Genomic DNA, 56,494 nt, shown 5'->3' with positions numbered 1-56,494 from the left:
CATGGCCGGGCAGATCTCCTGGCTGCTGCCCGCCGCCGCGCTCCTCGCCGTCGCCGGACTCGCCGTCGTGGGCCGCGCCCCGCGCCCCGACCCGGCGCGCGCCCTCCTCGCCCTCTGGACGGGCTGGCTGCTGCTGCACCACGCGGTGTTCAGCTTCGCCGAAGGCACCTTCCACCCCTACTACACGACCGCGATGGCCCCCGCCGTCGCCGCCCTCGTCGGCGCCGGCGCCGCCCTGCTCTGGCGTGCCCGGGGCCCGCTGGCTCTGGTGCTTCCGCTGACGGCCGCCGTCACCGGCGCCTGGGCCTTCACCGTCCTCCGCCGCACCCCCGACTGGCACCCCTGGATCGCCTGGACGACCGCCGCCCTCACCGCCGCCGCCGTCCTCCTGCTTCTGTCCCGCGCCCTGAGACCCGCAGCCCACACCCTCACCGCGCTCGCCCTCACCGCCCTCCTGGCCTGCGGCCTCACCGGCCCCGCCGCCTACGCCCTCGCCGCCGCGAGCACCCCCGTCAACGGCACCAACCCCACCGCAGGCCCGTCCACCGGCCCCTCCGGCAGACCCAATGCCGCCGGATTCCCCGGCGCCCCGCCCCAGAACGACGGCACCGCACCGACCGCCCCCGACCAGCGCGACTCGAACACACCCGGCGGCTCGGATGCGCCCGGCGGTTCCAGTGCTCCGAGCGGCTCCGACGCGCCCGGCGGCCCGAGCACTTCCGGTGGTTCGGACATGCCCGGCGGTTCTGGCGCGCCGGGCGGTTCGAACGCCTCCGGTGGTTCGGCCGCGCCCGGTGGTTCGGGGCCCGGTGGCTTTGGTGGGCGGGGTGGGCCTGGGGGGAGGAGCGGGCTGGACGAGGAGACCGTGGCGTTCCTTGTGGCGAACCAGGGGAGTGCGTTGTGGCTCGTCGCCGTGTCGGACGCGCAGAGCGCGGCGTCGCTGATTCTGAAGACGGGGGAGCCGGTCATCTCGATGGGCGGGTTCACCGGGTCCGACGAGGCGATGAGCGTCGCGCGGCTCAAGGAGCTCGTCGCGTCCGGGAGGTTGAAGTACCTCGTTGTAGGCGGGCGCGGATTCGGCGGGCCCGGCGGCGGCGTAGGCGGCACCGACGAGGTGACGGCGTGGGTCCGGGAACACGGGACCGTGGTTGAGGGAGTGGGCGACGGATCGCTCTACGCCCTCACCACGGAAGCGACAGTCTCGTGAAATATCGGAAAACGTACACCATGCGGTGGCGAGGTGCGGATGACCATGCGAATCTCTGATATATGAGCATCATCCGGAGCATCGTGTTCGGTGACCCCGAGCAACCCCGGTGGGCGCGTCCGGTCCTGTGGGCGCTGCTCGCGCTCACCGTCCCGCTGTACGGGTGGGGCCTGTGGGCCGAGCCCGGCAGGCTGCCCGGCGCGGCGTTCGGCGTCGCCACGGTGGCCGTGCTCTACGGCGCGGTCCGTACGGCGTTCGGGTACGGCGCCGCGACCCTCGCCGCGCTCGTCCTGGCGCTGAGCCCCGTCGCGGCGGACGCGAGCCGCACCGACACCACGGGCGCGCTCGCCGTCCTGCTGTTCGTCGGCGGCGCCTGGGCCGTCACCCGCGCGCTGCCCGGCACCGCGCCGCTGGCGCCCCGCCTGGCCGGGCCGTTCCTCGTCGGCGCGGGCGTCGCCGTCCTGACGACCGGCGGCACGCCCTCGTCCGACGGCGCGCGCGGCCTCGGCTGGACCGTCGACGACGGCCTGGGCGGACAGCTCGCCTGGCTGCTCCCGTTCGCCGTGGTCTCCCTCGCCGTCGGCCTGTACATCGTGCGCGGCGACCGCGCGCGCACGGGCGCGCTCCTGCTGTGGGGCGGCTGGACGGTCGGGCTCTTCATCACGCTCAGCCTCGGCCTGGACGCCCTCCCCTACGCGCTGCTCGCCCCCGCCGTCGCCGCGCTCGCCGGAATAGGCGCCGCGCTCATGGGCCGCACCGGACGGCCCTGGCCCGCCGTGCTCGCGGTGTGCGTCGCGGGCACCGCCGTCCTCGCGTTCGTGCTGCTCGCCCGCACCCCCGACTTCCACCCGTGGCTGCGCTTCGCGCTGCTCGCCCTCGCCGCGGCCTCCGCCGCCCTGATGGCCCGCAAGCGCCTCGCCTGCGGCATGGCCACCCTCACCGGCCTCACCGCCGCCCTCGCCGGACCCGCCCTGTTCACCCTCGCCGTCGCGGGCATCATCACCCCCGCCTGAGCCCGCGCGCGGGGCGACGGCGCGCCCGGACCCGCGATACGGGACGCGGAGGGCCGCGCCGCTCTACGCTGGTGCCTCCCATTTCTCCCGGAGAGCCCGTGCCCACGCTTCACAAGTTCGCCGTGCTCGTGCTCGGCGCCGCGCTCCTGTTCGGCCTGCTGCTCGCACCGCAGCAGGAGAAGCCCGCCGACGTGGTGGCCAGGCCGTCCGGCGGCGCCGCGGCCGAGCCCGCCGCGCAGACCGCGACGCCCACCGCCAAGCCGACGCCCACCAAGACGCCACCGCCTCCGCCGCAGCCGGCCTCGGCCGAGGCGGTCGCCGCCAAGGCCAACGAGCTCGGCCAGGTCCCGGTGATCATGTACCACCGGATCATCGCCAAGCCGTTCTCCTCGATCGACCGGACGCCCGCCGAGCTGCGCGCCGAGCTGGAGTCCCTCGCGAAGGCGAACTACGTGCCGGTCACCGCCGCCGACTTCGTGCGCGGCACCATCGACATCCCGGCCGGGACGCACCCGGTCGTCCTCACCTTCGACGACGGCAACCCGACCCAGTTCGCGCTGGACGCGTCGGGCAACCCCGTCCCGGACACCGCCGTAGGGGTCCTGTTCGAGGTCGCCTCGCGGTATCCGTCGTTCCGGCCCGTCGCGACGTTCTACGTCAACAAGGACCCGTTCCAGCTCGGCGAGCAGGCCAATCCGGGCGTGGCGTGGCTGGTGCAGCACGGGTTCGAGATCGGCAACCACACGCAGACCCACCCGAACCTGGCGGGGATGGCCCGTAAGGGTGTGGAGAAGGAGATCGCGGACAACGAGGCAGTGGTGGAGAAGATCTCCGGCGCCCGTTCGGTCACCTTCGCGTATCCGTTCGGCAATCCGCCGCGCAGCAAGGCCAAGGACAACGCGTTCGTGGCCAAAGGCCCGTCCTGGGAGTTCAAGGGGATCTTCCTCGCGGGCTGGAACCCGTCGGTCTCGGTCTACTCGAAGGAGTTCGACCCCACCCGTATCTCCCGTATCCGGTCGAAGGATAAGGTAAAGGAAGACGGGTGCGATAAATTCTGCTCCACGGCCTGGCTCGAGTGGCTGGAGAAGAATCCCGACCAGAGATTCACCTCTGACGGGGACAAGAACACCGTGACCGCGCCTTCGTCCAGGATCGGGGATCTGAACCCCGACTGGGCGGCCCAGGGGCGCGTGTACTGAGCGGTGCGGAAGGCCGTCGAGGCGGCCGGTAGATCTTCGCCGGGGCCCCGCGATTGACCGGGGCCCCTGCCATCTCATATGCTGATCGCTGCGCTGTGGGCCTGCGGCGCTTCGGACGGAGCAGGCGCACGCTCGATCTGGTCGACATCGGTCCGCTCGGGGGGCTCGGCCCCTCACACTCCGGTCTTGGCAGGGACGAAGGGCCCTCGCGCAAGGAAAACCGACTCATGTCCGTATCCGGAGCCAGTCCATACAATGACGAGCAGCACCGAAGCCACCTCGACCACCCCGCAGGTAGCGGTCAACGACATCGGTTCGGCCGAGGACTTCCTCGCCGCTATCGATCAGACCATCAAGTACTTCAATGACGGCGACATCGTCGAAGGCACCGTCGTCAAGGTCGATCGAGACGAGGTCTTGCTCGACATCGGTTACAAGACCGAGGGCGTCATCCCTTCCCGGGAACTCTCGATCAAGCACGACGTGGACCCCAACGAGGTCGTCTCCGTCGGTGACGAGGTCGAAGCCCTGGTCCTCCAGAAGGAGGACAAGGAAGGCCGCCTGATCCTGTCGAAGAAGCGCGCCCAGTACGAGCGCGCCTGGGGCACGATCGAGAAGATCAAGGACGAGGACGGCATCGTCACCGGTACGGTCATCGAGGTCGTCAAGGGTGGTCTCATCCTCGACATCGGCCTGCGCGGCTTCCTCCCGGCGTCCCTGGTCGAGATGCGGCGCGTCCGCGACCTGCAGCCGTATGTCGGCAAGGAGCTCGAAGCCAAGATCATCGAGCTGGACAAGAACCGCAACAACGTGGTCCTGTCCCGCCGTGCCTGGCTGGAGCAGACCCAGTCCGAGGTCCGCCAGACCTTCCTCAACACCCTTCAGAAGGGCCAGGTCCGCAAGGGCGTCGTGTCCTCGATCGTCAACTTCGGTGCGTTCGTGGACCTCGGCGGCGTGGACGGCCTGGTGCACGTGTCCGAGCTGTCCTGGAAGCACATCGACCACCCGTCTGAGGTCGTCGAGGTGGGCCAGGAGGTCACGGTCGAGGTCCTGGACGTCGACATGGAGCGCGAGCGCGTCTCCCTGTCGCTGAAGGCGACCCAGGAAGACCCGTGGCAGCAGTTCGCCCGCACCCACCAGATCGGCCAGGTCGTGCCGGGCCGCGTCACCAAGCTGGTGCCGTTCGGCGCGTTCGTCCGGGTCGAGGAGGGCATCGAGGGCCTGGTCCACATCTCCGAGCTGGCCGAGCGCCACGTGGAGATCCCGGAGCAGGTCGTCCAGGTCGGCGACGAGATCTTCGTCAAGATCATCGACATCGACCTCGACCGCCGTCGCATCAGCCTCTCGCTGAAGCAGGCGAACGAGAGCGCCGTCGAGGTCACCGAAGAGGACTTCGACCCGACCCTGTACGGCATGCCCGCCGAGTACGACGCCGAGGGCAACTACAAGTACCCCGAGGGCTTCGACGCCGAGACCGGCGAGTGGCTCGAGGGCTACGACTCCCAGCGTGAGACCTGGGAGCGGCAGTACGCCGAGGCCAGGACGCGCTTCGAGGCGCACCGCAAGCAGATCGACGAGGCCCGCAAGGCCGACGCCGAGGCTGCCGGCGGCGAGGGTGGCCAGACCACCTACAGCTCGGCCGAGGAGACCTCCGGCGGCGCCCTGGCGACCGACGAGGCGCTCGCCGCGCTGCGCGAGAAGCTCTCCGGCAACCAGTAGCACCCCGACGCGCGCCGCGTGACCCCAGGGTCGCGACAGCGGCACGCAGGACGTTCGACAGCCCGGCCCCGGACCCAGTGTCCGGGGCCGGGCTGTTTTCCGGGGCCCCGGGCCGTTGTCGCGGCGCGCCCGGTTGGCGTGACCGGCGGTCCCCGGCGACCTGGATGCGACTACTATCGTCGCGTGGTCACGACTGACAAAGGCACCCAAACGGGGGGCCCTGCCGGAGCTGCGGCGGGGCCCTCGATCATTCCCCGTGGTGTCGCCCGGCTGACGCTGATCGCCGTCACGGTCGCGGTGTTCGCCGAGACGCTCCGCTACGGCCTTCCCGCGTTCTCCCGCACGTCCGTCGGCGCCGCCGCCGGGCTCGCCGCGCTGGCCGTCGCGGCGGCGTTCCTGGCGCCCGTGGTGCGGGCGCTGCGGGGCCCGCGCTGGCTCGTGGTCCTCGGGGTGGGCGGCCTGCTCGTCACCCGGGTCGTGGCGCAGGGGATGGGCCCGGTGCTGGACCTCGCCGTCATCGGGACGGCTTTTGGGCTGCTGGCGCTGCCCGCCCTGTACGAGAGCGCGCGCGGCCTGTCAGGCGTCGGGTTCGCTATCGCGGCCACCGCGGGGCTCGCCTATGACACCGGTATCCGGATGCTGTTCTCGACCTGGGATCCGGTGTGGCGGAGCGGGATCGGCTCCTGGGCGGTCTGCCTTGTCGTCGTCGGTCTCGGCCTGGCCGCGCTGGCCCGGGAGATGTCGTCCCCGGCGGTGCCGTTCCCCGGCATCAGCTGGCGGGACGCCCTGGGCGCCGCCGCTCTCGGCCCCTTCCTCGCGTTGCAGGTGCTCGTCCTTTCGAGCCCCGCGTTCGTCGCGTCCTCGGGCTGGCTCTCGTTGACGTCCGCCTACCTTGTCGTGCTCGCAGGGCAGGCGCTCGCCCTGGCGTTCCTGGCCTCGGGCCTCGCCGTGCGGGCCGTGCCGGGCGGGGTCGGGGTGCTCGGCGGCACCCTGCTGGGTGTGTGCGCGGGCGCCGTCGCCGGGACGTACGCGCTGGACGGCAAGGTCGTGGTGGTCGCCGTCGTGCCCGCCCAGCTACTCGCCGCGTGGCTGCTCGCCGTCGCCTGCCGCGCCCCGCTGCGGCTGGCCGGGACGGGCGGCCCGATCTGGCGGGTGGACGTCGGCGCCGCGCTCGGCGGGGTCGCGCTGATGGCGATCCTCGTGCCTTACACGCTGAACCCGGTGCATCCGCTGCCGTTCCCCAACAACGCGCTGAGCGGCCTCGCGGGCATCCTGCTGGGCCTGCTCGCGGCGATCGCGGCGGCGCGCGGCGGCCCGCTGCCCGCGCGCGCCCCGCAGCGCGCCATGACGGCCCTCGGGGTGTGCCTGCTGCTGGTGGTGCCGGCCGCCGTCTTCGCGCTCACCTCCGAGCCGGTGCGGACCGTCGCGCCGCAGGAGATCCGCGTGGTGTCCCTGAACATCGGCCAGGCGACGCGCGACGGAAGGCTCGACCCGGAGGCCGTCGCCCGCAGGGTGGCCGAGCAGGACGCCGACGTGGTGGCGCTCCAGGACGTCGGCAGGGGCACCCCCGCGTCCGGCACCGCCGATCTCGGCGTGTGGCTGTCGCGCAGGCTCGGCATGACCCTGGTGTGGGGTCCGGCCGCCGACGCCCAGTACGGCAACGCGATCCTCACCCGGCTCAGGGTCGTCTCGTCCGGCACGTCCCGGGTGTTCAGCGGCGAGCAGGTCCGCGGCTACGTCTGGACCAGGCTGGAGACGGCCGAGGGCACCGTCGACGTGTGGACGACCCGGCTCGCGCCCGGCGACGGCGGCGCGGGCGACCGGGCGGCGGAGATGTCCGCGCTGGTCAAGGCGTGGAGCGGCGCGCCGCGCACGGTCGTCACCGGTGACCTGAGCGCGCCCGCCGACGCCGAGGAGATCGGCATCCTCACCGCGGCCGGGCTGCGCCGCGCGCCCGGCACGCTCGGCCAGGACCTCACCCAGAACGTGTTCGGCACCGACGACATGGTGTTCGCCGACGTCGTGGTGCGGCCGGGCGGGCTCGTCGCGGTCACCGCGAAGGTGGGCCGGTGATCAGCCGGGCGGAGCCCGACGACGCGGGCGAGATCATCACCTTGCAGCGCGCCGCTTACGTCACCGAGGCGCAGACGTACGGCGACCCGTTCCTCCCGCCGCTGGTGGAGCCGATCGAGCAGCTACGCAAGGTGCTGAAGGGTGACGCGATCGTCCTGAAGGCGGTCAAGGACGGCAGGATGGTCGGCGCGGTCCGGGCGACGTTCCACGAGGGCACGTGCCTGGTCGGCCGCCTCGTCGTGGCGCCGGACCGGCAGCGCGAGGGCGTCGGGACGGCGCTGCTGCGGGCCGTCGAGGAGGCGGCGCGCGGCCTCGCGACGTCGCTCGTGCTGTTCACCGGCCACCTGTCGGACGGCAACCTGCGGCTGTACCGGCGGATGGGCTACGCCGAGTTCCGCCGGGAGCGGGTGTCGGACCACCTGGTGCACGTCCACCTGCGCAAGCCGCTTCCGGAAGCCTGAGGAGAAGGAGAGACCATGCCGAAGGTGCGGATCGGCCTTACGGGGGGCATCGGGTCGGGCAAGAGCGAGGTGTCGCGGCGGCTCGTCGCGCACGGCGCGGTGCTCATCGACTCCGACGCGCTGGCCCGCGAGGTGGTCGAGCCGGGCACGCCGGGGCTCGCCGCGATCGTCGCGGAGTTCGGCGAGGGCGTGCTGCACGGGGACGGCACGCTGAACCGCGAGGCGCTCGGCGCGATCGTCTTCGCCGACAAGGAGAAGCTGGCCCGCCTCAACGCGATCACCCACCCGCTGATCGGGGTGCGCGGCCAGGAGTTGCTGTCGGCCGCGCCGGAGGACGCCGTCGTCGTCTATGACGTGCCGCTGCTCGCCGAGAACGGGCTGAAGCCGCTGTACGACCTGGTCGTCGTGGTGGACGCGCCGGTCGAGGTGCAGTTGGCGCGGCTCACCGGGCAGCGCGGCATGACCGAGGAGGCGGCGCGGGCGCGGATCGCGGCGCAGGCGACCCGGGAGCAGCGGCTGGCGATCGCCGACAGGGTGATCGACAACTCCGGCACGCTGGAGGCGCTGCAGAAGCAGGTGGACGAGCTGTGGGCGTCCCTCTGACGACGCCGTAAGCGGCCCGGTTCAGGAGTCGAGGGCGGCGCGCAGCACGTCGGGCCGGTCGGTGGTGATGCCGTCGACGCCGGAGGACGCCAGCCGCCGGAGCGACGCCGCGTCGTTGACGGTGTAGGCGTACACCCGGTACAGGGCGTTGTGCGCCTGCCGGACGTATCCGGCGCCCGCCGAGCCCTTCGGCACATGGATGACGTCGGCGTACAGCCGCGAGCGCAGCATCTCGGCGAAGGTCGGCGCGCCGAGCAGCCCCATCTCGATGGTGGACGGCAGCCGCTCGTTCATGTCCCGCACAGCCGACCACTGGAAGCTCTGCACGAGGGTGCGGCCCCGGACGTGCCAGTGCCGGTCGGCCTTGAGCAGCGCGGCGACCCGCTGGGTCAGGCCCGGGTACTTGTCGGGCTCCTTGAGCTCCAGCACCACACCGTCGCCGGTCGCCTTGACGGCCTTGAGCGCCTCGGCGAGGGTCGGCACCCGCTGGCCCCGGTACGCCTTGCCGAACCAGGCGCCCGCGTCGAGTGTCTTGATCTGTTTGAGGGTGAGGTCGCCGACCCGCCACGAGGTGCGCTTGGGGAACTTCTTGCGGGCGTCGGTGGTGCGGGTGAGCGTCGCGTCGTGGATGACGACGAGCTTGCCGTCCTTGGTCTGCCTGACGTCCAGCTCGATGAGGTCGGCCCCGCGCTTGCCCGCTTCACGGATGGCGGCGAGGGTGTTCTCCGGCGCGTAGGCGGACGCGCCCCGGTGCGCGATGACGACGACGGATCTGCCGGCCCGCGCGTTGGGCTGCATCGGGCTCGCGGCCCAGGCGGCCTGCGGCGGCTCGGCCCGGACGGGGGCGGCGGGCAGGACGAGCGGCAGCACCGCGGCCGCCGTGAGCACGGCGCCGAGCCGGGCCATGGGCGTACTCCTCCTCGCGCAGGGGCACCGGTGCGCGGGAGGGCACCCCGGTCGAACGACGACAACCGTAGGCCACCCGGGTCCCGCCCGCCACACGTTCACCGCGTTAGCGCGTCAGGCGGAAGATGTCTTCGTCGGGTCAGGGTGCCGTCCGGTCGGGTGCGGGCAGGGCGCGCCTGATGATGTCGGCGACGTCGCCGTCCCCGAACGCGGGGGGCAGCGCCATCCCGAGCGTCTGGAACAGCCGTCTGACCTCGGCGACCGTGGGCTCGTCCGACAGGGGCGCGGACCTGGCCTGCTCCATCGGCACCCGGCGCGCCTGGTCCAGGCTGTTGAGCAGCTCGGTCGAGCACCAGTCGTAGAAGAACTTGCCCTTGTCCACCTTGAGGGCGGGCGCCGCGGGGTCCTCCCGGGTGACGACCACGCAGGACGCCGACAGCTCCCACCGGACGGTCGTCATCGTCCGGGACAGGCCGATGTCGATGTCCAGCAGCCGGAACCGCTCGCGGTGCCAGCACGCCGCCAGGACCGTCGCGTACGCCTCCTTGCGGGTGCGCTCGGCCGTCCACGGCTCGGCGCCGTCCACGCTGTCGGCGCAGGCGCGGCGGAACCGGGTGTAGGTGTCGCAGGCGGCGCCGTCCGCCGGGTCGATGATCTCCAGCCGGACGAGCAGCGCCCTCCCGTCCCGCCGCGCGCCCGCGACCAGGCCGGGCAGGGTCACCGCGCGCAGGGACACGCCGGTGCCGCCCTTGAAGATCCACCTGTCGGTGCCCGTCCTGGCCGCCGCGAGCGCGGGGCCGACCTCGGCGCCGCCCAGCACCTGGACGGCAGCCGCCTCGTCCAAAGCGAGCCGGGAGCGCCGGACGAGCTGCTCGAACTCCTCGATGCGGTCCAGCCGCTCCGGCAGCACCGCCAGGGCCCGCAGGGACTCCCTGACCTCGTCCTCGACGGGGCCGCGCCGGCGCCTGTCGCGCAGGATCGCCACCGCCAGCAGGGCCAGCACCAGGAGCGTCGCGCCGAGCAGGACCCGAAAGCCGGGCCCGCCGACCAGCCCGGCGACCGCGGCGACGACCGCGACGACGAGCGCGATGCCGGCGTCCGCGTTCCTGACGATCCCTACGGCGAACCGAGCCAATGCCATCCCCGTACCTGTCGGCGGCCCGGTCATCGTAAACAAAAACCCCCGCCCGGCGACAGCCTTAAGGATTGCCCAACGAATGGGCAGGCGACGCTGCGTGTCCCTTCTGGGGGGAATGAAGCGATCCAGCGGTGTCAGGAGGACGACAAGCGGGGGAGCCACATGGCGAGCGACGAGCGGGACGGGAACGGCGGCGCCGCCGGACGCGACGAGCCGCGCCGCGGCGGCCCGCCGGAGGGGCGGGAGGAGCCCGGCGGCCACGGCGCGGGGGAGACCGGCCCGACCGACGAGCTCGGCATCGCCGAGACGGGGCCGCGGGCCAAGGACGCGCGCGAGTCGGGCGCCTTCGGCACGGAGCGGCGGCGTCCGGGCGAGCCGCCGGGCGCGGCGGTCGACTCCGGCGCCACCGGCACCGAGCGGGGCCGCAAGGACTTCAATCCCGCGTGGCTGCTCGTGCCCGCGGCGGGCCTCATGCTCGGCGGCCTCGGCGTCGCCAACCTGACCCGCGAGCCCGAGGTGCGGACCACCCCGACGGTCACCGTGACCGCCGCCGACCGGACCGTGACCGTCCCGGCCGCGCCCGCCGCCTCGCCGTCACCGGGCGCGTGCCGCCTGGTGTTCACCGACACGCGGTTCGAGCGGACCGTGGGCACGATCCGCGACTCGCGGACCGGGGCGTCGCTGAGCGCGCCGGACGGGCGGACGTTCGCGGTCGTCAACACGGCGGTCCGCAACGAGGGCGGCAGCCCGTGCTCGGCCACCGCGGGCTTCCAGCGCGGCTACACCGACTCCGCCACGTTCTTCCCCGGCAAGCGCAAGGTGGGGCAGCTGCTGGAGGGCGGCCGCGCCCTGGAAACCGCGATCGGGCCGGGGCAGGCGGTCCAGGGGACCTACGTCTTCCAGATCCCGTCCCGATCCACCCTCAGGGAGGTGCGTCTGCGCCAGAACGGCGGCAGCGAGTGGACGACGGTCAGGGCACGCTGACCGCCCGTCCTCCATCCAGCGATCTTCGGAGCGAGGACCATGAGCACACCGATGGACATCAAGAAACTGCTCGGCGCGCGGATGACCGGGCCGGGCGGGGAAGAGCTCGGCACCGTCGAACAGATCTTCTTCGACGACGTGACGGGCAATCAGGAGTGGGCGCGGCTGCGCATGGGCGGGATGCTCGGCGGCAAGGACCGCTTTGTGCCGCTGGCCGGAAGCTCGCTCGCCGGACGCGACCTCGTCGTCCCCTACGACAAGAACAAGATCAAGGACTCGCCCGAGCTGTCCGTGGACCGGCACATCACGCCGGAGCAGGAGGCGCGGCTGCGCGCCCACTACGGCCTCGGCACCACCACGACGACGCCCACGACGACGTCCGGCAAGGCCACCAGCGCGGCGGCGGCGGGCGCGGCCGGGGCGGCGGGCGCGGCGGGCCACACCGGGCGCGGGACGATGCCCGGCGGCAGGCCCGAGACGCCGTCGGGCCCGACGGGCATGCCGGGCGCGGCGGGCATCGCGGGCACCCGGCCGACGGGTCCGTCCGGGACGGGCACGCACCCGTCGGCGGGCGACCTGGGCCGTGAGGCGGCGGCGCGCGGCCGCGAGTTCGAGCAGCACCGGCCCGAGGACCTGTCCCTGACGCGCTGTGAGGAGCGCATCCACTTCCGCACCGAGCAGGTCGAGGTGGGCCGGGTCAGGCTGCACAAGTACGTGGACGTCGTGCCCGTGGAGGAGCGGGTCAGGCTCGTGCACGAGGAGTTCGAGCTGGAACGGGTGCCGGTGGCCGAGGGCCAGACGCCGGGCGCCGACCAGATCGGCGAGGACACCGTCGAGATCGTCCTGCGCGGGCAGCGCGCGTTCGCGGTGAAGGAGACCCATGCCGTCGAGCGGGTCAGGCTCACCGTCAAGCAGGTCCCCGAGGAGCGGATCATGCGGGACGAGATCCGGCGCGAGCGGATCGAGGTCGAGCGGTTCGAGGACGGGGTCGGCAAGCACGTCGGCTCCCGCGAGAACCTCGCCGAGTCGACCCGGCACGACCCGCCGCTCGACCCGGGCGGCCGACCCGACCGCCGCTGAACGACCGGACAACCGACCCAGGGCCGACCTACGCCAGCCACCGATTCTGTCGGTGGCTGGCCGTACGGTGGGAGGTGGACATCTGGGAGGGGTCATCATGACGGAGAGCGGCAGTGGCACGGCGGAGACCGGCACGGCCGGGGCGCGCACCGAGCTCCAGCAGCGGCTCGACGCGCAGCGCATCCGCAGGCCCTTCGAGGTCGTCACCGAGATGACGCCCTCGGGCGACCAGCCGGGCGCGATCAGGGCGCTGGCGGAGCGGATCGGGCGGGGCGAGAAGGACTCGGTGCTGCTGGGCGCCACCGGCACCGGCAAGACGGCGACGGTCGCCTGGCTGATCGAGCGGATCCAGCGGCCCACCCTGGTGATGCTGCCGAACAAGACCATCGCCGCGCAGTTCGCCAACGAGCTGCGCGAGATGCTGCCCAACAACGCGGTCGAGTACTTCGTCTCCTACTACGACTACTACCAGCCCGAGGCTTACGTCCCGCAGACGGACACCTACATCGAGAAGGACTCCTCGATCAACGAGGAGGTCGAGCGGCTCCGGCACTCGGCCACGTCCTCCCTGGTGACGCGGCGCGACGTGGTCGTGGTGGCGTCGGTGTCGTGCATCTACGGCCTGGGCGCGCCGGAGGAGTACGTCGACCAGATGGTGAAGCTGGCGGTCGGCCAGGAGATCGACAGGGACAGGCTGCTGCGCCGTCTTGTGGAGATCCAGTACGCCCGCAACGACCTCGCCTTCACCCGCGGCACGTTCCGGGTGCGCGGCGACACCATCGAGGTGATCCCGCAGTACCAGGAGCTCGCCGTGCGGATCGAGATGTTCGGCGACGAGATCGACAAGCTGTCCACGCTGCACCCGCTCACCGGCGAGGTGATCGAGGAGCACGAGGAGCTGCACATCCTGCCCGCCACGCACTACGGCGCGGGCGAGGCGCGGCTGGCCCGCGCGATCGAGGGCATCGAGGCGGAGCTGGAGGAGCGTCTGGCCGTCCTGGAGGGCCAGAACAAGCTGCTGGAGGCGCAGCGGCTGCGCATGCGCACCACCTACGACCTGGAGATGCTGCGCCAGATCGGTTCCTGCTCGGGCATCGAGAACTACTCGCGGCACGTCGACGGCCGGGAGGCGGGCTCCGCCCCGCACACCCTGCTGGACTTCTTCCCCGAGGACTTCCTGCTGGTGCTGGACGAGTCGCACCAGACGGTCCCGCAGATCGGCGCGATGTACGAGGGCGACGCCTCCCGCAAGCGCCAGTTGGTGGACCACGGGTTCCGGCTGCCGTCCGCGCTGGACAACCGGCCGCTCAGGTGGGAGGAGTTCCTGGAGCGGATCGGCCAGACGGTCTACCTGTCGGCCACCCCCGGCGCGTACGAGATGGGCCGGGTCAAGGGCGACGTGGTGGAGCAGGTGATCCGCCCGACCGGCCTGGTGGACCCGGAGATCGTCGTCAAGCCGACCCGGGGCCAGATCGACGACCTGGTGCACGAGATCCGGCTGCGGGCCGAGCGGGACGAGCGGGTCCTCGTCACCACGCTCACCAAGAAGATGGCGGAGGATCTCACCGACTACCTGCTGGAGCTGGGCATCCGGGTCCGGTACCTGCACAGCGAGGTGGACACCCTGCGCCGGATCGAGCTGCTGCGCGAGCTGCGCCAGGGCGAGTTCGACGTGCTCGTCGGCATCAACCTGCTCCGTGAGGGCCTCGACCTGCCCGAGGTGTCCCTGGTGGCCATCCTGGACGCCGACAAGGAGGGCTTCCTGCGCTCGGAGACGTCGCTGATCCAGACGATCGGCCGGGCCGCCCGCAACGTGTCCGGCGAGGTCCACATGTACGCCGACAAGATCACCCCGTCGATGGAACGGGCGATCGACGAGACCAACCGGCGCCGCGCCAAGCAGGAGGCGTACAACACCGAGCACGGGATCGAGCCGACGGCGCTGCGCAAGAAGATCGCCGACATCCTCGACTCGATCGCCCGGGAGGACGAGGACACCGCGCTGATGATGGGCGGTTCCGGCCGGGCCCAGTCGCGCGGCAAGGCGCCGGTGCCGGGCTTCGGCAGCCGCGCGGAGGTCGGCAGGCACACCGCCGACCTGGTGGGGGAGCGGCCGCGCGCGGAGCTGGAGGGCCTGGTCGCCTCGCTCACCGACCAGATGCACCAGGCCGCCAAGGACCTCCAGTTCGAGGTGGCGGCCCGGCTGCGCGACGAGATCAAGGAGTTGAAGCGGGAGCTGCGCGATCTCAGAGAGGCCGGCATCTCCTGAGCAGCGGCAGCACGAGGGCGTCGGCGAGGCGGGCGGCGGCGCCCGGGTCGCTCACCGGGTCCAGCAGCACGGTCCGGTAGGCGAGGTAGGCGGGCACCACCGAGAACACCAGGTCGGGGTCCACCTCGGGGTCGACCTCACCGCGCAGCACGGCGCGGCCGAGGATCCGGCGGCCGACCTCGTTGCGCGGCAGGATCACCTGCCGCCGGTAGGCGCGGTTCAGCTCGGGGTCGACCGGCAGCCGGGCGGCGAGCGCCTGCACGAGGTCGCGGTGCAGGATCTGCTCGCTGAGCAGCCGCGAGATGATGACGATGAGTTCCTCGCGGAGCCCGAGGTCGCCGGGGTCCGGCGGGGTGGGGAAGCAGCCCGCGACGAGCGCCTCCATGGCCAGGTCGGCCGCGGCGGGCCAGCGCAGCCGCAGCGCGGGCAGGGAGACCCCGGCGCGCTCGGCCACGGTCTCGTGGGTGACGTCCTGTGCCTCCCGGAACACGTCGATGACCGCCGCGTAGATCCGGCCGTCCACGGCGGGTTCGGCCGAGGTCTCGTCGTTCGTCAGGGTCACGCCCATGCCTTCGCTGTCCGTCTCGTCTCCGTCACTCAGAACGGTGGAAAGTGTGGCAATACGGCACCCCGGGTGTCAGGACTTCCCCCGAAAAAGTTCGGAGATTTGCTGCCGCGCGGAAGAATCCTTCTACGGTCGCGTCACCGCCAGCGGACGGCCCACGTGCGGCCCTGCCTGCCGCGCCGCCGTCGGGCCCGCACCAGCAGCCGCACCGCGACGGCCAGGAGCACGACGACGAGGATGACGCCGAGCAGCGGCGCGAGGATCGCCACGACGCTGAGGCCGAGCGAGAACACGTCCTCGGTGGTGCTGAGCACGGGCGCGGCGGTGCCCGCGGTGCCGAGGTTGGCGACGGGCCGCACCGCCGTCTTGGTGCCGTGCACGAGCAGCGCCGTGCCGATCCCCAGCAGCCAGCCGATCCAGGGCTGCTGGGCCAGCAGCGACGTGCTGGTGCCGATGGCCTGGTCGATCCGGTCGGCGGCGGTGCTGGCGGCCATCACCGCGCCCCCGGCGGCGGGCCGGATGAAGGTCTGGACGGCGTCGTTGACGCTGTCCACCAGCGGCACCTTGTCGAGGACGACTTCGGCGGCCAGCAGCAGGCCCAGGAGGGCGATCGCCCATCCGTTGCCCATCCAGGCGAACTCGGGCGGCAGCACCACGACCTCGCCGTACCGGGCGAGCAGCCCCACGACGAGGATCGGGATGTAGGCGTTGAGCCCCGCCGCCGAGGCGAGCCCGAGGCCGGTGAGAAAAGCGAGCATTCTTCCCCTCCCGCAGCGACGGTTCCCCCGGACGGCTCGGGCGGAACCCGCTTTCCGGTCATAGGACGCGCACGGCCCCGGCGCGGTGCCGGGGCCGTCACGGGAGAAACCGGGATCACCCCGGCGGGGGTCACTCCGCCTCGGTGAGCCTCGCCAGCCGGTCCACGCTGTCGGCGAACTCCTCGACCATGTCGTAGACGACCTGCTTGGCGGGCTTGACGGTGTTCATCAGCCCCACGCACTGCCCGACGAAGTAGTTGACGAGCTCGCGCGCCCCCTCGTTGCCGGTCTCGGCGTGCTTGACGAGGTGCCGCATCGCCCCTTCGGCGACGATCATCTGGAGCGGCATCGGCAGCGCCCCCGGCGAGTCCGGGCCCTCCCACTCGGCCGTCCACGCCGACTGGAGCTGCCGGGCGGGCTTGCCGGTGCGCGAGCGGGACCGGATCGTGTCGCGGGCCGTCGCCTGGAGCATCTTGGCCTTGACGGTCGGCGGGGTCTCGGCCTCCTCGGTGGTGAGCCACACCGAGCCGCACCACACGCCGGACGCGCCGAGCGCCACGGACGCGGCGATCTGCCGTCCCGTCGCGATGCCGCCCGCCGCCAGCACCGGGATCGGCGCGACCGCGTCGACGACCTCGGGCACCAGCACCATGGTGGAGATCTCGCCGGTGTGCCCGCCCGCCTCGCCGCCCTGCGCGACGATGAGGTCCACCCCGGCGGCGACCTGCCGCCGCGCGTGCTCGACGGTGCCGACGAGCGCCGCCACGGGCACCCCGGCCGCCTTGGCCTTCTCCACCATGATCGGCGGCGGGGTGCCCAACGCGCTGGCGATGAGCCGGATCGGGTGGTTCAGCGAGATGTCGATCAGCCGGGTCGCGCCGCCGCCGGTGACGCTGCGCGCGCCGCCCCTGGCCTGCCTGGCCATCTCCGGCGAGGTCAGGTCGGGCAGCGGCACGCCGTACTTCTCGAACAGGTTCGCCAGGAACGTCCACACCTCCGGCGGGATCGCGGCGAGCGGGTCGCCGCCGTCCTTGGCCGAAGGGTCGATCTTGGACGGCACGAGCACGTCCACGCCGTAGGGCCGCCCGCCCACCTCACGGTCGATCCAGGCGAGCTCCTCCTCCAGCCGCTCGGGGCTGTAGGCGACGGCGCCGAGCACGCCCAGGCCGCCCGCGTTCGTCACCGCCGCCACGACGTCGCGGCAGTGGCTGAAGGCGAAGATCGGGAACTCGATCCCGAACGTCGCGCACACATCGGTCTTCATCATCGGCTCCCGGATGCGTTGGGTGTGGACGGGTCAGGCGGGTACAGGCGGGTTCAGGCGGGGCGGAAGACGAGCACCGGCTCGCCCTCCTCGGGCCGGACGAACGCGGCCCTGAGCGGCAGGCCCTCGACGGGCGCGTCAACGCCGTCGAGCGCGGCGTGCAGCCACGGGCCCTCGGCCAGCTCGACGTAGGCGATGTGCTGGACCTCGCCCTCGCCGCGCGGATGCACCTTCGCCCACGTGATGAGCACGGCGTCGCCCGCGACGGGCGTCCAGGTGAGGGTCTCGCTGCCGCAGCGGTGGCAGCCGGTGGCCTCCGGCGCGTGCCAGTGCGCGCACTCCGCGCACCGCTTGACGGCCAGGTCGCCGCGTCGCGCGTGGTCGAAGAACGCGTCGGTGAATCCGTCCCTGCGGATCGTCGTCATCGGGTCACCGTCCGGTCGGGCTGAGGATGAGGGTGCTGTGGTGGTCGAGGATGCCGCCGTTGCCGCTGACGAGGATCACCTCGTTGCGCGCGGCCTGCCGCTCGCCCGCCTGCCCGCGCGCCTGGATGACGGCCTCCGACAGCGGCGTCATGCCCCACATGTAGTAGCCGGAGAGCTGGCCGCCGCCGGTGTTGGTGGGCAGCGCGCCGCCGGGCCCGAGCGCCCCGGACGCGGCGAAGGCGCCGCCCTCGCCCTTGGCGCAGAAGCCGTAGTCCTCCAGCGTCAGGAGTGTGGTGATCGTGTAGCAGTCGTAGATCTGGCACAGCTGGACGTCGGCGAGGGTGATCCCCGCCATCTTCAGCGCGGCGGGCCCGGAGAGCGTCGCGCCGGTCGTCAGGCCGAAGGCGCTGCCGCGCTCGCGGCGGTCGCCCGGGTGGCCCTGGCCCCAGCCGAGCACGTGGACGGGCGGCTGCGCGAGGTCGGCCGCCCGGTCGGCGCCGGTGACGATCACCGCGACCGCCCCGTTGGAGACGAGGCAGCAGTCCAGCAGGTGCAGCGGCTCGACGACCCAGCGGGACGCCTGGTGGTCGGCGAGCGTGATCGGGTCGCGGAGCTGCGCGAGCGGGTTCATGGTCGCCCACCGCCGGGTGGACACCGCGATGGCGCCCAGTTGCTCGCTGGTGGTGCCGTAGCGGGCCATGTGGCGCTGCGCGGCGAGCGCGTAGAGCGCGTTGACGGACCTGAACCCCTGCGCGGCCATCATGCCGCCGTAGCCGAGGTAGTCGCGTGACGAGCCGGTGTAGGCGGCGCCGGCGGAGACCTTGGGCCGTAGCGGCGCGTCGGCGAACACACAGGCGACGGCCGAGGCCCCGCCGCTCGCCACGGTCATCGCCGCGTGCGCGACCATCGCGCCCGCCGTCGCGCCGAACGCGTTCATCGCGGTGAGCAGGCGCAGGTCCCGCAGGCCCAGGGTGTCGGCGAGCTCGATGCCCGGCGAGCCCCCCATGCCGTGGCTGACGAGCAGCCCGTCGAGTTCGTCCAGGGCCAGCCCCGCGTCGGCGGCGGCGCGCCGTACCGCGTCGGCGGCCAGCCTGCGCGCGCTGCGCCCGTACACCTTGCCGAGTTCGGTCATGCCGAGCCCGGCGATGGCGACTCCCCCCATCAGGAAGCACCTCCTTACTTCTCCCGGGAAAGCCTACCGAATCCGATTCTGTTCGGGCGAGGGGAGATCTGGGGTACCGTGGGGGAGAATCTTGATCGGCACAAAGGCCACCGGGAGTCTCCGATGTGCTACCTTGTGCAGTGGTCGTAGCTGTACTTTCGCCTGATCGAGTGTTCGATGCCCGCGGAGTTCATCTTTCGCGGGTTTCTTCTTTTTTCGGGGGAACTTCGTGGCGACCACGGGCCCGCGCGGTGCGGGCCCGAGCGACAAACCAGGAGTGCAGTATGGCGCAGGGCACCGTCAAGTGGTTCAACGGCGAGAAGGGATACGGCTTCATCTCCCAGGATGAGGGCGGCCCCGATGTCTTCGTCCACTTCAGTGCCATCCAGGGCAGCGGTTACCGCAACCTGGAGGAGTCCCAGCGGGTGGAATTCGACATCACGCAGGGCCCCAAGGGTCCGCAGGCGGAGAACGTCCGCGGCCTCTGATCCCGAGCTGACACGGGCCCCACGCGGGTGAACCGCGCGGGACCCGTCTTCTTCACCGACCCGCCTCGGCGGGTCGCGGCGGCGCGTCCCCGAGGGGGCGCGCCGTTCGTCGTGTCCGGGCCCGCAATCCCCGGCCAAGTCCGCGCCAAACCTTCCCCAAGTGCCGTCCGCGACCGTTGGTGACATCGCGGGGCACCCCCGCGCCGGAGGGCCGCCCGGCCCCCGGAGCCGACGGAGAGGGAAGACATGACGACGGGGTACGAGGCACGGATCGCGGCGCTGCGGGGCGCGGTGCGCGGCCGGGTGCTGGGCCGGGACGACGCGGGGTTCGCGCGGGCGGCGCTCGGCTGGTCGGTGGGCGTGCCGCAGCGGCCCGTAGCGGTGGTCGAGGTCGCCGACGCGGCCGACGCCGCCGCGCTGGTCCGGCACGCGCGGACGGCGGGGCTCACCCTCGCCGCCCAGCCCAGCGGCCACGGCGCGACCACCGCGCTGGACGGCACGGTGATCGTCCGCACCGGACGCCTGCGCGCGATCACGGTGGACCCGGAGGCCGGAACGGCACGGGTCGGCGCCGGCGCGTCCTGCGCCGAACTGCTGGCGGTCGCGGGCGCGCACGGGCTGACGTTCCCGGCGGGCAGCTCGCCCGCGGTGAGCGTCGCCGGGTACACGCTCGGCGGCGGCATCGGCTGGTACGGGCGGAGCCGGGGGCCCGCGTCGGCGTCGGTGCGGGCGCTGGAGATCGTGGACGCCGAGGGCGCCGCCCGCACGGTCACCGCCGCCGCCGACCCCGAGCTGTTCTTCGCCCTGTGCGGCGGAGGCGGCGACCACGCCCTCGTGACGGCGCTGGAGGTCGCGCTGTTCCCCGCCCCCGCCCTGTACGGCGGCCGGATCGTGTGGCCCGCCGAGCGGACCGCCGACGTGCTCGACGCGTTCGCCAAGACCACGGCGACCGCGCCGGAGGAGCTCAGCCTGTGGCTGTCGCTCATGGTGGTGCCGCCGCTGCCCGACGTCCCGGAGTTCCTGCACGGCAAGTCGATCGTCGCCCTGGACTCCGCCTACCTGGGCGGGGCCGACGAGGCGGCGGAGCTGCTCGCCGCGTTCGCCGCGATCGACGGTGTGATCATGGACACCCGTGGCCCGCTGCCGCCCGCCGAGCTGGGCGCCATCTGCGCCGAGCCGACCGACCCGATGCCGAGCCTGCACCGGGGCGAGCTCGTCACCGACCCGGAGGCGGTGTTCGCGCTGCTGCGCGACCTCGCCGACTCCGGCGGCGTCCTCCCCCTGGCGTTCGTGCAGCTCCGCCACCTGGGCGGCGCCTACACCCGCGTCGACGCGGGCGCCTGCGGCCCGTTCGACGAGCCGTACCTCCTGTCCATGATGGGCGTCACGCCCGGCGAGGAGATCGCTGCCGCCGTCCGGGCCCGGATCGCCTCCCTCGTCGAGGCCGCCCGCCCGCACGTCAGCGGCCGCAAACCCTTCACCTTCCTCGCCGGAGGCGAGAGCACCTCCGCCGCCTTCACCCCCACCACCCTGGCCCGCCTACGCGCCGCCAAGCGCGCACACGACCCGAACTCCCTCTTCCGCAGCAACCACCCCGTCCTCAACTAACGCAAACCTCGGGCTGTGCGGGAGCGCCGCCCCCGGCCCGGTCCGCGCACAGCGGACCGGGCCGGAGCCCTGCGATGGCTCCGCACCCGGCGCAAGCCGGGCCGGAGCCTTGCGTGTGGCCCGCGTACGGGGCGGGCTGGGGTTTGGGGCGGGTCTGTACACGGTTCAGGCCCGCCGGGAGGGGGTGTCAGGTGCGGAAGGGGCCGGTGACGCAGTAGGTGATGCCGCCCGTGGAGGAGCCGGAGGTGCCCCGCTGGGAGGAGAAGTAGAGGCGGTTCCCGGCCGGGTTGAAGGCGGCGCCGCACAGCTCGGAGGAGGACTGGTTCTGGACGCGGAGGAACACCGAGATCTTGTCGTCCGGCGTGATCATGTTGATCTCCATGTTGCCGCCGTCCTCGCACACGTACAGGTCGCCGTAGGACGAGCCGGTGATGTTGTCCACCCCGGTGAGGGTCGGGGTGCCGGTGACGAGGTTGTCGTCGTAGGCGAGCTCGTAGGTGTTGTTCGACAGGTTGAGCTGCCACACCCGGTTGTCGCCCTTGGTGGTGAACCACACGGTGTCGCTCGCGTACCAGCAGCCCTCGCCGCCGTTGAAGGACTTCGAGCCCGACACCTGGTTCCTGGTCGCGGTGGGGGAGCCGTCGGGGTCGGGCACGGTCGCCCACGAGAACGACCCGGACGTCCCGGACCCGGCGACGAGCACCTGGAGCGTCCCGGCCGAGAGGTTCCCCCACGTGGTCGGGACGAACCGGTAGAACCGCCCGTTCGTCTCGTCCTCCGTCAGGTAGACCACCTGCCGGACGGGGTCGGCCGCCGCCGCCTCGTGCTTGAACCTGCCCATGGCCGGGCGCGCCTGGGCCGTCCCGCCGAACGGATAGGTCTCCCACACCCGGCCGAGGCTGATCTCCTCGCACGACAGCCACGTGTTCCACGGCGTCTTGCCGCCCGCGCAGTTGGTGCTGGTGCCCGACAGGATCCGCGACGCCGCCGTCACGTTCCCGGACGAGTTGAACCTGATCATCGAGGCGCCGCCGCCCGCCGCCGCCGACACCTCCGCGTTGGACGTGTAGATCCAGCCGGACCCGTCGGCGAAGCAGGCGCCGCCGTCCGGGGCGCTGTGCCACACGTAGGACGTGCCGGACACGACCTGCCCGGAGCGGGCCACGACCTGGCTGGTGAACCCGGCGGGCAGCCGGATGCCGTTGGCGTCGGGGGACTGGAGCGGGCCGTAGGGGGACGGGGCGTTCTGCGCGGGCGCGGCGAGCGCGCCGCGCATGAGCGAGCCGGAGACGGCGGCGGTGCCGGCGGCGAGCACGCTCGCGCGCATGAAGAGACGACGGTCCATGGGGGATCTCCTCCGCGAGGGATGGACGGTGCGACTCGGTTGTCTCCGAGCCGCGCGTCCGCGAAGGCGACGCCGGATGTCCGGATGATGTCGGTCTTGTGACCGCGCGCGGAAGGAACTTTTCGCGCTCAGCCGCTGCCGCGGAAGATGCTCACTTCTCGGCGAACGCGTCGGTGGCGGCGATGAGCCGGTCCAGGACGCCGGGCTCGTCGAACGCGTGGCCCGCGCCGTCGACGAGGTGGAAGTCGGCCTCCGGCCACGCCTTGTGCAGGTCCCACGCGGTCGCGACGGGCGTGCACACGTCGAACCTGCCCTGCACGATCACCGCCGGGATGTGCCGGATCGCGTCGATGTTGTCGAGGATCCAGTCGTCGGACTCGAAGAACCCGCCGTGTGTGAAGTAGTGGTTCTCGATCCTGGCGAACGCGACCGCGTAGTCGGGGTCGTCGAACTGGCTGAGGTGCCCGGCCGAGGGCAGCAGCGTGATCGTCGCGCCCTCCCACGTCGCCCAGGCCCGCGCGGCGGGGAGCCGCACGTCGGGGTCGGGGTGGTGCAGCCGCTCGGCGAACGCGGCGACGAGGTTCTCCCGCTCCTCCTCGGGGATCGGCGCGACGTACCGCTCCCACAGGTCGGGGTAGATGAGCGACGCCCCGTACTCGTAGAACCAGAACAGCTCGAACGGGCGCAGCAGGAAGATCCCGCGCAGCACCAGTTCGGACACCCGGTCCGGGTGGGTGATCGCGTACGCCAGCGAAAGGCAGCTCCCCCAGGAGCCGCCGAACACCATCCACCGGTCGATCCCGAGGTGCTCGCGCAGCCGTTCCATGTCGGCGATGAGGTTCCAGGTGGTGTTCCGTTCCAGCGTCACCGCCGGATCGGCGGCGTGCGGCCTGCTGCGGCCGCAGTTGCGCTGGTCGAACAGGACGATCCGGTACCGCTCGGGATCGAACTGGCGGCGGTGCGCGGGGGAGCACCCGCCGCCGGGCCCGCCGTGCACCATGACCACCGGCTTGCCCTGCGGGTTCCCGCACACCTCCCAGTGGATCTCCTCGCCGTCCGGGGTCGGGAGGAGCCCGGAGTCGTGCGGTTCGATCGGCGGATACAGGGTGCGCGGCTCCATGATCTGACATTCTGTCAGCACCGCCGGGTGCCCGTGACGGTGCCCGTATGGTGGGACGGGGGAGACAGACCCGCCACCCGGTCGTAGAGTCTTCCCGTAACGACGTCGTGATGATCCCCTGATGGAGTCTTTACCGTGAGTGACCTCAACGGAACAGGCGGCCAGCGCCCCGCAACGCCCGGCGGCCTGTCCTGGTCGCCTTCCCCCGCGCAGGCGCCCCGGGAGCTCCTGACCTCGCCCCCGTTGGCGGCCCCCACCGGGGTCGCCGCGGCCAAGGCGGCCGCCGTCGCCTCGGGCGACGCCACCCTCACCGCCGGGTGGGACCTCGTGGACAAGCTCAAGCAGATGGCCGAGCTGCTCGGCGAGGCCCTCTCCGCGGGTGAGCGCCGCATCATCGACGTGCAGAGCGAGGCCGCCGCGCAGCTCGCCAACGCGCAGAACGACCGCGAGAAGGCGCAGCGGGACGCCGCCACCGCCTGGACCGAGGTGCAGCGCAGCCGCACCCGCGCCGAGACGGCCGAGCGCCGCGTCACCGAGACCGAGACCGCGATGCGGCAGCTCGTCACCCAGCACGACAACATGCAGGCGGCCCGCGACGACGCGCTGCGCTCGGTCGAGGAGGCGTCCAACGCCCGCCGCGCGGCCGAGGAGCGGATCGGCGAGCTGTCCCGCGCGGTCGAGACGGTCCGCGCCGAGCTGGCCTCCGTGCGCGCCGCCCTCGCCGACGCCGAGAAGACCGCCCAGGCGCTCCAGGTGGCCGCCGGGAACGCCGCCCAGGAGGCCGAGGAGGCCCGCAGGCAGGCCGCCGACGTCACCCGCCAGGCCGCCGAGTCCGCGCGCCAGGCGGACGACGCCAGGCGCCGCGCGGACGCCGCCGAGGCCGAGCGCTCCAACGCGATGGAGACGGCGGCGCAGGCGCTGGAGCAGGCCAAGATCTCCGAGTCGGCGCGTGAGGCGGCCCAGCAGGACAAGGCGCGCGCCGAGTCCGAGGCGACCCTCGCGCTGTCCCGGGCCGAGCAGCTCACCCGCGAGCGGGACGGCGCGATGAGCGCGGTCCGCCAGATCGCCACCGAGCGGGACGAGGCGCTGGCCAAGATCAAGGAGCGGGACGCCTGGGTGGACCAGCTCGCCGAGGCCGTCACCGAGCAGCGCGCCCAGCTCGGCGCGCTGTCCCAGGAGCGCGACGCCGCCCGCAACGCCGCAGACCAGGCGCGCAGCCTGATCGACGAGCTCACCCGGCAGCTCCGGGTGATCATGCCGTCGTCGCCGCTGCACAACCACGCGGCGCTCAGCGAGGTCGGCGCGACCATGACCGACTCCAGCCGTAACGGCTTCCCCGGCTAGCGAACCCCCGGTCACGCGGCCGCGGCGATCACTGCGCGACGCCGCCGCGTCGCGCTGGTGTTATTCTGGTACCCCGTGGACAGGGCGGTTCGAGCCCGCCGCACGCCTACCACGGGAGTTCCCTCTTGCGTCTCGCAGATTCCTCGCGCACCACCAAGCACCTCTTCGTCACCGGCGGCGTCGCCTCCAGCCTCGGCAAGGGGCTGACGGCCTCCAGCCTGGGGCGCCTGCTGACGCTGCGCGGCCTGCGGGTCACGATGCAGAAGCTGGACCCGTACCTCAACGTCGACCCCGGCACGATGAACCCGTTCCAGCACGGTGAGGTGTTCGTCACCGACGACGGCGCCGAGACCGACCTGGACATCGGCCACTACGAGCGGTTCCTCGACACCGAGCTGCACGGCAGCGCCAACGTCACCACCGGCCAGGTGTACTCGAACGTGATCGCCAAGGAGCGGCGCGGGGAGTACCTGGGCGACACCGTTCAGGTGATCCCGCACATCACCAACGAGATCAAGGACCGCATCCGCGGCATGGCGGGCCCCGACGTGGACGTCGTGATCACCGAGGTCGGCGGCACCGTCGGCGACATCGAGTCGCTCCCGTTCCTGGAGGCGGTCCGCCAGATCCGGCACGAGATCGGCCGCGACAACGTGTTCTTCCTGCACGTGTCGCTGCTGCCCTACATCGGCCCGTCCGGCGAGCTGAAGACCAAGCCGACCCAGCACTCGGTGGCCGCGCTGCGCAACATCGGCATCCAGCCGGACGCGATCGTGCTGCGCTCGGACCGCGCGGTCTCCCAGAGCATCAAGCACAAGATCAGCCTGATGTGCGACGTGGACCGCGAGGCGGTGGTGTCCGCGGTGGACGCCGCCTCGATCTACGACATCCCGAAGGTCCTGCACGCCGAGGGTCTGGACGCCTACGTGGTGCGCCGCCTGGACCTGCCGTTCCGCGACGTCGACTGGGGCGTGTGGGACGACCTGCTGCGCCGTGTCCACGAGCCCGCCCACGAGGTCGAGATCGCCCTCGTAGGCAAGTACATCGACCTGCCCGACGCCTACCTGTCGGTCACCGAGGCGCTGCGCCACGGCGGCTTCGCCAACGACGCCCGCGTGAAGATCCGGTGGGTGAAGTCCGACGACTGCCAGACCCCCGAGGGCGCCAAGGCCCAGCTCGACGGGGTGGACGGCGTCCTCATCCCCGGCGGGTTCGGGGTCCGCGGCATCGAGGGCAAGCTCGGCGCGATCCGGCACGCCCGCCAGAGCCACCTCCCGACCCTCGGGATCTGTCTCGGCCTCCAGTGCATGGTGATCGAGGCCGCCCGCGACCTCGCCGGGATCACCGACGCCGACAGCGCCGAGTTCGACGAGCACACCAAGCACCCGGTCGTGTCCACGATGGCCGACCAGGTCGACGTGATCTCCGGCGAGCGCGACCTGGGCGGCACGATGCGCCTCGGCCTGTACCCGGCCGACCTCGCCGACGGCTCCCTCGTCCGTGAGCTGTACGACGGCGCCCCGCGCGTCCTGGAACGGCACAGGCACCGCTTCGAGGTCAACAACGCCTACCGGGACGACCTGGAGCGGGCGGGGCTGGTCTTCAGCGGCCTGTCGCCCGACGGACGGCTCGTGGAGTACGTCGAGCTGCCCAGGGACGTCCACCCGTTCTTCGTGGCCACCCAGGCGCACCCCGAGTTCCGCTCCCGGCCGACCCGCGCGCACCCGCTGTTCGCCGGGCTGATCGGGGCGGCGCTCGACCGCAGGGGCTGATCCGGGAGAGGATGATCTCCATGGACCTGCGAGACATCCCCGAACGGTGGCCGACGGTCGGCTCCACCGAGTACTTCAAGGGCCGGATCCTCACGGTCCGCGAGGACGAGGTGGTCATGCCGGGCCCCCACGGGCCCGAGGTCGTCAAACGGGAGTACGTCACGCACCCGGGCGCCGTGGGGACCATCGCGCTGGACGAGCAGGGCCGCGTCCTGCTCCTGCGCCAGTACCGCCACGCCTGCGCGCACCTGCTGTGGGAGCTCCCGGCGGGCCTGCGCGACGTGGAAGGCGAGCCGCTGTGGCGGACCGCCGAAAGGGAGCTGCTGGAGGAGGCGGGCTACCGGGCCGCCACCTGGCACACCCTGATCGACACGTTCCAGACGCCCGGCATGAGCGACGAGCGGGTCCGGGTCTTCCTGGCCCGCGACGTCACCCCGGTGCCCGCCGCCGAGATCGACTTCGTGCGGGTCCACGAGGAGGCCGACATGCCGGCCGTCTGGGTGCCGCTGGAGGAGGCGGTCACGGCGGTGCTGGCCGGCGAGGTGCACAACGCGCTCGCCGTCTCGGCGGTGCTCGCGCTCGCCGCCGCCCGCGCCCGCGGCTTCGCCGGGCTGCGCGACCGGGACGCCCCCACGGGCGAAGCGGCCGGTGACGCCTGACACACCCCCGAGGCCGCGCCAGGGCCCGCACGACCCGCGACTCCCGCGCGTCGTGTTGCCGCTGCTGCCGTGGCGTCTTAGGCTCGCGACGACGACGGTATCTCCACGCCGTCGGGGAGGTTTGAACCTGATGCCAGACGCAGGCGCGGAAAGCGTGCTCTCAGCGGCGATAGCCACCGAGCCCGGCGGAGCGCTCGGTCCCACCCGGCGGCCGGTCCCCAAGTTCCCCGACCCCGAGCCACTCGCCGAGCACGGGCCCGCCCGGATCGTCGCCGTCTGCAACCAGAAGGGCGGCGTCGGCAAGACCACCACCACGATCAACCTGGGCGCCGCGCTCGCCGAACAGGGCCGCCGTGTGCTGCTGGTGGACTTCGACCCGCAGGGCGCCCTGTCGGTCGGCCTCGGCCAGGGCGACCCGCGCCAGCTCGACGTCACGGTGCACAACATGCTGCTGGAGGCCGAGACCGAGTGGGAGGACATCCTCCTGGAGACCACGGTCGAGGGCATGCACCTGCTGCCGTCCAACATCGACCTGTCGGGCGCGGAGGTCCAGCTCGTCCACGAGGTCGGCCGTGAGTACATCCTGTCGGGCAAGCTCAAGGGCGCCGTCGAGCACTACGACTACGTCCTCATCGACTGCCAGCCGTCGCTCGGCCTGCTGACGATCAACGCGCTGGCCGCCGCGCAGGGTGTCATCGTGCCGCTGGAGTGCGAGTACTTCGCGATGCGCGGTGTGGCGCTGCTGATGGAGACGATCGAGAAGGTCCAGCAGCGGATCAACCCGACGCTGGTGATCGACGGCTTCCTCGGCACCATGTACGACTCGCGCACCCTGCACACCCGCGAGGTGCTCCAGCGGATCGTGCAGGCGTTCGGCGACAAGGTCTTCCACACGGTGATCAACCGCACCGTCCGGTTCCCCGACGCGACCGTCATGGGCGAGCCGATCACCACGTTCGACCCCTCCTCGATGGGCGCCAGCCACTACCGTGAGCTGGCCAAGGAGGTCATCCAGCGCTGGAAGCTGCTCACCTAGCGGTGTCGGCCTCCACTAGGCTCGCAGCCGTGGAGGAACTGCAGCAGGGCGAGGAGGCGGCCAAGGGCTTCCAGGTGCACCTTGACGTCTTCTCCGGCCCGTTCGACCTGCTCCTCGGCCTGATCGCCAAGCACAAGCTGGACATCACCGAGGTCGCCCTCCACAAGGTCACCGACGAGTTCATCGCCTACATCAAGGCGCTCGGCCCGCGGTGGGACCTGGACCAGGCGTCGCACTTCCTCCTCGTCGCCGCGACCCTCCTCGACCTCAAGGCCGCCCGGCTGCTTCCGTCCGGCGAGGTGGACGACGAAGAGGACCTCGCGCTCCTGGAGGCCCGCGACCTGCTGTTCGCGCGGCTCCTGCAGTACCGGGCCTACAAGTCCGTCGCCAAGACGTTCGCGGCGCGGATGGCCGAGGAGGCGCGCCGCTTCCCCCGGCTGGTGCCGATGGAGCCGCAGTTCGCCACCCTGCTGCCCGAGGTGCTGCTGGGGCTCGGCCCCGCCCAGTTCGCCGCGCTCGCCCAGCGCACGTTCCAGCCGAAGCCCGCCCCGCCGGGCGTCTCGGTCGCCCACATGTACACGCCCCAGGCCAGCGTGGAGGAACAGGGCGCTATCCTCGTGGAGCGGCTGCGGCGTCTGCGCAGGGCCACCTTCCGGACGCTGACCGCCGACTGCGCGGGCACCTTCGAGGTCGTCGCCCGCTTCCTGGCCCTGCTGTCGCTCTACCGCGAGCAGGCGGTGGCGTTCGAACAGCTGGAGCCGCTGGGCGAACTGCACGTCATCTGGACCGGGAGCGAGGAGGGCGACATCGTCCTCCACGACGAGTTCGAGGGCGCGCCGCAGCCCGCCGCCGCCCAACTCGACGAGCCCGCTGGAGGACAGCTGTGAGTGACGACCTTCCACCGCTGAAGGCGTCCCTGGAGGCCGTCCTGCTGGTCGTCGACGAGCCCGTGGCCGAGATCACCCTGGCGCAGTTGCTGGAGGTGCCGACGGCGCGGGTCGCCGAGACGCTGCGGGAGCTGGCCGGGGAATACCGGGAGCAGGGCCGCGGGTTCGAGTTGAGGGAGATCGCGGGAGGCTGGCGGTTCTACACCGCCGCGTTCTGCGCCCCCGTGGTGGAGCGGTTCGTCACCGACGGCCAGCAGACCCGCCTCACCCAGGCGGCCCTGGAGACCCTGTCGGTGATCGCCTACCGGCAGCCCGTCAGCCGGGCCCGGGTGTCGGCGATCCGCGGCGTCAACAGCGACGGCGTCATCAGGACGCTGACGCTGCGCGGCCTGATCGAGGAGGCCGGCCAGGACACCGAGTCCCAGGCCACCCTCTACCGCACCACCGGCTACTTCCTGGAGCGGCTCGGCCTGCGCTCCCTGGAGGAGCTGCCCGAGCTCGCCCCGCACCTGCCCGACGAGATCACCGACATCGAGGACGTCTCAGCATGAACACCACCGGCGACGCCACGGACGGCGAGGGCGTACGCCTCCAGAAGGTCCTCGCCGACGCGGGGATCGGGTCGCGCCGCGCCTGCGAACGCCTCATCTCCGACGGCCGGGTCAAGGTCAACGGCAAGACCGTGAGCTGGTTCGGCGAACGCGTCCACCCGCGCACCGACGAGATCCAGGTGGACGGCCGCAAGATCGAGACCTGGCACGAGTTCCGCTACTACGCGCTGAACAAGCCGCTGGACGTCGAGAGCACCATGGCGCCCGGCCGTGGCACCCGCACCCTCATCGACTTCGTCGAGGACCTCACCGAGCGGATCTACCACGTGGGCCGCCTGGACACCGACACCGAGGGCCTCATCCTCCTCACCAACGACGGGGAGCTGGCCCACCGGCTGACCCACCCGTCCTTCGGCGTCACCAAGACCTACCTGGCCGACGTGCCGGGCCCGATCGCGCGCGACCTGGGCCGCAGGCTCCGCTCGGGGATCGTGCTGGACGACGGCCCGGTCAAGGTCGACGGGTTCAGCCTCGTGGAGCAGTCCGGCAGGCGCGCGCTGGTGGAGGTGGTCCTGCACGAGGGCCGCAAACACATCGTGCGGCGGCTGCTCAAGGAGGTCGGGCACCCCGTGCGCCGGCTGGCCCGCACCGGCTTCGGCCCGGTGCAGCTCGGCCGGCTCAAGCCCGGCGGGGTCCGCGCGCTGACGGAGAAGGAAGTCGCGGCGCTGTACAAGGCCGTCGGCCTGTAACGCGCCCAGGTGAGGGGAGGACAAGTGGCAGTACGCGCCCTGCGGGGAGCCATCCAGGTGGACGCCGACGAGCGGGACGAGATCCTGGAGGCGACCACCGAACTGATGGCCGAGGTGATGTCCCGCAACGAGCTGACCACCGACGACGTCATCAGCGTGATCTTCACCTCCACGCCCGACCTCAAGGCCGAGTTCCCGGCCCTGGCCGCCCGCAAGCTCGGGTTCAGCGAGGTCCCGCTGATCTGCGCCACCGAGATCGACAGGCCCGGCGCGCTGCCGCGCGTCATCCGGCTCATGGCGCACATCGAGACCGACCGGCCCAGGTCGGAGATGCAGCACGTGTACCTGCGCGGCGCGACCGCGCTGCGCGTCGACATCGCCCAGTGAGCGGCGCCCTCCCCGGTAAGGTCCTCCCGTGACGGAAAATCCGCGAGTCGTCGTGATCGGCACCGGCCTCATCGGCACGTCGGTGGCGCTCGCCCTGCGCGGGCGCGGCGCCGAGGTGCTGCTGTCGGACGCCGACGAGGCGTCCCTGGCCATGGCGGTCGAGCTGGGCGCGGGCACCCCGCTGTCCGGGGCGCCCGCCGGGCCCGTCGACATCGCCGTCCTCGCGGTGCCGCCCGCGGCCGTCGCGGGTGTGCTCCAGGAGGCCCAGAAGGAGGGCCTGGCCCGGTACTACACCGACGTGGCGAGCGTGAAGGCGCGGCCCGTCATGGACGCGATCGCGCACGGCTGCGACCTGGCCAGCTACGTCCCCGGGCATCCGCTGGCCGGGCGGGAGCGGTCCGGGCCCGCCGCCGCGCGCGCCGACCTGTTCCTGGGCCGCCCGTGGGCGCTGTGCCCGACGCAGGCGACCGACCCCGAGGCGCTGGAGGCCGTCACCGGGTTGGCGCGGTCCTGCGGGGCCGAGGTCCACCTCGTCGACCCCGTCGAGCACGACAAGGCGGTCGCGCTGGTCTCGCACGGGCCGCACGTGGTGTCGGCGGCCGTCGCGGCACGGCTGGAACGGGCCCCCGACGTCGCGCTCGACCTCGCCGGGACGGGCGTGCGGGACGTCACCCGGATCGCGGCCTCCGACCCGGCCCTGTGGGTCGGCATCCTGACGGCCAACGCCGAACCCGTCGCGGAGGTGCTCGACGCCGTCGCCGCCGACCTGGCGCTCGCCGCCGCCATGCTGCGCGCGTCAGCGGGCGCCGGGCCCGACGTCGCCGACGTGATCATGGCGAAGGTCGGCGACCTGCTCGGCCGTGGCAACGCCGGCCGGGCCCGCATCCCCGGCAAGCACGGCGGCACCCCGTCGGCCTACACCCTCGTCCAGGTCGTCATCCCCGACCGGCCCGGCGAACTCGCCCGGATCTTCGAGGCGGCGGGCGACGCCGGCGTCAACATCGAGGACGTGTCCATCGAGCACTCGCCGGGCCTGCCCGTCGGTGTGGCGGAACTCTCCGTCCGGCCCGAGGCGGCGCAGCCCCTCGCCGTCGCGCTGCGCGAGCGCGGCTGGGCCGTGCCCGTCCTGCCCTGAACCCCCTCGCGGACCCCGGTCCGCCCGCACTCCTGGGAAGAACGAATGTCGCTGATCATCGCCATGGACGGGCCGTCCGGGTCCGGCAAGTCCAGCGCGGCCAAGGGTGTCGCCCGCGTCCTCGGGTACCGTTATCTGGACACCGGCGCCATGTACCGAGCCGTCACCTGGTGGATGCTCGACCAGGGCGTCGATGTCGAGGACGCGGCGACGGTCGCGCTGCACGCCGCCGAGATCTCGCTGGAGATCAGCACCGACCCCGACAACCCGGGCGTCGTGGTGGGGGGCGTGGACGTCACGGGCCCCATCCGCTCCGCGGAGGTCACCCGGGCCGTCAGCGCGGTCAGCCGGGTGCCGGAGGTACGCGGGCTGCTGGTCCGCCTCCAGCGTGAGATCATGGCAGCCGGGGCCATCGTGGCCGAGGGCCGCGACATCGGCACCGTGGTCGCCCCCGACGCCCCCCTCAAGGTCTTCCTCACCGCCAGCGAGGAGGCGAGGGCGGCGCGCAGGGCCAAGGAGATCGCCGACCCGTCCGTCTCGGTCGAGGCCACCCTGGCCGACCAGGCACGACGGGACAAGGCGGACTCCACCCGCGCCACGTCCCCCCTGACCAGGGCCGACGACGCCGTGGAGATCGACTCGACCGAGCTGGGGCTCGCCGAGGTGGTCGACGCCGTCGTGCGGCTCGTGAAAGAGCGCGCCTAGCACCGGATGACGAGTCCTCCGGTGCCTGGCGGGACGCACCGGAAAAGGACACATCATGACCGAGCAGGACTTCGCGCCTGAAGAGTTCGAGACCTACGACCCCGACGAGTTCGACCCCGCCACCTGGGAGGGGTACGAGGAGTCGGCCGAGGAGGCCGCGCCCGCGCGGCTGCCCGTCGTCGCCGTGGTGGGCCGGCCCAACGTCGGCAAGTCCACCCTCGTCAACCGGATCATCGGACGCCGCGAGGCGGTCGTGGAGGACGTCCCGGGCGTCACCCGGGACAGGGTCTCCTACAAGGCCGCCTGGAACGGCCGCGAGTTCACCGTGGTGGACACCGGCGGGTGGCTGCCGGACTCGCGCGGCCTGGCCGCCGCCATCGCCGAACAGGCCAAGCTGGCCGTCGAGCTGGCCGACGTCGTCCTGTTCGTGGTGGACACGACGGTCGGCGCCACCGACATCGACGAGGCCGTCGTGGAGATCCTGCGCCGCGCCAAGAAGCCGGTCGTGCTGGCCGCGAACAAGGCCGACGACGCCAGGCTGGAGCTGGAGGCCACCTCGCTGTGGGCCCTCGGCATCGGCGAGCCCGTCCCCGTCTCGGCGCTGCACGGCCGCTCCTCCGGTGACCTCCTGGACCGGGTGCTGGAGGCGCTGCCGGAACCCGCCCCGCGCGAGCGGCTGGGCGAGGAGCTCGGCGGGCCGCGCCGGATCGCGTTGATGGGCCGTCCCAACGTGGGCAAGTCCAGCCTCCTCAACAAGCTGGCCAAGGAGAACCGGGCCGTCGTCGACTCGGTGGCGGGCACCACCCGCGACCCGGTGGACGAGCTCATCGACCTCGGCGGCAAGACCTGGCGGTTCATCGACACCGCGGGCATCCGCAAGCGGCACCGCGAGAACCAGGGCGCCGACTTCTACGCGATCCTCCGCACCCAGTCGGCCCTGGAGCGCTCGGAGGTCGCGGTCGTGCTCGTGGACGCGTCCGAGCCGCTGGCCGAGCAGGACCTCAGGATCGTCAACACGGTCGTGGAGGCGGGCCGCGCGCTCGTCCTGGCCTACAACAAGTGGGACCTCGTCGACGAGGAGCGCCGCTTCTACCTGGACCGGGAGATCGAACGGCAGCTCGTGGGCGCCCGCTGGGCCCCGCGCGTCAACATCTCGGCCAAGACCGGGCGGCACGTGGAGAAGCTCGTCCCCGCGATCGAGCGCTCCCTGGAGAGCTGGTCCTACCGGGTCCCGACGGGCAAGCTGAACCAGTTCTTCACCGACCTCGTCTCGTCCCACCCGCACCCGATCCGGGGCGGCAAGCAGCCCCGCGTCCTGTTCGCCACCCAGGCGGGCACCCGGCCGCCCCGCTTCGTCCTGTTCACGAGCGGCTTCCTGGAGCCCGGCTACCGCCGCTTCATCGAGCGCCGCATCCGCGAGGAGTTCGGCTTCGAGGGCACCCCCATCTCGGTGACCATGAAGATCCGCGAGAAGAAGCGGGACCGCGACAAGCGCTTCAACCGCCGCCGCTGACCGGAGAGCCTTGACGCTCTGGTATTCTTGATGACTGACCGGCTTGGGTCTGTGGTGGGCCCGAGCGCGCAAGTGGAGACTGCTCCCACCTGGTCGGCCGGTGCGGCCGAGGGGTTCGGTCGGCGCCGTCAGGCGCTGTGTGGCTTTCGACGTGCATCGCGTAGTCTGGATGTGCGTGTCGAGAGCCCTACCGATGGTGGCCTCGCATGCGCGTCGTGCGGGGCTTGTCTCATGTCAGGGCCCTTGCGACAGGTTCCCCAACACCTAGCATGGCCCCGGGAGGTCCCATCAGCGCCGAAACGCGTTTCAACGAACCGCGCATCAACGACCGCATTCGCGTGCCGGAAGTCCGGCTCGTCGGGCCCAATGGCGAGCAGGTGGGCATCGTCCCCATCGCCAAGGCGCTCGACCTTGCCCGCGAGTCCGACCTCGACCTCGTCGAGGTCGCGCCGACCGCGCGGCCTCCGGTGGCCAAGCTCATGGACTACGGCAAGTTCAAGTACGAGTCCGCGATGAAGGCGCGTGAGGCGCGGCGCAACCAGGCGCACACGATCATCAAGGAGATCAAGCTCCGCCCGAAGATCGACCCGCACGACTACGAGACCAAGAAGGGTCACGTGGAGCGGTTCCTCAAGGGCGGGGACAAGGTCAAGGTGACGATCATGTTCCGCGGCCGCGAGCAGTCGCGTCCGGAACTCGGCTACCGACTCCTGCAGCGGCTCGCGCAGGACGTCACCGAGCTGGGGTTCGTCGAGTCCAACCCCAAGCAGGACGGCCGCAACATGATCATGGTGATCGGGCCGCACAAGAAGAAGGCGGAGGCCAAGGCCGAGCAGGCCGAGGCCAGGGCGCAGCGCAACGCGGCACGCGAGAGCGCCGCCGACGAGGAGGAGACCGGCACCGAGCCCGGCTCCGAGTGAGACCCGCCCGACCGGGGGTCTCGCGGAAGGCGGGACCCCGGTCGGGATGTACGCGACACAGCTGACCAGGCGTGCATCTTTCCCCTGCACGTCCGGTCAGCCACGCCTAGAAGAAAGAGGGAGACGGCCGCCATGCCGAAGACCAAGACCCACAGCGGTGCCAAGAAGCGCTTCAAGCTGACCGGCTCCGGCAAGGTGGTGCGCCGCCGCGCGAACAAGAACCACCTGCTGGAGCACAAGCCCACCAAGCGCACCCGTCGCCTGGACGGCAACGCCGTGGTCTCCGCCGCGGACACCCCCAAGATCAAGAAGCTGCTCCGCAAGTAAGCGGACGTTCCAAGACCCATAACGACCACGGCAGGGCAACGAGAAGCCCCGCCCCCACGAAGGAGTTCTGACACGTGGCACGCGTGAAGCGGGCGGTCAACGCCGCCAAGAAGCGTCGGGTCGTCCTGGAGCGTTCGAGCGGCTACCGCGGGCAGCGCTCGCGCCTGTACCGCAAGGCCAAGGAGCAGCAGCTCCACTCCATGACGTACGCCTTCCGCGACCGGAAGGACCGCAAGGGCCAGTTCCGTCGGCTGTGGATCCAGCGCATCAACGCCGCGGTCCGCCTCAACGGCATGACCTACAACCGGTTCATCCAGGGCCTGAAGGCCGCGGAGGTCGAGGTCGACCGCCGCATGCTGGCCGAGCTCGCGGTGAACGACGCCGACGCCTTCGCGGCGCTGGTGAAGGTCGCCAAGAACGCCCTCCCGGCCGAGGCCTGAGGCGCCCGGCGATGGCGGGCCTCGTCGAGCTGACCAGTATCCGATCCCCTCGGGTGAAGTCCGCTCGCAGGCTCGCCAAGCGGGCCTTCCGGCAGCAGGACCGCAGGTTCCTGGCCGAAGGCCCGCAGGCGGTGCGCGAGGCGCTCGCCCTTCCGGGCGGCCTCGTCGAGCTGTACACGACGGCCGAGGCGGCCTCCCGCCACGCCGACCTGGTGGACGCCGCCGCCAAGGCGGACGTCCCCGTGCTGCGGGTGAGCGGCGAGGTGATGGCCGAACTCGCCCAGACCGTCACCCCGCAGGGCCTGCTCGCGGTCTGCGCCTTCCTCGACGTGCCGCTGGAGCGCGCCCTGTCCGGCGCCCCGAAGCTGGTCACGGTCCTTTCCCACGTGCGCGACCCCGGCAACGCCGGGACGGTCCTGCGCGCCTCGGACGCCGCGGGCGCCGACTCGGTGGTCTTCACCGACGCGTCGGTGGACCCCTACAACGGCAAGTGCGTCAGGGCGTCGGCGGGCAGCCTCTTCCACCTGCCCGTCGTGACGGGCCCCCGGTACACGACGCTCATCCCGGCGCTCAGGGCGGCGGGCCTGACGGTCCTGGCCGCCGACGGCGCGGGCACCCGCACCCTGGACGACCTCGCTGACGACGGCTCCCTTGCCCGTCCCACGGCCTGGGTGTTCGGCAACGAGGCGTGGGGGCTGCCCGAGGAGATACGGGCGCTCGCCGACGACGTCGTGCGGGTGCCGATCCACGGAAAGGCCGAGAGCCTGAACCTCGCGACCGCCGCCGCCGTCTGTCTCTACGCGTCGGCGCGCGCGCAGCGCACCTCCGCCTGAGTCCTGACCGCCCTGTCAAGATCCGGCGGTTGACGCCGGGTCCGACCGGATGCGGACTATGGCGGTGCGATGTCCGCCAGGCCCTTACTGCGAAGATGACCATGAAGGCCCGGCCCCCACGCGGGCGCGCGGCCGTGACACTGGCCTACGAGAGGGAGTACATGCTCCGCCGACCGAGGTCCGAGCCGATGCGCTCAGGCGGCCTGCGCTGCCACGGCGTCGCCGAAGACAGGGCACTGCGCGTCGAACTGGTCGACGGCCGGGACGAGACGGCCGTCGTCAGGGTCGCCGGGGAGATCGACCTGCGCTCCGCGCTGACGCTGCGCGACCATCTCACGGCGGTGCTCCAGGCGGGCTACACGTCGGTCGTCATCGACTTCCGCGCCGTGTTCTTCTGTGACGCCTCGGGCCTCAACGTGCTGGTGGCGCTGGCCAACCGGGCGTCGGCGCAGGGCGGCGGCGTCTGGCTGTACGGGGTCAGGCCGGCGCAGCGCAAGCTGTTCGAGATCACCGGGCTGCACCGCCGCCTCCCCATCGCCGACGGTGTTGAGGACGCCCTGACGCTCGCCGCGTCGGGCGCCGCGCCGGAGTCCGGTCGAGGCCCGGAAAACCCTTATCCGTAAGGGGTTTCGCGCTCCCAAGACCCCCTCGCACGACGATAGGCTTTGCGCTCAGCGGCCGGTGCGGAGGGGGCCTTTCATTGTGAGCGGGGACGGGTGGTTCACGGCGGGGGTGCCGAGCCCGCGAGGCGTGCCGTCCTACGGGGACGAGCTCCCCGACGGCCTGCTCGTCGCCGACTCCCACGGCCTCGTCGTCGCGTTCAACCGGCGGGCCGAGGAGATCACCGGCCTGCGCCGGACCGCCGTGCTCGGCCGGGACGCCACCGCCGCCCTCCCGCTGCACGACGGTGAGGGCAAGGACTGGTGGAAGAGCGTCGATCCCTATCGGGGCCTCTCCACCCGGACCCGGCATCCCGAGTGCGGCCTCTACCTCGCCGACGGGCGCGAGGTCCTCGTCACCGCCTCCTACGTGCGGGACGGACGTCGGCGGGTGCAGCGTTTCAGCGTCTCCCTGCGGGACGCCGTCGCGCGCGCGCGTAGGGAACGTCAGCGGGCCGACCTGGTATCGACCGTGGCGCACGAGCTGCGGTCGCCGCTCACCAGCGTCAAGGGCTTCACCGCGACGCTCCTCGCCAAATGGCACAGGTTCAACGACGACCAGAAGCTCGTCATGCTGGAGACCGTCAACGCCGACGCCGACCGGGTCACCCGGCTGATCACGGAGCTGCTCGACGTCTCCCGGATCGAGGCCGGACGGCTGGAGATGCGCCGCCAGGTCGTGGACGTCGTCGCGACCGCCCGCGAGGTGATCACCCGCCGCGTCGCGGCCGGCGACGCCGCCGCCCGGTTCCGCCTGGACGCCCGCGGCACCCTCCCCGACCTGTGGCTCGACCCGGACAAAGTCCACCAGATCCTGGGCAACCTTGTGGAAAACGCCCTGCGCCACGGGGCTGGTACTGTCACCATCGTCGTGGAGCCCGACAGCGGAAGGGAGGGGGCCGTGGTGTCCGTACGCGACGAAGGCGAAGGCATCCCCCCCGAAGCCGCCCAGCGCGTCTTCCGCCAGTTCTGGCGCGGCAACCGCCGCCGCGGCACCGGCCTCGGCCTCTACATCGTGAAGGGCCTCGTCGAAGCCCACGGCGGCACCATCACCGTCCAACAGGCCCCCGGCGGCGGCGCCGAGTTCCGATTCACCCTGCCCGCCGGAATACCCGCCTGAGCACGGGACCCCGGACGGACTTTCCAGAGTCGGCCTTCCCGACCGAATGACCAGGCGCGGCACGCACCAGCCCAGCCGTCAGTGATCACAGTCCCCCCGCAGTCGATGATCACCACCCCCACCACTCCCGACATCGCCAATTGATCATCCGACAGCCGGAACGCTCGACCCACCACCACTAGACTTGCGGGGTAATCCCCGCTAGGAGACGTTGAAACGACATGTCTGCACCCAACAAGTCCTATGACCCCGTTGAGGTCTCGGTGTTGAAGCCGGAGGCCGTGGAGGGGGCGGTGAGTGACGCGCTGGCCGCGATCGCGGCGGCGGTGTCGCTGGAGGAGCTGAAGGAGGCTCGGCTGGCGCATGCCGGGGACCGGTCGCCGCTGGCGTTGGCGAACCGGGAGATCGGGGCGTTGCCGCCGCACGCGAAGGCGGACGCGGGCAAGCGGATCGGGGCGGCGCGCGGCGCCGTCAACCGGGCGCTGAAGGAGCGCCAGGAGGCGCTGGAGGCCGAGCGGGACGCGCGTGTGCTCGTCGAGGAGACGGTGGACGTCACGCTGCCGTGGGACCGGGTCCAGCGCGGCGCGCGGCACCCGTTGACGACGATGGCCGATCGGATGGCCGACGTGTTCGTCTCGATGGGGTTCGAGGTCGCCGAGGGGCCGGAGATCGAGGCGGAGTGGTTCAACTTCGACGCGTTGAACTTCCCGCCGGACCATCCGGCGCGGGCGATGCAGGACACCTTCTTCGTCGAGTCCGAGGACTCCGGGATGGTGCTGCGGACGCACACGTCGCCGGTGCAGATCCGCGCGCTGCTGTCGCGTGAGCTGCCGGTCTACGTGGTCGCGCCGGGCAAGACGTTCCGGACGGACGAGCTGGACGCCACGCACAGCCCGGTCTTCCACCAGTTGGAGGGCCTCGCGGTGGACGAGGGCCTGACGATGGCCGACCTGAAGGGCGCGATCGCGGCTTTTGTGAACGGCCTGTTCGGCGACCCCTTGCCGGTCCGGCTACGGCCGTCGTTCTTCCCGTTCACCGAGCCGTCGGCCGAGGTGGACATGCAGTGTTTCGTCTGCCACGGCGAGTCTGTGGGCAATCCGGACAGGGCGTGCCGCACGTGCTCGTCCGAGGGCTGGATCGAGATCGGCGGCTGCGGCATGGTCAACCCGCGCGTCCTGCGGGCCGCGGGGGTGGATCCGGAGCGCTACTCGGGCTGGGCGTTCGGCCTGGGTGTGGAGCGGACGCTGATGTTCCGGCACGGTGTCGCGGACATGCACGACATGGTCGAGGGTGACGTCCGGTTCACCCTCCCGTTCGGGATGGAGATCTGATGCGGGCCCCGCTTTCGTGGCTGCGTGAGTACGCGGCCCTGCCCGCCGGGGTGACCGGCCGGGAGCTGGCCGCGAAGCTGATCGCGGCGGGCCTTGAGGTCGAGACGGTCGAGGAGGCCGACATCACCGGCCCGATCGTCACCGGCCGGGTGCTGGCGATCGAGGAGCTGACGGAGTTCAAGAAGCCGATCCGCTGGTGTCAGGTGGACGTCGGGAACCCCGAGCCGCAGAACCTGATCTGCGGCGCGCGGAACTTCGCCGTCGGCGACACGGTCGTGGTGGTGCTGCCGGGGGCCGTCCTGCCGGGCGGGTTCGCGGTGGGCGCGCGCAAGACCTACGGCAGGGTGTCCGAGGGCATGATCTGCTCGCTGCGCGAACTGGGCATCGGCGACGACCACGACGGCATCCTCGTGCTGCCGGAGGACACCGGCGTCGGGGTGGACGCGATCGAGCTGCTCGGCCTCGCCGACGACGTGCTGGACATCGCCGTCACCCCCGACCGGGGCTACGCGCTGTCAATCCGGGGCCTGGCGCGTGAGGCGGCCATCGCCTACGGTGTCGCGTTCACCGACCCGGCTGACGTGCCGATCCCTGACGAGGGGCCGTCCTACCCGGCGTCGATCGAGGCGACGGACGTGTGCGACAGGTTCGTGCTGCGCCGCGTCAGCGGGTTCGACCCGGCGGCGCCGTCGCCGCTGTGGCTGCGCACCCGGCTGTTCCGCTGCGGGGTGCGCCCGGTCTCGCTGGCCGTGGACGTCACCAACTACCTGATGCTGGAGCTGGGCCAGCCGCTGCACGCGTTCGACGCGGCGAAGCTGACCGGTGAGGTCGTGGTGCGCCGTGCGCGCGCGGGTGAGTCGCTGGAGACGCTCGACCACGTCAAGCGCACCCTCGACCCCGGCGACCTCATGATCACCGACGGTTCCGGCGTGATCTCGATCGCGGGCGCGATGGGCGGCCTGCACACCGAGATCGACGGGTCGAGCACCGAGGTGGTGATCGAGGCCGCGCACTTCGACCCGGTCTCCGTCGCGCGGACGGTCCGGCGGCACCGGCTGCACAGCGAGGCGTCCTACCGGTTCGAGCGCGGGGTGGACCGGGAACTGCCGCTCGCCGCGTCGCTGCGGGCGGTGCGGCTGCTCGCGGAGCTGGGCGGGGCGCGCGTCGTGCCGGGCGCGACGGTCGCCGAGGCGCCGGTCGAGCCGGTGACGATCACCATTCCGGTGTCGCATCCGGAGCGTGTCGCGGGTGTCGAGTACTCCCGTGAGACGGTCGTGCGGCGGCTGGAGCAGGTCGGCTGCACCGTGGCGGGCGACGACCCGATCACGGTGACCCCGGCGTCCTGGCGGACCGACCTGACCGACCCCAACGACCTCGCCGAGGAGGTCATCCGGCTGGAGGGCTACGACGCGATCCCGGAGCGGGCGCCGCGCCCGTCGGCGGGCCGTGGCCTGACGTCCCGGCAGCGGCTGCGCCGCAGGGTCGGCCGGGTGCTCGCCGCCACGGGCCACAGCGAGGTGCTGAGCTACCCGTTCACGTCCGTGAAGGACTTCGACGCGCTGCTGCTGCCCGTGGACGACGCCAGGCGTGGCGCGCTGCGGCTGGCGAACCCGCTGTCGGAGGACGAGCCGCTGCTGCGCACCACGCTGCTGCCCGGCCTGCTGCGGACCGCCGCCCGCAACCTGGGTCGCGGCCAGACCGACCTCGCGCTGTTCGAGACGGGCCTCGTCTACCGGCCCAAGGACGGCGCAGGCAAGGTGCCCGCCTACGGGGTGGAGCACGCGCCGAGCGAGGCCGAGCTGGCGGCGATCGAGGCGGCGCTGCCGGACCAGCCGCACCGTGTCGCGGTGCTGGTGGCCGGGGCCGCCGAGCCCGCCGGATGGTGGGGCGCCGGACGCCGGGCGGGCTGGCAGGACGCGATCGAGGCGGCCCGGCTGATCGCCCGTGAGGCGGGCGTGGAGCTGCGTGTCACGGCCGACCGGCACGAGCCCTGGCATCCGGGCCGCTGCGCCGCCCTGTGGCACGGCGACGTCCTCGTGGGCCACGCGGGCGAACTGCACCCGCGCGTCGTCCAGCACTACGGCCTGCCCGAGCGGGCTTCGGCCGTCGAACTGGAACTGGACCGCCTCCCGGACGGCCACTCACCCACGGCCCCGCCCGTGTCCACCTACCCGGTGGCCACCCGCGACGTCGCCCTGATCGTCCCCGCGAACACCCCGGCCGCCACCGTCGAGGCCGCCTTGGCCGAAGGCGCGGGCGACCTCCTGGAGTCCCTCCGCCTCTTCGACGTCTACACCGGCGACCAGGTCGGCGAAGGCAACAAGTCCCTCGCCTACGCCCTCCGCCTCCGGGCCCCCGACCGCACCCTCACCGCCGAGGAAGCCTCCACAGCCCGAGACGCCGCCATAGCCCGAGCCACCGAACTAACCGGAGCTACTCCGCGAACCTGAACTGTGTTTGCTGGCCGCACCGCAGGCCCGGGGGGCCTGCGGTGCGGCGGGGATCGGGCGCTTGCGAGCCCGGCGCCGCCCCTCCGGCCTGGCGGCCTCCGGGGCGACCCCGGGGCGCCCGATCCGGGCGGGGCTGGGCTTAAACCACGGCGTGTGTGCCTACTTGCGTTGCAGGGTGAAGGCGTCGCCTTCTCGGGTGAGGACGTAAGGGCCGTTGGCGTAGGCGGTGCCGTCGTGGGTGGTGGCGGTGTTGCTGGTGGTGTCGTAGAGGAGGGATTCGTCGCCGGTGGTGTAGGCGACGGTGGTGTCGCCTGCGGAGAGGGTGGCTTTGCCCTGGGGGAGGCGGTCGGGGACGGTGTGGGGCTGCCAGGTGTCGGCGTCGTAGACGGTGAGTTTTCTGTCGTCGGCTACGGAGAAGGTGTTCTCGGCGGCGGCGAACAGGGCGTTCTTGCTGACGGGAGGCAGGGACCTGTCTTCGGATTCGCCTGTCTCCAGGTGGACGCGGTGCAGGTCCGTGGTGTCGTCTCCGAGGACGTAGACGTACGGGTAGGCGAGTCCGGCGGCGTAGCCGTCGGTGAGTTCGGTCGGCTTTCCGGCGCAGCCCTTGGCGCTCCAGACGCGCGCACCGGTGCGGTCGGTCCAGACGACGTGGCCCTGGTCGACGTGGAAGCCGAGGCTGGCGCGGCGGGCCACGCCCGCGGCGCCGAGCTGGACGGGCGTGCCCGCGGTGTCCTGGCACATGAGCTGGAACCCGTCGCGGGTGCGTTCGGGCCAGACGGAGAGGTCGGCGGATCCGGCGGCGGCGTAGAGGCCCTTGGGTTCGGCGAGGGGGACGGGCGCGCCGAGCAGGCTGTCGAGGTCGGCCCGCCACAGGGTGCCGTCGCTGCGGCCCTTGGGCCCGACGCCGGTGCCGAGGACGGTGCCGTCCGCGCCGATGCCGAAGACCGAGAGGGTCTTGCCGGTGGGCAGGTTCCGGCCGAGGCCGCCCGCCGCGCCCGGTGTCGTCTCGTCGCCGTCGGTGGCGCCGCCGACGCCGGGGGAGCCGGACTCCTCCGGGTCGTCGTAGCCGCCGAGCAGCGGGTCGTCGTCGGGGTCGGCGCTGCCTATCGCGACGGGCGCGGTGCCGTTGAAGGCGCCGTCCTCAAGGGCGGGGAGGAGCGCGGGCACGCCGAAGCCGCCCGCGACGACCAGGGAGGCCCCCGCGACGGTCCCGGCGACCCGGCGCCTGCGGCGGCGCACCGCGACCTGCCGGTTCACCCGGCCCAGGACGCGCGCGCGCACCTCCTCGGACGGGTCGGTGCCGTCCAGCGCGCGGAGCCTGCCCTCGACGAGCCGCTCAAGATCTTCCACGTCGGTCCTCCATGAGTGCGCGCTCGGGATCGTCCAGCATCCCCGCGCGCAGTTTGGCCAGGGCCCGGGACGCCTGGCTCTTCACCGTCCCTCGGGAGCAGCCGAGCGCGCGCGCGGTCTCCTCCTCGCTCAGCTGTTCGAAGTACCGAAGCACGAGCACGGCCCGCATCCTGGGCGGGAGTGAGCCGAGCGCGGCGTCGAGCCCGTCTATCTCGTGCACCCTGTCGAGCCCGGGGTCGTCGGCGGCCGTCTCGGGCACGCCGGGCACCAGGTGCTCCAGCTTCGGGCGGCGCCAGCGGTTGGCCATGATGCGCGCCATGGTCGTGCGCACGTAGCCCTCCGGATCGTCCTTGCGCCTGATCCGGCCCCAGGCGACGCCGGTACGGGTGAGGGCCTCCTGGACGAGGTCCTCGGCGTCGTGCTGGTTGCCGGTGAGGACATACGCGTAGCGGTAGAGCGCCGGGAAGCGGTTCGCGACGAAGTCGTCGAACTGCCGGTCCAGGTCCCCGCCGCGCATGAATGTCCCTCCCTTCTCAAGACACCCGGGGGCCCCTTCCGGTTGCATGGGAAGTGCCAGGGGTCGTCCTGAATCCTCCCATGTCCACATGGTGAGAGGTTCCTTGATCGCACTTGAATACTCATCCGGACCCATGCATACTTTTTCCGGCGGCGAGGAGAGGAAGCGCGGACATGGGGTACCGGGTCGCAGTGGCGGGCGCGAGCGGCTACGCGGGTGGTGAGCTGCTGCGCATCCTCGCGGCGCACCCCGAGTTCGAGATCGGCGCGCTCACCGCGGCGAGCAGCGCGGGGCAGCCCCTCGGTGCGCTCCAGCCGCATCTACGCGCCCTCGCGGACCGGATCCTGGTCGAGACCACCCCGGCGACGCTCGCGGGCCACGACGTGGTCTTCCTCGCCCTCCCGCACGGCGCGTCCGGCCCGCTGGCCGCCGACCTCGGCGACGACGTCCTCGTGGTCGACTGCGGCGCGGACTTCCGGCTGGAGGACGCGGGGGAGTGGGAGCACTTCTACGGCTCCCCGCACGCCGGCACCTGGCCCTACGGCCTGCCCGAGCTGCCCGGACAACGCGAGGTCCTCGCCGACACCAAGCGGATCGCGGTGCCCGGCTGCTACCCGACCGTCTCGTCCCTGGCCCTCGTGCCCGCCTACACCGCCGGACTGGCCGAGCCTGACGTCGTCGTGGTCGCCGCGTCCGGGACGTCCGGCGCGGGCAAGGCCCCCAAGACGAACCTGCTGGGCAGTGAGGTGATGGGCGCGGTGTCGGCCTACGGGGTCGGTGGCGTGCACCGGCACACCCCGGAGATCACCCAGAACCTGTCCAGGGCGGCGGGCGAGGCCGTCACCGTCTCCTTCACCCCGACGCTCGCCCCGATGAGCCGGGGCATCCTCGCCACCTGCACCGCCAAGGCCAGGCCGGGCGTCACCTACGCCGCCCTGCGGGAGGCGTACGCCGCCGCCTATGACGCGGAGCCCTTCGTTGATCTGCTGCCGGAAGGGCAGTGGCCGTCCACCGCGATGACGCTCGGCGCGAACACCGCGCTCCTGCAGGTCGCCCTGGACGAGCGGTCCCGACGAATCGTGGTGGTCGCCGCGATCGACAACCTCACCAAGGGGACAGCGGGAGGCGCCGTGCAGTCGGCCAACCTCGCGCTCGGACTCCCCGAGGGGACCGGGCTGACCACCTTCGCCGTCGCACCCTGAACTCCCACCCGACAGCAGATAGAGGGCACATGAGCGTCACCGCACCATTGGGCTTCCGCGCCTCGGGCATAGCCGCGGGCATCAAGGACAACGGCAACCGCGACCTGGCGCTCGTCGTCAACGACGGGCCGTCGCGCGCCGCCGCCGCCGTCTTCACCAGCAACCGCGTCAAGGCGGCGCCGGTGCTGTGGAGCGAGCAGGTCGTCTCCGGCGGGCGCGTCCGCGCCGTCGTGCTGAACTCCGGCGGCGCCAACGCCTGCACCGGCGCCCCCGGCTTCCAGGACACCCACACGACCGCCGAGAAGGTCGGCGAGGTCCTCGCGGACTCCGCCGGCGAGATCGCGGTCTGCTCCACCGGCCTCATCGGCATCCGGCTGCCCATGGACGAGCTGCTCGCGGGCATCGACACCGCCGCCGCCGAGCTGACCCGCGACGGCGGCCTCAACGCCGCCGACGCCATCCGCACCACCGACTCGGTCGCGAAGATCTCCTTCCGGCGCGGCGAGGGCGGCTACATGGTCGGCGGCATGGCCAAGGGCGCGGGCATGCTGGCCCCGTCCCTGGCGACGATGCTGGTCGTCGTCACCACCGACGCCGACCTTTCCGCCGAGGCGCTGGACCGCTGCCTGCGGCACGCCACCTCGCACAGCTTCGACCGGCTCGACGCCGACGGCTGCACGTCCACCAACGACACGGTCCTCCTCATGGCCAGCGGCGCCACCGGCGTCGTCCCGGAGGAGGCCGAATTCACCAAGGTGCTGACGGAGGTCTGCCTCGACCTCACCCGGCAGCTCCTCGTGGACGCCGAGGGCGCGTCCAAGGCGATCGCCATCGAGGTCGTCGGAGCCGACTCGGTGGCCGACGCCGTCACCGTGGGCCGCTCGATCGCCCGCAACAACCTCCTCAAGTGCGCGATCAAGGGCGAGGACCCCAACTGGGGCCGTGTCCTTTCGGCGGTCGGCACCACCGACGCCGTCTTCGAGCCCGACAGGCTGAACGTCGCCATCAACGGCATCTGGGTGTGCCGTGGCGGCTCGGTCGGAGAAGACCGCGACAAGGTGGACCTGCGGCCCCGCGACGTGTCCATCACGGTGGACCTGTCGGCGGGCAAGCACTCCGCGACCGTCTGGACGACCGATCTCACCGAGGAGTACGTCCACGAGAACTCGGCGTACAGCTCATGAACCGCAAGGAGGCCATGAGCAAGGCCGCGGTCCTCATTGAGGCGCTCCCGTGGCTGGAGAGGTTCCAGGGCAAGACCGTCGTCGTGAAGTACGGCGGTAACGCCATGACGGAAGACGCGCTGCGCGAGTCGTTCGCAAGCGACATCGTCTTCTTGCGGCTCGCGGGCCTGCGCCCGGTCGTCGTGCACGGAGGCGGCCCGCAGATCAACGCCGCGCTCGCGAAGTTCGGGATCGAGTCGCACTTCACCGCGGGCCTGCGCGTCACCACGCCCGAGGCGATGGACGTCGTCCGGATGGTCCTCACCGGACAGGTCAACCGCGACGTCGTCGGGCTGGTCAACGCGCACGGGCCGTACGCCGTCGGCATGTCCGGCGAGGACGCGCACCTGTTCACCGCCGAGAAGCTGCACGCGATCGTGGACGGCGAACCGGTGGACATCGGGCAGGTCGGCGAGATCGTCAAGGTCGATCCGGGCGCGGTGCAGAGCCTCCTGAACGACGGCCGCATCCCCGTCGTGTCGTCGGTGGCGCGCGGCGTGGACGGCGCGATCTACAACGTCAACGCCGACACCGCCGCGGCCGCCCTCGCGACGGCCCTGGGCGCGGAGAAGCTGATCGTGCTGACGGACGTCGAGGGCCTGTACGCCGACTGGCCGAACAGCGACGAGGTCATCCGCGAGCTCACGGCCGCCGAGCTGGAGGAGCTGCTGCCCGACCTCGCGTCCGGCATGGTGCCCAAGATGGGCGCCTGCCTGCACGCGGTCTCCAACGGGGTGCCCCAGGCGCACGTCCTTGACGGACGTGTCCCGCACTCCCTGCTACTGGAAGTCTTCACCGATGAAGGAGTCGGAACGATGGTGGTGCCGTCATGACGTGGCAGGACGACTTCAAGGCCGCGTTCATGCCCAACCGCCCCCTCCCGCCGCTCGTCCTTGAGCGCGGCGAGGGCCGCACGGTCTGGGACGTCGAGGGCAACGCCTACCTCGACATGTTCGCGGGCATCGCCGTCTCCTCGCTCGGGCACAACCACCCGGCGCTGGTGGCGGCCGTCACCGCGCAAATCGGGAAGATCGCGCACGTGTCGCCGCTGCTGACCACCGAGCCGGAGATCCGGCTCGCGGGCAAGCTCGTCGAACTGCTGGGCCTGCCCGGCAAGGTGTACTTCGGCAACTCCGGCACCGAGGCCAACGAGGCCGCTTTCAAGATGGTCCGCAAGCACGCGGGCCCGGACAAGTACCTCGTCGCGACCGAGAACGGCTTCCACGGCCGGACCATGGGCGCGCTGTCCCTCACCGGCAAGAAGGCCATCAGGGAGCCGTTCGCGCCCTACGGCGTCGACGTGCGCTTCGTGCCTTACAGCGACGCGGACGCGCTCAAGGCCGCCGTCACCGACGAGTGCGCCGCCGTCTTCCTGGAGCCCACGCAGGGCGAGGCCGGGGTCGTGCCCCCGCCGGACGGCTACCTCACCGCCGCCCGCGCGATCTGCGACGAGACCGGCGCCCTGCTCGTCCTGGACGAGATCCAGAGCGGCGTCGGCAGGACCGGCCGCTGGTTCGCGCACCAGCACGAGGGCGTCCGTCCCGACATCCTCACGCTCGCCAAGGGCCTGGGCGGCGGCGTCCCGATCGGCGCGGTCGTCGGCGTCGGCGCCGCGGGCGACATCTTCGCGCTCGGCGACCACGGCTGCACCTTCGGCGGCAACCCGCTGTCCGCGTCCGCGGCCCTGGCCGTCCTGGAGACGGTCGAGCGCGACGGGCTGATGGACCACGCCGTGAAGATCGGCGCGCGGCTCTCCGACGGGATCAGCGCGCTCCGGCACCCGCTGCTCGCCGGGGTCCGCGGCCGCGGCCTGTGGCTCGGCGTCCTGCTCACCGCGCCGGTCGCCGCCGACGTCCGCGACAGCGCCCAGGAGGCCGGATTCCTGGTGAACAACGTGCAGCCCGACGCGGTCAGGCTCGCGCCCGCCCTCACCATGACCGAGGACGAGGCCGACTCCTTCGTCGCCGCCCTCCCCGCGATCCTCGACGGAGTCGGCTCATGACCCGGCACTTCCTGCGCGACGACGACCTCACCCCCGCCGAACAGGCCGAGGTCCTCGCCCTGGCGCTCACGATGAAGGCCGACAGGTACGGGCCCAAGCCGCTGGCCGGGCCCAAGTCCGTCGCCGTCCTGTTCGACAAGTCCTCCACCCGCACCCGCGTGTCCTTCATGGCCGGAATCGCCGAACTCGGCGGAAACCCGCTCGTCCTGGACACCGGAAGCAGCCAGCTCGGACGCGGCGAGACGATCGCCGACACCGCCCGCGTGCTGGACCGGGTCTGCGCCGCCATCGTCTGGCGCACGTTCGGCCAGGACCGGATCGAGGAGATGGCCCACGCCTCGACCGTCCCGGTCGTCAACGCGCTCACCGACCAGTTCCACCCGTGCCAGGTGCTCGCCGACCTGCTCACGGTCCTGGAGCGGCGCGGCGAGCTCGCCGGGCTCACCCTCACCTACCTCGGCGACGGCGCCAACAACATGGCGCACTCCTACCTCCTCGGCGGCGCCACCGCCGGGATGCACGTCCGCGTCGCCGGACCCGAAGGGCACCTGCCCGACCCGGACGTCTGGCGGCGCGCCGAGGAGATCGCCAAGGCCACCGGCGGCTCCGTGGAGATCACCACCGACGCCCGCGCCGCCGCCACCGGCGCGGACGTCCTGGCCACCGACACGTGGGTGTCGATGGGCCAGGACGACAAGGACGTCTCCGTCTACGAGCCGTACGCGCTCACCGAGGAGCTCGTCTCCCTGGCGGGCCCGCAGGTGGCCGTCCTGCACTGCCTTCCGGCCTACCGGGACAAGGAGATCGCCTCCAGCGTCCTGGACGGGCCCAACAGCGTCGTGTGGGACGAGGCGGAGAACCGCCTGCACGCCCAGAAAGCACTGCTCGCCTGGCTGCTGGAGCGGTAGCGGTGACCACCCCGATGACGAAGACGGCCCGGCAGGCCCGCGTCCTGGAGCTGCTGACCCGGCACAAGGTCCACTCCCAGGGCGAGCTCGCCAGGCTGCTCGCCGACGACGGCCTGGAGGTCACCCAGGCCACCGTCTCGCGCGACCTCGTCGAGATCGGGGCGGTCCGGCTGCGCGCCGACGACGGCAGCCTCATCTACGCCGTCCCGGGGGAGGGCGGCGACCGCATCAAACTCGCCCGCACAGGCAACGCCGAGTCCTTCGCCTCCCGCCTCGCCCGGCTCGCCCAGGAACTCCTGGTGTCCGCCGAGGCGTCAGCGAACCTCGTCATCGTGCGGACGCCACCGGGGGCGGCGCAGTACCTGGCGTCGGCGATCGACCACGCCGAATGGCCCTCGGTCCTCGGCACCGTCGCGGGAGACGACTCCATCCTGGTCATCTCCCGCGACCCGCTGGGCGGCGAGGCACTGGCGGCCCGCCTGCTGGCGCTGACCGGGCGACGAAGCCAGGGGTCGGAAGACCCCCGCCCCCGCGACAACTTTTCATGACTACCCAGAGGAGAAGAACACCCATGACTGAGCGCGTCGTACTGGCGTACTCCGGGGGCCTCGACACGTCCGTCGCGATCCCCTTCCTCGCCGAGAAGATGGGCGCCGAGGTCGTCGCCGTCGCCGTCGACTGCGGCCAGGGCGGAGAGGACATGGACGCGATCCGGCAGCGCGCGCTGGACTGCGGCGCCGTCGAGGCCGTCGTCGTGGACGCCAGGGAGGAGTTCGCCCGCGACTTCTGCTTCCCCGCCATCCGCGCCAACGCCCTCTACATGGACCGCTACCCGCTGGTCTCCGCGCTGTCGCGGCCCCTCATCGTCAAGCACCTCGCCGCGGCAGCCTCCGAGTTCAAGGGCACCCACGTCGCGCACGGCTGCACCGGCAAGGGCAACGACCAGGTCCGGTTCGAGGCGGGACTCGCCGCGCTGAACCCCGACCTCAGGTGCGTCGCCCCCGCCCGCGACTACGCCTGGACCCGCGACAAGGCCATCGCCTTCGCGCAGGAGAAGGGCCTGCCCATCGAGGTGTCGGAGAAGAACCCGTACTCGATCGACCAGAACCTGTGGGGCCGCGCCGTCGAGACGGGCTTCCTGGAGGACATCTGGAACGCCCCGATCGAGGACCTGTACTCCTACACGTCCGACCCTTCCGTCGCGCGTGAGGCCGACGAGCTCGTCATCACGTTCAAGGACGGCGTCCCGGTCGCGATCGACGGCCGCGCGCTCACCCCGTTCCAGATCATCGACGAGCTCAACAAGCGGGCCGGCGCCCAGGGCGTCGGGCGGATCGACATGGTCGAGGACAGGCTCGTCGGCATCAAGTCCCGCGAGGTCTACGAGGCGCCCGCCGCGATCGCGCTGCTCGCCGCGCACATGGAGCTGGAGAACGTCACGGTCGAGCGCGACCTCGCCCGCTTCAAGCGGTCGGTCGACCAGCGCTGGGGCGAGCTCGTCTACGACGGCCTGTGGTTCTCGCCGCTCAAGGACGCGCTGGAGTCGTTCATCGCGCAGGCGCAGACGCACGTCAACGGCGAGGTCAGGCTGACCCTGCACGGCGGCCGCGCGACCGTCACCGGGCGGCGCAGCGGCTCGTCCCTGTACGACTACGACCTGGCGACGTACGACACCGGCGACACCTTCGACCAGAGCCTCGCCAAGGGCTTCGTCGAGCTGTGGAGCCTGCCCAGCAAGATCGCCGCGGTGCGGGACCGCAAGGAAGCCTGAGTTTTCCACAGGGCCGCTCCGGGGTGTCACTCCGGAGCGGTACAACTGTGTGGACGCCCGCCGAGCGGCGGCGGGCGCGATGACCACGACTTTTCGGAGATGTCACAGTGAGCAAGGCACCGACCCGGCTGTGGGGCGGACGGTTCGAAGGCGGGCCGTCGGACGCGCTGGCACGCCTGTCCGTGAGCGTCCAGTTCGACTGGCGGCTCGCGCCGTACGACCTGATGGGGTCGCGCGCCCACGCCCGCGTGCTGCACCGCGCGGGCCTGCTCGACGAGGGCGAGCTGGAGCGGATGCTCGGCGCGATCGACGACCTGGAGCGCGCCTGCGCGTCCGGCGAGTTCCGCCCCACCGTCGCCGACGAGGACGTGCACACCGCCCTGGAACGCGGCCTCCTGGAGCGGCTCGGCTCCCTCGGCGGCAAGCTGCGGGCCGGCCGCTCCCGCAACGACCAGGTCGCCACCGACCTGCGCCTCTACCTGCGCGACCACGCCCGCCGCGTCGTCTCGCGCCTGGTGGAGCTGCAGACCGCCCTCATCGACCAGGCCGAGGCCAACTTCGGCGTCGCCGCCCCCGGCATGACCCACCTGCAGCACGCCCAGCCCGTGCTGTTCTCGCACCAGCTCCTCGCGCACGTCCACGCCATCGGCCGCGACATCGACAGGCTCCGCGACTGGGACAGGCGCGCCTCGGTCTCCCCGCTCGGCTCCGGCGCGCTCGCCGGCTCGTCGCTGCCGCTCGACCCCGAGGCCGTCGCCGCCGAACTCGGCTTCGACTCCGCCGCCGCCAACTCCATGGACGCCGTCAGCGACCGCGACTTCGTCGCCGAGTTCCTGTTCGCCGCGGCCCTCACCGGCGTGCACCTGTCGCGCATCGGCGAGGAGGTGTGCCTGTGGGCGTCCCAGGAGTTCCGCTGGATCGAGATGGACGACCAGTACGCCACCGGGTCGTCGATCATGCCGCAGAAGAAGAACCCCGACGTCGCCGAGCTGGCGCGCGGCAAGGCGGGGCGGCTCATCGGCCACCTCGTCGGGCTGCTCACCACCCTCAAGGGGCTGCCGCTCACCTACAACCGCGACCTCCAGGAGGACAAGGAGGGCGCGTTCGACGCCGTCGAGACGCTGCTGCTGGTGCTGCCCGCGGTGTCCGGGCTCATCGCCACCATGCGCGTCAACACCGCCCGTCTTGAGGAGCTCGCGCCGCAGGGGTTCGCGCTGGCCACCGACCTCGCCGAACTGCTGGTGCGGCGCGGCGTCATCTTCCGGGACGCGCACGAGGTCGTCGGCCACCTTGTCGTCTGGTGCCAGGTCAACGACAAGGACTTCGGCGACCTCACCGACGAGGAGCTCGCCAAGGTCTCGCCGCACCTGACGCCGGACGTGCGTGAGGTGCTCAACGTGCCGGGCGCGATCGCGTCCCGCAAGGCGTACGGCGGCACCGCCCCCGACCGCGTCCGCGAGCAGATCACCGCGCTGCGCGCCGCCGCCGACGAGGCGGCCGCCTGGGCCTCGCCGTCCTGAGGTCGCCGCCGGACGGGGCGCGGGCCGCGTCCCGTCCGGCGAGCCGTTCCCCGCTCGACGGTTCCTGCGGGGATGATGCGGCCATGCCGCACGCCGTCGTCGAACTGCACATCCCGCGCCCCACGGACGATCCGGACCCCGATGAGTGGGCCGAGGAGATCGAGTCGTTCCTCGCCGACCTTGAGGAGATCGGCGAGATCGAGGTCCCGGCCGACCCGGAGACCCGCGCCGCCGTCCACGTCTTCTACCTCACCGGGCCGGACCCGGACATGCTGCTCGCGGCCTGCGCCCAGGCGGCCGCGCTGCCCGGGGTTCCCCGCGGCGCCTACGCCGTCGTCACCGCCGAGCCCGCGCCGCCGCGCCGCGTCAGCCTCTCGTGAGCGCGCGGCCGGTAGGGGTGCCGCTCCCGGCGGGTCTCAGCTCGGTGGCGTGTCCCGGAGGAAGGGCTTGAGGAGGGAGAACAGATGGCGGCGCAGGCGGGCGACCGCCTCGGGGCTGCGTTCGGCGCCCACACCGCCCGGAAGGTTGTTGAAGAAGGCGTCGATGGTCCAGATCAGCGTCCAGAGCATGAGGGCGAGGTCGACGTCTTCGCGGAAGACCTCGGCGCTGGCCTGCGCGAGCCGCTTGAACTGCGGCAGGGCGTAGCGTTCCTCGATCTCGTGCAGGTCCGCCGCGTCACCCATGCGCCGCTGCTGCCACATCGCGCTCAGATCGGGATTGCCGCCGACATAGTCGATGAACCTGTTGAGATGCCGTTCGACCCGGACCTCGATCGGCAGCCCCGACTCTTCGGACAGAAGGCCCAGCAACGCGTCCATGGGTTCCTGCGTGCGCCGGAAGACGTCCTCGTACACCGAACGCCTGTCGCCGAAGTGCTCCTTGACGACGGAGGTCGGCACCCCCGCCGACTGGGCGATCATCTCCAGCGTCGTCCCGTCGTAGCCCAGTTGGCCGAAAAGGGACTGGGCGCTGTCGAGGATGTGGTTCCGGAGCTCGCCGTCCGCGTCCTGCACCTTCGCCACCTCTCCCCACCCGATGCCGACTCTCTCCCACCTAATCCGATCCGGTTCCAGCCGACGGAATGCTCTGTGCCAACCCGAGGGAATGCTTTACCCCGAGGAAAAGCATTCGGCACCCGGACGCCCCCGCCCACGGTCCGCGTCCGCGCCGCGTAGAGTGCGGGAGCCGAAGGGAGGCGGGGTTGGAGCGGGTGCGGACGCCGCTGGAGCGGGGGTTCTTCGACCGCGACGTGACGGACGTCGCCAGGACGCTGCTGGGCTGCGTCCTCTGGCGGGCGGACGAGGCGGGCGTCGTCGGGGTCCGGATCACCGAGGTGGAGGCTTACGCGGGGACGGAGGATCCCGCTTCGCACTCGTACCGGGGAAAGACCCCGCGGAACGAGGTGATGTGGGGAGAGCCCGGCCACGCCTACGTGTACTTCACCTACGGCATGCACTTCTGCGTGAACCTCGTGTGCGGCCCGGAGGGAGTCGCCTCCGCGGTCCTGCTCCGAGCCGGCGAAGTGGTCGCCGGAAGCGACGTGGCTCTCACCCGACGTCCCGGATCATCCCGCAGAGACCTCGCCCGAGGCCCCGCCCGCCTCTGCAAGGCGATGGCCATAGACCGGGCCCTCAACGGCGCGGACGTCTGCTCCCCGGGCGACCTGGTGATCACCCCCGGAGACGCCCCCCACCCGAACACCGTCAGCGAAGGCCCCCGAGTAGGCGTCTCCTCAGCCCACGACGTCCCCTGGCGCTTCTGGCTGACGAACGACCCCACCGTGTCCGCCTACCGCCGCCACACTCCCCGCCCCCGCACCCGCTGATTACCACCACGCCGTCTTCATCGGGCACCCTGGGACAGGCAAGACTCCGGTGCACAGCAGAGAATGGAAGACCGTTGACCGACATCGTGGACGAGCTGCAGTGGCGTGGCCTGTTGGCCCAGACCACCGACCTCGAGGAGCTGCGCGCGGCCCTCTCGGCCGGGCCCGTCACGTATTACTGCGGCTTCGACCCCACGGCGCCGAGCCTGCATGTCGGCAACCTCGTCCAGTTGCTCACGATGCGTCGGATCCAGGACGCCGGGCACAAGCCGCTCGCGCTGGTCGGCGGGGCCACCGGGCTGATCGGCGACCCCAGCGGGCGGTCCGCCGAGCGGCAGCTCAACTCCGAGGACGTCGTGGCCGGATGGGTCCGGCGGATCCAGGGCCAGGTGTCGCGGTTCCTGTCGTTCGAGGGCGAGAACGCGGCGCGCATGGTCAACAATCTCGACTGGACCGGCGGCCTGTCCGTGATCGACTTCCTGCGCGATGTCGGCAAGCACTTCCCGGTCAACCGGATGCTCGCCAGGGAGGTCGTCGCCTCCAGGCTCGAAAGCGGGCTCTCCTACACCGAGTTCTCCTACCAGCTGCTGCAAAGCATGGACTTCCTTGAGCTGCACCGCCGCCACGGGTGCGTCCTGCAGAGCGGCGGCAGCGACCAGTGGGGCAACCTCACCGCGGGCGCCGACCTCATCCGCAGGGTCACCGGCACCCACGTGCACGCGATCTCCACCCCGCTGTTGACCAAGCCGGACGGCACCAAGTACGGCAAGACGGCGGGCGGCGCGATCTGGCTCGACCCCGAGCTGACGTCCCCGTACGCGTTCTTCCAGTACTGGGTGAACGTCGAGGACGGCGAGGTGGGCAAGCTGCTGCGCACGTTCAGCTTCCGGTCCCGCGAGGAGATCGAGGAGCTGGAGAAGCAGTCGGCGGAGCGGCCCGCCGCCCGGATCGGCCAGCGCGCCCTCGCCGAGGAGCTGACCACGCTGGTGCACGGCGCGGACGAGACGGCGAAGGTCGTCGCCGCGTCGGCCGCCCTGTTCGGCCAGGGCGGGCTCGACGCGCTCGACGCGCGCACCCTGGAGGCGGCGCTCGCCGAGACACCACGGGCCGAGCTTCCGGCCGGGGCGGACCTGCCCTCGGTGGCGGATCTGCTCGTGGCGTCGGGCCTGTGCGCGAGCAAGTCCGAGGCCCGGCGCGCGATCAAGCAGGGCGGGGCGTACCTGAACAACGTGAAGGTCGCGTCCGAGGAGGCGGTGCCCGAGGCCGCCGACCTGCTGCACGGCCGGTTCCTCGTGCTGCGCCGCGGCAAGCGCACCCTCGGCAGCGTCGTCGTCGGCTGACCCGCGCCGCGCGACCGTCCGCCCGGCGGTCCGCCGGGGTGCGTCTTTTTGACGGCCCGTGCCAGAGCGACAGGCCCGTATCACCGGTTCCGGTGATACGGGCCTCACTGCATTGAGTGTTTTGCCGGTATTGCCAGAGATTGACCCGGGCGGCGTGTGGAAAACGAGATCCGGGTCACACGGGTTTGCCTCGACGGCGGTCCGGGCATGCCGATCGGTACAAACAAGCAGGTGAGCGGGCGATTCACCCCCGCGTAACGCCGATTTGACGTTGCCGAGGGCTCCCCGTAATGTTCTTCCTGCCCCGAGGGGAGACGGACGCGAGAGCGGACGGCCCCGGGGACAGAACCTCTCGAACTTCCCGGAACATCCGGAGTCGTGCGAAGCGCCTCCGAAGCTCTGGTAAGCTAGGGAAACCGCCTCGAAACAAACCCGCAAGGGTGGAACGCGGCGCGGGTCCGTTTCTTGAGAACTCAACAGCGTGCTAAAAGTCAGTGCCAATTAAGGCCAGGACTTCGGTTCTGGTCATCCTCGTCTGAGGATTTCTTTGAGGCAATACGGACTAAGGTCTCGCCAGACCTTGTTCATATGCCAGATCAACACACTGAGGTTTGGCTCCGGTCTTTGGCTG

Annotated in this window: 54 protein-coding genes (1 of these 54 cut by a window edge); 42 read left to right on the top strand and 12 right to left on the bottom strand. The window is 72.0% G+C overall.

Translation table 11 applies throughout. From position 1 onward, the window contains the following. The 7 genes from LO762_RS16335 to coaE form a co-directional block, all read left to right on the top strand. Window positions 1–1,207: the 3' portion of a glycosyltransferase family 39 protein gene (locus LO762_RS16335; protein ID WP_230616047.1), read on the top strand. The gene continues 968 nt to the left of window position 1, outside the view; 1,207 of the gene's 2,175 nt are visible here — the last part of the coding sequence; its start codon lies off the left edge, out of view; the stop codon is at window positions 1,205–1,207. Between the two features lie 62 nt (window positions 1,208–1,269). Next, window positions 1,270–2,220: a glycosyltransferase family 39 protein gene (locus LO762_RS16330; RefSeq protein ID WP_230616045.1), complete on the top strand. Its 951-nt coding sequence runs from the start codon at window positions 1,270–1,272 to the stop codon at window positions 2,218–2,220. Between the two features lie 98 nt (window positions 2,221–2,318). Further along, window positions 2,319–3,419 (top strand): polysaccharide deacetylase family protein, encoded by a 1,101-nt coding sequence (locus tag LO762_RS16325; protein ID WP_230616043.1) that lies wholly within the window; start codon window positions 2,319–2,321, stop codon window positions 3,417–3,419. A gap of 255 nt (window positions 3,420–3,674) precedes the next feature. Next, a complete protein-coding gene (gene rpsA, locus LO762_RS16320; RefSeq protein ID WP_230616041.1) occupies window positions 3,675–5,138 on the top strand; it encodes a 30S ribosomal protein S1 in 1,464 nt (487 codons plus the stop codon). Between the two features lie 183 nt (window positions 5,139–5,321). Continuing rightward, complete coding sequence (locus tag LO762_RS16315) at window positions 5,322–7,211, top strand: endonuclease/exonuclease/phosphatase (protein WP_230616039.1); 1,890 nt, start codon at window positions 5,322–5,324, stop codon at window positions 7,209–7,211. Continuing rightward, on the top strand, window positions 7,208–7,672 hold the full coding sequence (locus LO762_RS16310; protein ID WP_230616037.1) for a GNAT family N-acetyltransferase: 465 nt from the start codon (window positions 7,208–7,210) through the stop codon (window positions 7,670–7,672). Before LO762_RS16315 ends, LO762_RS16310 begins: the two co-directional genes overlap by 4 nt. A gap of 15 nt (window positions 7,673–7,687) precedes the next feature. Then, window positions 7,688–8,275, top strand: a complete 588-nt coding sequence (gene coaE / locus LO762_RS16305; RefSeq protein ID WP_230616035.1) for a dephospho-CoA kinase — start codon at window positions 7,688–7,690, stop codon at window positions 8,273–8,275. A gap of 21 nt (window positions 8,276–8,296) precedes the next feature. Here coaE and LO762_RS16300 read toward each other — a convergent pair whose 3' ends face one another. After that, window positions 8,297–9,181, bottom strand: a complete 885-nt coding sequence (locus LO762_RS16300; RefSeq protein WP_230616033.1) for a glycerophosphodiester phosphodiesterase family protein — start codon at window positions 9,179–9,181, stop codon at window positions 8,297–8,299. Window positions 9,182–9,320: 139 nt separating this feature from the next. Beyond that, window positions 9,321–10,322, bottom strand: coding sequence for a hypothetical protein (locus tag LO762_RS16295; RefSeq protein ID WP_230616030.1), 1,002 nt, complete (start codon window positions 10,320–10,322; stop codon window positions 9,321–9,323). 159 nt (window positions 10,323–10,481) lie between these two features. Between LO762_RS16295 and LO762_RS16290 the strand changes: the two genes are divergently transcribed. The 3 genes from LO762_RS16290 to uvrB all read left to right on the top strand — a co-directional run bounded on the left by LO762_RS16290 (window position 10,482) and on the right by uvrB (window position 14,652). Further along, a complete protein-coding gene (locus tag LO762_RS16290; RefSeq protein ID WP_230616028.1) occupies window positions 10,482–11,303 on the top strand; it encodes a hypothetical protein in 822 nt (273 codons plus the stop codon). 39 nt (window positions 11,304–11,342) lie between these two features. Next, window positions 11,343–12,383 carry a YsnF/AvaK domain-containing protein gene (locus tag LO762_RS16285; protein ID WP_230616026.1) on the top strand — a complete coding sequence of 347 codons (1,041 nt, stop codon included), beginning with the start codon at window positions 11,343–11,345 and terminating at the stop codon, window positions 12,381–12,383. A gap of 97 nt (window positions 12,384–12,480) precedes the next feature. Continuing rightward, entirely contained in the window at window positions 12,481–14,652 is a 2,172-nt protein-coding gene (gene uvrB / locus LO762_RS16280; RefSeq protein ID WP_255686173.1) for an excinuclease ABC subunit UvrB, read from the top strand. Here uvrB and LO762_RS16275 read toward each other — a convergent pair. The 5 genes from LO762_RS16275 to LO762_RS16255 all read right to left on the bottom strand — a co-directional run bounded on the left by LO762_RS16275 (window position 14,630) and on the right by LO762_RS16255 (window position 18,826). After that, window positions 14,630–15,214, bottom strand: coding sequence for a TetR-like C-terminal domain-containing protein (locus tag LO762_RS16275; RefSeq protein WP_230616023.1), 585 nt, complete (start codon window positions 15,212–15,214; stop codon window positions 14,630–14,632). The genes uvrB and LO762_RS16275 overlap by 23 nt on opposite strands. Before the next feature lie 140 nt (window positions 15,215–15,354). Next, a complete protein-coding gene (locus tag LO762_RS16270) occupies window positions 15,355–15,975 on the bottom strand; it encodes a DUF4126 domain-containing protein (RefSeq protein ID WP_230616020.1) in 621 nt (206 codons plus the stop codon). Window positions 15,976–16,105: 130 nt separating this feature from the next. Beyond that, window positions 16,106–17,239: a nitronate monooxygenase family protein gene (locus LO762_RS16265; protein WP_230616697.1), complete on the bottom strand. Its 1,134-nt coding sequence runs from the start codon at window positions 17,237–17,239 to the stop codon at window positions 16,106–16,108. Window positions 17,240–17,292: 53 nt separating this feature from the next. Then, on the bottom strand, window positions 17,293–17,664 hold the full coding sequence (locus LO762_RS16260; protein ID WP_230616017.1) for a Zn-ribbon domain-containing OB-fold protein: 372 nt from the start codon (window positions 17,662–17,664) through the stop codon (window positions 17,293–17,295). A gap of 4 nt (window positions 17,665–17,668) precedes the next feature. After that, window positions 17,669–18,826 carry a thiolase family protein gene (locus tag LO762_RS16255; RefSeq protein WP_230616014.1) on the bottom strand — a complete coding sequence of 386 codons (1,158 nt, stop codon included), beginning with the start codon at window positions 18,824–18,826 and terminating at the stop codon, window positions 17,669–17,671. A gap of 284 nt (window positions 18,827–19,110) precedes the next feature. On the opposite strand from LO762_RS16255, the gene LO762_RS16250 reads away from it, so the two are divergent. Further along, the gene (locus LO762_RS16250; protein ID WP_230616011.1) at window positions 19,111–19,314 is read left to right on the top strand and encodes a cold-shock protein; all 204 of its coding nucleotides are present in this window, start codon (window positions 19,111–19,113) and stop codon (window positions 19,312–19,314) included. A 246-nt stretch (window positions 19,315–19,560) separates the two neighbouring features. Then, window positions 19,561–20,922: an FAD-binding oxidoreductase gene (locus LO762_RS16245; protein ID WP_230616008.1), complete on the top strand. Its 1,362-nt coding sequence runs from the start codon at window positions 19,561–19,563 to the stop codon at window positions 20,920–20,922. Window positions 20,923–21,109: 187 nt separating this feature from the next. Here LO762_RS16245 and LO762_RS16240 read toward each other — a convergent pair whose 3' ends face one another. Then, a complete protein-coding gene (locus LO762_RS16240; RefSeq protein ID WP_230616006.1) occupies window positions 21,110–22,267 on the bottom strand; it encodes an alkaline phosphatase PhoX in 1,158 nt (385 codons plus the stop codon). 151 nt (window positions 22,268–22,418) lie between these two features. Further along, window positions 22,419–23,387 carry a prolyl aminopeptidase gene (pip, locus tag LO762_RS16235; RefSeq protein WP_230616003.1) on the bottom strand — a complete coding sequence of 323 codons (969 nt, stop codon included), beginning with the start codon at window positions 23,385–23,387 and terminating at the stop codon, window positions 22,419–22,421. Window positions 23,388–23,522: 135 nt separating this feature from the next. Here pip and LO762_RS16230 point away from each other — a divergent pair, with 135 nt between their 5' ends. The 19 genes from LO762_RS16230 to pheT all read left to right on the top strand — a co-directional run bounded on the left by LO762_RS16230 (window position 23,523) and on the right by pheT (window position 42,205). After that, entirely contained in the window at window positions 23,523–24,731 is a 1,209-nt protein-coding gene (locus LO762_RS16230) for a hypothetical protein (protein WP_230616000.1), read from the top strand. Window positions 24,732–24,856: 125 nt separating this feature from the next. Next, complete coding sequence (locus tag LO762_RS16225; protein ID WP_230615997.1) at window positions 24,857–26,503, top strand: CTP synthase; 1,647 nt, start codon at window positions 24,857–24,859, stop codon at window positions 26,501–26,503. A 20-nt stretch (window positions 26,504–26,523) separates the two neighbouring features. After that, window positions 26,524–27,162, top strand: a complete 639-nt coding sequence (locus tag LO762_RS16220; protein ID WP_230615994.1) for an NUDIX domain-containing protein — start codon at window positions 26,524–26,526, stop codon at window positions 27,160–27,162. A 130-nt stretch (window positions 27,163–27,292) separates the two neighbouring features. Continuing rightward, window positions 27,293–28,198, top strand: coding sequence for a ParA family protein (locus LO762_RS16215; protein WP_374201567.1), 906 nt, complete (start codon window positions 27,293–27,295; stop codon window positions 28,196–28,198). Between the two features lie 29 nt (window positions 28,199–28,227). Beyond that, window positions 28,228–29,085, top strand: a complete 858-nt coding sequence (locus tag LO762_RS16210; RefSeq protein WP_230615988.1) for a ScpA family protein — start codon at window positions 28,228–28,230, stop codon at window positions 29,083–29,085. Beyond that, window positions 29,082–29,636: an SMC-Scp complex subunit ScpB gene (gene scpB / locus LO762_RS16205; RefSeq protein ID WP_230615985.1), complete on the top strand. Its 555-nt coding sequence runs from the start codon at window positions 29,082–29,084 to the stop codon at window positions 29,634–29,636. Before LO762_RS16210 ends, scpB begins: the two co-directional genes overlap by 4 nt. After that, window positions 29,633–30,385, top strand: a complete 753-nt coding sequence (locus LO762_RS16200) for a pseudouridine synthase (protein WP_230615982.1) — start codon at window positions 29,633–29,635, stop codon at window positions 30,383–30,385. Before scpB ends, LO762_RS16200 begins: the two co-directional genes overlap by 4 nt. 24 nt (window positions 30,386–30,409) lie before the next feature. Then, the gene (gene aroH / locus LO762_RS16195) at window positions 30,410–30,772 is read left to right on the top strand and encodes a chorismate mutase (protein ID WP_230615979.1); all 363 of its coding nucleotides are present in this window, start codon (window positions 30,410–30,412) and stop codon (window positions 30,770–30,772) included. A gap of 28 nt (window positions 30,773–30,800) precedes the next feature. Further along, the gene (locus LO762_RS16190) at window positions 30,801–31,907 is read left to right on the top strand and encodes a prephenate dehydrogenase (protein ID WP_230615976.1); all 1,107 of its coding nucleotides are present in this window, start codon (window positions 30,801–30,803) and stop codon (window positions 31,905–31,907) included. A gap of 45 nt (window positions 31,908–31,952) precedes the next feature. Next, window positions 31,953–32,612: a (d)CMP kinase gene (cmk, locus tag LO762_RS16185; RefSeq protein ID WP_230615974.1), complete on the top strand. Its 660-nt coding sequence runs from the start codon at window positions 31,953–31,955 to the stop codon at window positions 32,610–32,612. 55 nt (window positions 32,613–32,667) lie between these two features. Next, window positions 32,668–34,125, top strand: a complete 1,458-nt coding sequence (gene der, locus LO762_RS16180) for a ribosome biogenesis GTPase Der (protein ID WP_230615972.1) — start codon at window positions 32,668–32,670, stop codon at window positions 34,123–34,125. A gap of 269 nt (window positions 34,126–34,394) precedes the next feature. Then, entirely contained in the window at window positions 34,395–35,045 is a 651-nt protein-coding gene (gene infC / locus LO762_RS16175) for a translation initiation factor IF-3 (RefSeq protein ID WP_255686170.1), read from the top strand. A 132-nt stretch (window positions 35,046–35,177) separates the two neighbouring features. Next, a complete protein-coding gene (gene rpmI / locus LO762_RS16170; protein ID WP_230615967.1) occupies window positions 35,178–35,372 on the top strand; it encodes a 50S ribosomal protein L35 in 195 nt (64 codons plus the stop codon). 74 nt (window positions 35,373–35,446) lie between these two features. Then, window positions 35,447–35,812: a 50S ribosomal protein L20 gene (rplT, locus tag LO762_RS16165; RefSeq protein WP_230615965.1), complete on the top strand. Its 366-nt coding sequence runs from the start codon at window positions 35,447–35,449 to the stop codon at window positions 35,810–35,812. A gap of 11 nt (window positions 35,813–35,823) precedes the next feature. Beyond that, window positions 35,824–36,645 (top strand): RNA methyltransferase, encoded by an 822-nt coding sequence (locus LO762_RS16160; RefSeq protein WP_230615963.1) that lies wholly within the window; start codon window positions 35,824–35,826, stop codon window positions 36,643–36,645. Window positions 36,646–36,740: 95 nt separating this feature from the next. Then, window positions 36,741–37,268, top strand: a complete 528-nt coding sequence (locus tag LO762_RS16155) for an STAS domain-containing protein (protein WP_230615960.1) — start codon at window positions 36,741–36,743, stop codon at window positions 37,266–37,268. Between the two features lie 109 nt (window positions 37,269–37,377). Next, entirely contained in the window at window positions 37,378–38,424 is a 1,047-nt protein-coding gene (locus LO762_RS16150; RefSeq protein ID WP_230616695.1) for an ATP-binding protein, read from the top strand. Between the two features lie 221 nt (window positions 38,425–38,645). Further along, on the top strand, window positions 38,646–39,755 hold the full coding sequence (pheS, locus tag LO762_RS16145) for a phenylalanine--tRNA ligase subunit alpha (protein WP_230615937.1): 1,110 nt from the start codon (window positions 38,646–38,648) through the stop codon (window positions 39,753–39,755). Further along, entirely contained in the window at window positions 39,755–42,205 is a 2,451-nt protein-coding gene (pheT, locus tag LO762_RS16140; RefSeq protein WP_230615934.1) for a phenylalanine--tRNA ligase subunit beta, read from the top strand. The genes pheS and pheT overlap by 1 nt, the downstream gene beginning before the upstream one ends. 159 nt (window positions 42,206–42,364) lie before the next feature. Here the strand turns inward: pheT and LO762_RS16135 are convergent, their stop codons facing one another. Then, window positions 42,365–43,555, bottom strand: a complete 1,191-nt coding sequence (locus tag LO762_RS16135; protein WP_230615931.1) for a hypothetical protein — start codon at window positions 43,553–43,555, stop codon at window positions 42,365–42,367. Beyond that, window positions 43,542–44,072, bottom strand: coding sequence for a SigE family RNA polymerase sigma factor (locus tag LO762_RS16130; RefSeq protein WP_230615928.1), 531 nt, complete (start codon window positions 44,070–44,072; stop codon window positions 43,542–43,544). Before LO762_RS16130 ends, LO762_RS16135 begins: the two co-directional genes overlap by 14 nt. Before the next feature lie 173 nt (window positions 44,073–44,245). Between LO762_RS16130 and argC the strand changes: the two genes are divergently transcribed. From argC to LO762_RS16085, 9 genes are all read left to right on the top strand, one after another. Next, on the top strand, window positions 44,246–45,274 hold the full coding sequence (argC, locus tag LO762_RS16125) for an N-acetyl-gamma-glutamyl-phosphate reductase (protein ID WP_230615925.1): 1,029 nt from the start codon (window positions 44,246–44,248) through the stop codon (window positions 45,272–45,274). A gap of 29 nt (window positions 45,275–45,303) precedes the next feature. Further along, window positions 45,304–46,458: a bifunctional glutamate N-acetyltransferase/amino-acid acetyltransferase ArgJ gene (gene argJ, locus LO762_RS16120; RefSeq protein ID WP_230615922.1), complete on the top strand. Its 1,155-nt coding sequence runs from the start codon at window positions 45,304–45,306 to the stop codon at window positions 46,456–46,458. After that, complete coding sequence (argB, locus tag LO762_RS16115) at window positions 46,455–47,330, top strand: acetylglutamate kinase (protein ID WP_230615919.1); 876 nt, start codon at window positions 46,455–46,457, stop codon at window positions 47,328–47,330. Before argJ ends, argB begins: the two co-directional genes overlap by 4 nt. Next, a complete protein-coding gene (locus LO762_RS16110; RefSeq protein ID WP_230615916.1) occupies window positions 47,327–48,499 on the top strand; it encodes an acetylornithine transaminase in 1,173 nt (390 codons plus the stop codon). Before argB ends, LO762_RS16110 begins: the two co-directional genes overlap by 4 nt. Continuing rightward, window positions 48,496–49,407 (top strand): ornithine carbamoyltransferase, encoded by a 912-nt coding sequence (gene argF / locus LO762_RS16105; protein ID WP_230615913.1) that lies wholly within the window; start codon window positions 48,496–48,498, stop codon window positions 49,405–49,407. The genes LO762_RS16110 and argF overlap by 4 nt, the downstream gene beginning before the upstream one ends. A gap of 2 nt (window positions 49,408–49,409) precedes the next feature. Further along, window positions 49,410–49,955 (top strand): arginine repressor, encoded by a 546-nt coding sequence (locus LO762_RS16100; protein WP_308103991.1) that lies wholly within the window; start codon window positions 49,410–49,412, stop codon window positions 49,953–49,955. 23 nt (window positions 49,956–49,978) lie between these two features. Next, entirely contained in the window at window positions 49,979–51,178 is a 1,200-nt protein-coding gene (locus LO762_RS16095; RefSeq protein ID WP_230615910.1) for an argininosuccinate synthase, read from the top strand. 107 nt (window positions 51,179–51,285) lie between these two features. Then, window positions 51,286–52,698 carry an argininosuccinate lyase gene (argH, locus tag LO762_RS16090; protein WP_230615908.1) on the top strand — a complete coding sequence of 471 codons (1,413 nt, stop codon included), beginning with the start codon at window positions 51,286–51,288 and terminating at the stop codon, window positions 52,696–52,698. 83 nt (window positions 52,699–52,781) lie between these two features. Then, the gene (locus tag LO762_RS16085; RefSeq protein ID WP_230615905.1) at window positions 52,782–53,078 is read left to right on the top strand and encodes a hypothetical protein; all 297 of its coding nucleotides are present in this window, start codon (window positions 52,782–52,784) and stop codon (window positions 53,076–53,078) included. Window positions 53,079–53,114: 36 nt separating this feature from the next. Here LO762_RS16085 and LO762_RS16080 read toward each other — a convergent pair whose 3' ends face one another. Then, window positions 53,115–53,720: a TetR/AcrR family transcriptional regulator gene (locus tag LO762_RS16080; protein ID WP_230615902.1), complete on the bottom strand. Its 606-nt coding sequence runs from the start codon at window positions 53,718–53,720 to the stop codon at window positions 53,115–53,117. A gap of 188 nt (window positions 53,721–53,908) precedes the next feature. Between LO762_RS16080 and LO762_RS16075 the strand changes: the two genes are divergently transcribed. Next, window positions 53,909–54,523, top strand: coding sequence for a DNA-3-methyladenine glycosylase (locus tag LO762_RS16075; RefSeq protein WP_230616692.1), 615 nt, complete (start codon window positions 53,909–53,911; stop codon window positions 54,521–54,523). 74 nt (window positions 54,524–54,597) lie between these two features. Then, on the top strand, window positions 54,598–55,863 hold the full coding sequence (tyrS, locus tag LO762_RS16070; protein ID WP_230615899.1) for a tyrosine--tRNA ligase: 1,266 nt from the start codon (window positions 54,598–54,600) through the stop codon (window positions 55,861–55,863). Window positions 55,864–56,494: the final 631 nt, after the last annotated feature.

The organism is Actinocorallia sp. API 0066, assembly GCF_020991275.1.
Lineage (GTDB): Bacteria > Actinomycetota > Actinomycetes > Streptosporangiales > Streptosporangiaceae > Actinocorallia.
Note: the sequence above shows the minus strand (reverse complement) of the source record. Positions and strands in the feature narration are given on the sequence as shown.

Excerpts from the sequence above, each read along its gene's own strand:
- LO762_RS16330 (WP_230616045.1), top strand. The coding sequence starts at position 1,270 with ATGAGCATCATCCGGAGCATCGTGTTCGGTGACCCCGAGCAACCCCGG.
- rpsA (WP_230616041.1), top strand. The coding sequence starts at position 3,675 with ATGACGAGCAGCACCGAAGCCACCTCGACCACCCCGCAGGTAGCGGTC.
- coaE (WP_230616035.1), top strand. The coding sequence starts at position 7,688 with ATGCCGAAGGTGCGGATCGGCCTTACGGGGGGCATCGGGTCGGGCAAG.
- LO762_RS16300 (WP_230616033.1), bottom strand. The coding sequence starts at position 9,181 with ATGGCCCGGCTCGGCGCCGTGCTCACGGCGGCCGCGGTGCTGCCGCTC.
- LO762_RS16295 (WP_230616030.1), bottom strand. The coding sequence starts at position 10,322 with ATGGCATTGGCTCGGTTCGCCGTAGGGATCGTCAGGAACGCGGACGCC.
- LO762_RS16290 (WP_230616028.1), top strand. The coding sequence starts at position 10,482 with ATGGCGAGCGACGAGCGGGACGGGAACGGCGGCGCCGCCGGACGCGAC.
- LO762_RS16285 (WP_230616026.1), top strand. The coding sequence starts at position 11,343 with ATGAGCACACCGATGGACATCAAGAAACTGCTCGGCGCGCGGATGACC.
- uvrB (WP_255686173.1), top strand. The coding sequence starts at position 12,481 with ATGACGGAGAGCGGCAGTGGCACGGCGGAGACCGGCACGGCCGGGGCG.
- LO762_RS16270 (WP_230616020.1), bottom strand. The coding sequence starts at position 15,975 with ATGCTCGCTTTTCTCACCGGCCTCGGGCTCGCCTCGGCGGCGGGGCTC.
- LO762_RS16265 (WP_230616697.1), bottom strand. The coding sequence starts at position 17,239 with ATGAAGACCGATGTGTGCGCGACGTTCGGGATCGAGTTCCCGATCTTC.
- LO762_RS16260 (WP_230616017.1), bottom strand. The coding sequence starts at position 17,664 with ATGACGACGATCCGCAGGGACGGATTCACCGACGCGTTCTTCGACCAC.
- LO762_RS16255 (WP_230616014.1), bottom strand. The coding sequence starts at position 18,826 with ATGGGGGGAGTCGCCATCGCCGGGCTCGGCATGACCGAACTCGGCAAG.
- LO762_RS16250 (WP_230616011.1), top strand. The coding sequence starts at position 19,111 with ATGGCGCAGGGCACCGTCAAGTGGTTCAACGGCGAGAAGGGATACGGC.
- LO762_RS16245 (WP_230616008.1), top strand. The coding sequence starts at position 19,561 with ATGACGACGGGGTACGAGGCACGGATCGCGGCGCTGCGGGGCGCGGTG.
- LO762_RS16240 (WP_230616006.1), bottom strand. The coding sequence starts at position 22,267 with ATGGACCGTCGTCTCTTCATGCGCGCGAGCGTGCTCGCCGCCGGCACC.
- pip (WP_230616003.1), bottom strand. The coding sequence starts at position 23,387 with ATGGAGCCGCGCACCCTGTATCCGCCGATCGAACCGCACGACTCCGGG.
- LO762_RS16220 (WP_230615994.1), top strand. The coding sequence starts at position 26,524 with ATGGACCTGCGAGACATCCCCGAACGGTGGCCGACGGTCGGCTCCACC.
- LO762_RS16215 (WP_374201567.1), top strand. The coding sequence starts at position 27,293 with ATGCCAGACGCAGGCGCGGAAAGCGTGCTCTCAGCGGCGATAGCCACC.
- LO762_RS16200 (WP_230615982.1), top strand. The coding sequence starts at position 29,633 with ATGAACACCACCGGCGACGCCACGGACGGCGAGGGCGTACGCCTCCAG.
- cmk (WP_230615974.1), top strand. The coding sequence starts at position 31,953 with ATGTCGCTGATCATCGCCATGGACGGGCCGTCCGGGTCCGGCAAGTCC.
- der (WP_230615972.1), top strand. The coding sequence starts at position 32,668 with ATGACCGAGCAGGACTTCGCGCCTGAAGAGTTCGAGACCTACGACCCC.
- infC (WP_255686170.1), top strand. The coding sequence starts at position 34,395 with ATGGCCCCGGGAGGTCCCATCAGCGCCGAAACGCGTTTCAACGAACCG.
- rpmI (WP_230615967.1), top strand. The coding sequence starts at position 35,178 with ATGCCGAAGACCAAGACCCACAGCGGTGCCAAGAAGCGCTTCAAGCTG.
- LO762_RS16160 (WP_230615963.1), top strand. The coding sequence starts at position 35,824 with ATGGCGGGCCTCGTCGAGCTGACCAGTATCCGATCCCCTCGGGTGAAG.
- LO762_RS16155 (WP_230615960.1), top strand. The coding sequence starts at position 36,741 with ATGACCATGAAGGCCCGGCCCCCACGCGGGCGCGCGGCCGTGACACTG.
- pheS (WP_230615937.1), top strand. The coding sequence starts at position 38,646 with ATGTCTGCACCCAACAAGTCCTATGACCCCGTTGAGGTCTCGGTGTTG.
- pheT (WP_230615934.1), top strand. The coding sequence starts at position 39,755 with ATGCGGGCCCCGCTTTCGTGGCTGCGTGAGTACGCGGCCCTGCCCGCC.
- LO762_RS16130 (WP_230615928.1), bottom strand. The coding sequence starts at position 44,072 with ATGCGCGGCGGGGACCTGGACCGGCAGTTCGACGACTTCGTCGCGAAC.
- argC (WP_230615925.1), top strand. The coding sequence starts at position 44,246 with ATGGGGTACCGGGTCGCAGTGGCGGGCGCGAGCGGCTACGCGGGTGGT.
- argJ (WP_230615922.1), top strand. The coding sequence starts at position 45,304 with ATGAGCGTCACCGCACCATTGGGCTTCCGCGCCTCGGGCATAGCCGCG.
- argB (WP_230615919.1), top strand. The coding sequence starts at position 46,455 with ATGAACCGCAAGGAGGCCATGAGCAAGGCCGCGGTCCTCATTGAGGCG.
- LO762_RS16110 (WP_230615916.1), top strand. The coding sequence starts at position 47,327 with ATGACGTGGCAGGACGACTTCAAGGCCGCGTTCATGCCCAACCGCCCC.
- argF (WP_230615913.1), top strand. The coding sequence starts at position 48,496 with ATGACCCGGCACTTCCTGCGCGACGACGACCTCACCCCCGCCGAACAG.
- LO762_RS16095 (WP_230615910.1), top strand. The coding sequence starts at position 49,979 with ATGACTGAGCGCGTCGTACTGGCGTACTCCGGGGGCCTCGACACGTCC.
- LO762_RS16085 (WP_230615905.1), top strand. The coding sequence starts at position 52,782 with ATGCCGCACGCCGTCGTCGAACTGCACATCCCGCGCCCCACGGACGAT.